The organism is Mesorhizobium sp. M1066 (assembly GCF_040318635.1).
GTDB lineage: Bacteria > Pseudomonadota > Alphaproteobacteria > Rhizobiales > Rhizobiaceae > Mesorhizobium.
Genome location: NZ_JAMYMR010000020.1, coordinates 55,971 through 112,155, shown reverse-complemented (window position 1 = coordinate 112,155; position 56,185 = coordinate 55,971). Strand labels below are relative to the sequence as shown.

The 56,185-nt window shown below is 63.8% G+C and carries 48 protein-coding genes, 1 other RNA gene and 1 pseudogene; 10 read left to right on the top strand and 40 right to left on the bottom strand.

Annotation, left to right across the window (positions count from 1 at the left end; translation table 11 throughout):
- Window positions 1-81: 81 nt before the first annotated feature.
- From NKH52_RS22760 to NKH52_RS22750, 3 genes and pseudogenes are all read right to left on the bottom strand, one after another.
- Window positions 82-1,094, bottom strand: a pseudogene (locus tag NKH52_RS22760) (substrate-binding domain-containing protein).
- Between the two features lie 103 nt (window positions 1,095-1,197).
- Window positions 1,198-2,106: a sugar phosphate isomerase/epimerase family protein gene (locus NKH52_RS22755; RefSeq protein ID WP_352733704.1), complete on the bottom strand. Its 909-nt coding sequence runs from the start codon at window positions 2,104-2,106 to the stop codon at window positions 1,198-1,200.
- Window positions 2,103-3,134: a Gfo/Idh/MocA family protein gene (locus NKH52_RS22750; RefSeq protein WP_352733706.1), complete on the bottom strand. Its 1,032-nt coding sequence runs from the start codon at window positions 3,132-3,134 to the stop codon at window positions 2,103-2,105. Before NKH52_RS22750 ends, NKH52_RS22755 begins: the two co-directional genes overlap by 4 nt.
- Window positions 3,135-3,331: 197 nt before the next feature.
- Between NKH52_RS22750 and NKH52_RS22745 the strand changes: the two genes are divergently transcribed.
- Window positions 3,332-4,357: a LacI family DNA-binding transcriptional regulator gene (locus NKH52_RS22745; RefSeq protein ID WP_352733708.1), complete on the top strand. Its 1,026-nt coding sequence runs from the start codon at window positions 3,332-3,334 to the stop codon at window positions 4,355-4,357.
- A 141-nt stretch (window positions 4,358-4,498) separates the two neighbouring features.
- Here the strand turns inward: NKH52_RS22745 and NKH52_RS22740 are convergent, their stop codons facing one another.
- A complete protein-coding gene (locus NKH52_RS22740; RefSeq protein ID WP_352733710.1) occupies window positions 4,499-6,052 on the bottom strand; it encodes a trimethylamine methyltransferase family protein in 1,554 nt (517 codons plus the stop codon).
- Between the two features lie 12 nt (window positions 6,053-6,064).
- A complete protein-coding gene (locus NKH52_RS22735) occupies window positions 6,065-8,476 on the bottom strand; it encodes a GcvT family protein (protein ID WP_352733712.1) in 2,412 nt (803 codons plus the stop codon).
- A gap of 236 nt (window positions 8,477-8,712) precedes the next feature.
- Between NKH52_RS22735 and NKH52_RS22730 the strand changes: the two genes are divergently transcribed.
- Window positions 8,713-10,191, top strand: a complete 1,479-nt coding sequence (locus tag NKH52_RS22730; RefSeq protein WP_352733714.1) for an esterase-like activity of phytase family protein — start codon at window positions 8,713-8,715, stop codon at window positions 10,189-10,191.
- A 170-nt stretch (window positions 10,192-10,361) separates the two neighbouring features.
- Complete coding sequence (locus NKH52_RS22725) at window positions 10,362-11,834, top strand: MATE family efflux transporter (protein WP_127293045.1); 1,473 nt, start codon at window positions 10,362-10,364, stop codon at window positions 11,832-11,834.
- A gap of 33 nt (window positions 11,835-11,867) precedes the next feature.
- On the opposite strand, the gene NKH52_RS22720 is transcribed toward NKH52_RS22725, so the two are convergent.
- Both NKH52_RS22720 and NKH52_RS22715 read right to left on the bottom strand, forming a co-directional pair.
- Window positions 11,868-13,079, bottom strand: coding sequence for an MFS transporter (locus NKH52_RS22720; RefSeq protein ID WP_127293043.1), 1,212 nt, complete (start codon window positions 13,077-13,079; stop codon window positions 11,868-11,870).
- A gap of 184 nt (window positions 13,080-13,263) precedes the next feature.
- Entirely contained in the window at window positions 13,264-13,665 is a 402-nt protein-coding gene (locus NKH52_RS22715; protein ID WP_023813119.1) for an SH3 domain-containing protein, read from the bottom strand.
- 239 nt (window positions 13,666-13,904) lie between these two features.
- Here NKH52_RS22715 and NKH52_RS22710 point away from each other — a divergent pair, with 239 nt between their 5' ends.
- The gene (locus tag NKH52_RS22710; RefSeq protein WP_127293041.1) at window positions 13,905-14,480 is read left to right on the top strand and encodes a TMEM175 family protein; all 576 of its coding nucleotides are present in this window, start codon (window positions 13,905-13,907) and stop codon (window positions 14,478-14,480) included.
- A 53-nt stretch (window positions 14,481-14,533) separates the two neighbouring features.
- On the opposite strand, the gene NKH52_RS22705 is transcribed toward NKH52_RS22710, so the two are convergent.
- On the bottom strand, window positions 14,534-14,815 hold the full coding sequence (locus tag NKH52_RS22705; RefSeq protein WP_352733717.1) for a hypothetical protein: 282 nt from the start codon (window positions 14,813-14,815) through the stop codon (window positions 14,534-14,536).
- A gap of 187 nt (window positions 14,816-15,002) precedes the next feature.
- On the opposite strand from NKH52_RS22705, the gene NKH52_RS22700 reads away from it, so the two are divergent.
- Entirely contained in the window at window positions 15,003-15,869 is an 867-nt protein-coding gene (locus NKH52_RS22700; protein ID WP_127293037.1) for an SDR family NAD(P)-dependent oxidoreductase, read from the top strand.
- Between the two features lie 3 nt (window positions 15,870-15,872).
- On the opposite strand, the gene NKH52_RS22695 is transcribed toward NKH52_RS22700, so the two are convergent.
- Window positions 15,873-16,298, bottom strand: coding sequence for a low affinity iron permease family protein (locus NKH52_RS22695; RefSeq protein ID WP_127293035.1), 426 nt, complete (start codon window positions 16,296-16,298; stop codon window positions 15,873-15,875).
- A 365-nt stretch (window positions 16,299-16,663) separates the two neighbouring features.
- On the opposite strand from NKH52_RS22695, the gene NKH52_RS22690 reads away from it, so the two are divergent.
- Window positions 16,664-17,806 carry a hypothetical protein gene (locus NKH52_RS22690; RefSeq protein WP_352967846.1) on the top strand — a complete coding sequence of 381 codons (1,143 nt, stop codon included), beginning with the start codon at window positions 16,664-16,666 and terminating at the stop codon, window positions 17,804-17,806.
- Window positions 17,807-17,911: 105 nt separating this feature from the next.
- On the opposite strand, the gene NKH52_RS22685 is transcribed toward NKH52_RS22690, so the two are convergent.
- The 3 genes from NKH52_RS22685 to NKH52_RS22675 all read right to left on the bottom strand — a co-directional run bounded on the left by NKH52_RS22685 (window position 17,912) and on the right by NKH52_RS22675 (window position 19,597).
- On the bottom strand, window positions 17,912-18,205 hold the full coding sequence (locus tag NKH52_RS22685) for a hypothetical protein (RefSeq protein WP_127293031.1): 294 nt from the start codon (window positions 18,203-18,205) through the stop codon (window positions 17,912-17,914).
- A 190-nt stretch (window positions 18,206-18,395) separates the two neighbouring features.
- A complete protein-coding gene (locus NKH52_RS22680) occupies window positions 18,396-19,037 on the bottom strand; it encodes a transferase hexapeptide repeat family protein (RefSeq protein ID WP_127293029.1) in 642 nt (213 codons plus the stop codon).
- A gap of 68 nt (window positions 19,038-19,105) precedes the next feature.
- Complete coding sequence (locus NKH52_RS22675) at window positions 19,106-19,597, bottom strand: CreA family protein (RefSeq protein WP_023813125.1); 492 nt, start codon at window positions 19,595-19,597, stop codon at window positions 19,106-19,108.
- A 229-nt stretch (window positions 19,598-19,826) separates the two neighbouring features.
- Between NKH52_RS22675 and NKH52_RS22670 the strand changes: the two genes are divergently transcribed.
- The 3 genes from NKH52_RS22670 (at window position 19,827) to NKH52_RS22660 (ending at window position 23,279) form a co-directional block, all read left to right on the top strand.
- Window positions 19,827-20,405, top strand: coding sequence for an SCO family protein (locus NKH52_RS22670; RefSeq protein ID WP_027034922.1), 579 nt, complete (start codon window positions 19,827-19,829; stop codon window positions 20,403-20,405).
- 10 nt (window positions 20,406-20,415) lie between these two features.
- Entirely contained in the window at window positions 20,416-21,288 is an 873-nt protein-coding gene (locus NKH52_RS22665; protein WP_127293027.1) for a 50S ribosomal protein L11 methyltransferase, read from the top strand.
- 146 nt (window positions 21,289-21,434) lie between these two features.
- A complete protein-coding gene (locus NKH52_RS22660; RefSeq protein WP_352733721.1) occupies window positions 21,435-23,279 on the top strand; it encodes an aminopeptidase P family protein in 1,845 nt (614 codons plus the stop codon).
- 327 nt (window positions 23,280-23,606) lie between these two features.
- Here NKH52_RS22660 and NKH52_RS22655 read toward each other — a convergent pair whose 3' ends face one another.
- The 23 genes from NKH52_RS22655 to mraZ all read right to left on the bottom strand — a co-directional run bounded on the left by NKH52_RS22655 (window position 23,607) and on the right by mraZ (window position 51,053).
- Complete coding sequence (locus NKH52_RS22655; protein ID WP_057142891.1) at window positions 23,607-23,903, bottom strand: AzlD family protein; 297 nt, start codon at window positions 23,901-23,903, stop codon at window positions 23,607-23,609.
- A complete protein-coding gene (locus NKH52_RS22650) occupies window positions 23,900-24,628 on the bottom strand; it encodes an AzlC family ABC transporter permease (protein WP_352733723.1) in 729 nt (242 codons plus the stop codon). The genes NKH52_RS22655 and NKH52_RS22650 overlap by 4 nt, the downstream gene beginning before the upstream one ends.
- A gap of 165 nt (window positions 24,629-24,793) precedes the next feature.
- Complete coding sequence (locus NKH52_RS22645) at window positions 24,794-25,486, bottom strand: DUF2461 domain-containing protein (RefSeq protein WP_352733725.1); 693 nt, start codon at window positions 25,484-25,486, stop codon at window positions 24,794-24,796.
- Window positions 25,483-27,687, bottom strand: coding sequence for an NAD-dependent DNA ligase LigA (gene ligA / locus NKH52_RS22640; protein ID WP_352733727.1), 2,205 nt, complete (start codon window positions 27,685-27,687; stop codon window positions 25,483-25,485). The genes NKH52_RS22645 and ligA overlap by 4 nt, the downstream gene beginning before the upstream one ends.
- A 170-nt stretch (window positions 27,688-27,857) precedes the next feature.
- Window positions 27,858-29,531 (bottom strand): DNA repair protein RecN, encoded by a 1,674-nt coding sequence (recN, locus tag NKH52_RS22635; RefSeq protein WP_352442242.1) that lies wholly within the window; start codon window positions 29,529-29,531, stop codon window positions 27,858-27,860.
- A gap of 218 nt (window positions 29,532-29,749) precedes the next feature.
- Entirely contained in the window at window positions 29,750-30,619 is an 870-nt protein-coding gene (locus NKH52_RS22630) for an outer membrane protein assembly factor BamD (protein WP_023813133.1), read from the bottom strand.
- Between the two features lie 262 nt (window positions 30,620-30,881).
- Window positions 30,882-31,832, bottom strand: a complete 951-nt coding sequence (gene lpxC / locus NKH52_RS22625) for a UDP-3-O-acyl-N-acetylglucosamine deacetylase (RefSeq protein ID WP_023813134.1) — start codon at window positions 31,830-31,832, stop codon at window positions 30,882-30,884.
- 281 nt (window positions 31,833-32,113) lie between these two features.
- Window positions 32,114-33,796, bottom strand: a complete 1,683-nt coding sequence (gene ftsZ / locus NKH52_RS22620; protein WP_352611270.1) for a cell division protein FtsZ — start codon at window positions 33,794-33,796, stop codon at window positions 32,114-32,116.
- Between the two features lie 68 nt (window positions 33,797-33,864).
- Window positions 33,865-35,172 (bottom strand): cell division protein FtsA, encoded by a 1,308-nt coding sequence (gene ftsA, locus NKH52_RS22615; protein ID WP_023813136.1) that lies wholly within the window; start codon window positions 35,170-35,172, stop codon window positions 33,865-33,867.
- Complete coding sequence (locus NKH52_RS22610) at window positions 35,169-36,110, bottom strand: cell division protein FtsQ/DivIB (protein ID WP_352733729.1); 942 nt, start codon at window positions 36,108-36,110, stop codon at window positions 35,169-35,171. Before NKH52_RS22610 ends, ftsA begins: the two co-directional genes overlap by 4 nt.
- Window positions 36,098-37,024, bottom strand: coding sequence for a D-alanine--D-alanine ligase (locus NKH52_RS22605; RefSeq protein WP_352733731.1), 927 nt, complete (start codon window positions 37,022-37,024; stop codon window positions 36,098-36,100). Before NKH52_RS22605 ends, NKH52_RS22610 begins: the two co-directional genes overlap by 13 nt.
- 313 nt (window positions 37,025-37,337) lie before the next feature.
- Window positions 37,338-38,303, bottom strand: a complete 966-nt coding sequence (gene murB, locus NKH52_RS22600; protein WP_031213597.1) for a UDP-N-acetylmuramate dehydrogenase — start codon at window positions 38,301-38,303, stop codon at window positions 37,338-37,340.
- Entirely contained in the window at window positions 38,300-39,706 is a 1,407-nt protein-coding gene (gene murC, locus NKH52_RS22595; protein ID WP_023813140.1) for a UDP-N-acetylmuramate--L-alanine ligase, read from the bottom strand. The genes murB and murC overlap by 4 nt, the downstream gene beginning before the upstream one ends.
- Window positions 39,703-40,830 (bottom strand): undecaprenyldiphospho-muramoylpentapeptide beta-N-acetylglucosaminyltransferase, encoded by a 1,128-nt coding sequence (gene murG / locus NKH52_RS22590; RefSeq protein WP_352733733.1) that lies wholly within the window; start codon window positions 40,828-40,830, stop codon window positions 39,703-39,705. Before murG ends, murC begins: the two co-directional genes overlap by 4 nt.
- A gap of 1 nt (window position 40,831) precedes the next feature.
- Window positions 40,832-41,983, bottom strand: a complete 1,152-nt coding sequence (gene ftsW, locus NKH52_RS22585) for a putative lipid II flippase FtsW (protein ID WP_128303494.1) — start codon at window positions 41,981-41,983, stop codon at window positions 40,832-40,834.
- The gene (murD, locus tag NKH52_RS22580) at window positions 41,983-43,383 is read right to left on the bottom strand and encodes a UDP-N-acetylmuramoyl-L-alanine--D-glutamate ligase (RefSeq protein ID WP_352733735.1); all 1,401 of its coding nucleotides are present in this window, start codon (window positions 43,381-43,383) and stop codon (window positions 41,983-41,985) included. Before murD ends, ftsW begins: the two co-directional genes overlap by 1 nt.
- Window positions 43,384-43,391: 8 nt before the next feature.
- Window positions 43,392-44,474, bottom strand: coding sequence for a phospho-N-acetylmuramoyl-pentapeptide-transferase (mraY, locus tag NKH52_RS22575; protein ID WP_013530954.1), 1,083 nt, complete (start codon window positions 44,472-44,474; stop codon window positions 43,392-43,394).
- 18 nt (window positions 44,475-44,492) lie between these two features.
- Window positions 44,493-45,950, bottom strand: a complete 1,458-nt coding sequence (locus NKH52_RS22570; RefSeq protein ID WP_352733737.1) for a UDP-N-acetylmuramoylalanyl-D-glutamyl-2,6-diaminopimelate--D-alanyl-D-alanine ligase — start codon at window positions 45,948-45,950, stop codon at window positions 44,493-44,495.
- Window positions 45,947-47,401 (bottom strand): UDP-N-acetylmuramoyl-L-alanyl-D-glutamate--2,6-diaminopimelate ligase, encoded by a 1,455-nt coding sequence (locus tag NKH52_RS22565; protein ID WP_352733739.1) that lies wholly within the window; start codon window positions 47,399-47,401, stop codon window positions 45,947-45,949. Before NKH52_RS22565 ends, NKH52_RS22570 begins: the two co-directional genes overlap by 4 nt.
- Window positions 47,402-47,455: 54 nt before the next feature.
- Window positions 47,456-49,165 carry a peptidoglycan D,D-transpeptidase FtsI family protein gene (locus NKH52_RS22560; RefSeq protein ID WP_127296015.1) on the bottom strand — a complete coding sequence of 570 codons (1,710 nt, stop codon included), beginning with the start codon at window positions 49,163-49,165 and terminating at the stop codon, window positions 47,456-47,458.
- Entirely contained in the window at window positions 49,162-49,560 is a 399-nt protein-coding gene (gene ftsL, locus NKH52_RS22555) for a cell division protein FtsL (protein ID WP_352733741.1), read from the bottom strand. The genes NKH52_RS22560 and ftsL overlap by 4 nt, the downstream gene beginning before the upstream one ends.
- Before the next feature lie 3 nt (window positions 49,561-49,563).
- Window positions 49,564-50,598, bottom strand: a complete 1,035-nt coding sequence (gene rsmH, locus NKH52_RS22550) for a 16S rRNA (cytosine(1402)-N(4))-methyltransferase RsmH (protein WP_352733743.1) — start codon at window positions 50,596-50,598, stop codon at window positions 49,564-49,566.
- A complete protein-coding gene (gene mraZ, locus NKH52_RS22545; RefSeq protein ID WP_352733745.1) occupies window positions 50,595-51,053 on the bottom strand; it encodes a division/cell wall cluster transcriptional repressor MraZ in 459 nt (152 codons plus the stop codon). Before mraZ ends, rsmH begins: the two co-directional genes overlap by 4 nt.
- Window positions 51,054-51,463: 410 nt before the next feature.
- Here mraZ and NKH52_RS22540 point away from each other — a divergent pair, with 410 nt between their 5' ends.
- Entirely contained in the window at window positions 51,464-52,579 is a 1,116-nt protein-coding gene (locus tag NKH52_RS22540; protein ID WP_352733747.1) for a cystathionine gamma-lyase, read from the top strand.
- A 216-nt stretch (window positions 52,580-52,795) separates the two neighbouring features.
- Here NKH52_RS22540 and rnpB read toward each other — a convergent pair.
- From rnpB to NKH52_RS22515, 5 genes are all read right to left on the bottom strand, one after another.
- An RNA gene (gene rnpB, locus NKH52_RS22535) (RNase P RNA component class A) lies at window positions 52,796-53,205 on the bottom strand.
- A 50-nt stretch (window positions 53,206-53,255) separates the two neighbouring features.
- The gene (locus tag NKH52_RS22530) at window positions 53,256-53,981 is read right to left on the bottom strand and encodes a lytic transglycosylase domain-containing protein (RefSeq protein ID WP_127296019.1); all 726 of its coding nucleotides are present in this window, start codon (window positions 53,979-53,981) and stop codon (window positions 53,256-53,258) included.
- Window positions 53,982-54,191: 210 nt separating this feature from the next.
- The gene (locus NKH52_RS22525) at window positions 54,192-54,947 is read right to left on the bottom strand and encodes an N-acetylmuramoyl-L-alanine amidase (protein WP_352733750.1); all 756 of its coding nucleotides are present in this window, start codon (window positions 54,945-54,947) and stop codon (window positions 54,192-54,194) included.
- Window positions 54,944-55,663, bottom strand: a complete 720-nt coding sequence (locus NKH52_RS22520; protein ID WP_352733752.1) for a TerB family tellurite resistance protein — start codon at window positions 55,661-55,663, stop codon at window positions 54,944-54,946. Before NKH52_RS22520 ends, NKH52_RS22525 begins: the two co-directional genes overlap by 4 nt.
- Window positions 55,664-55,827: 164 nt before the next feature.
- A complete protein-coding gene (locus tag NKH52_RS22515) occupies window positions 55,828-56,088 on the bottom strand; it encodes a hypothetical protein (protein ID WP_292183927.1) in 261 nt (86 codons plus the stop codon).
- Window positions 56,089-56,185 lie beyond the last annotated feature (97 nt).

Below are 56,185 nucleotides of genomic sequence, written 5' to 3'. Positions count from 1 at the left end.
TCGAGTTGTTTGTGTGATGTGGGTTGGTGCCACGCCGCGGCCGCCGGGGGGCGATCTGAGCCGCGCGGGCGGCTTGGGAGGTCAGCGCAGCGCCTGCTTGGCGAGCTCGGCGACGATCTCGTAATTTTCGGGCGTGACGAAGCCGGCGCCGGTGTCGACATTCACCGGCGCCAGCCCCAGCACCACCTGCTGGCAGAGGCTGAGGATCGGCAAATAGCCCTGCAGGAACGGCTGCTGGTCGGCGGTCAATTGCACCCAGCCGCCCTTAAAACCCTCGACGATCTGCGGGCTGGTGTCGAAGCCGAAGTTGAAGATCTCGCCCGCCTTGCGTCCGGCCGCCTGCATGTAGGTCGAGACATTGCCGAGCATCTGCCCGCCGGGATAGCCGACCGCCTTGACGTCGGGATTGTTGAGCAGCGCCGCGGTGATCACCGGAATGGCCAGATTGGGATCGGACGCCCATTCGCCGCTCGGCGGTGAGGACAACTGGATGACCTCGACGCCGGCTTCCTTGAGCGCTGCCACCGTGCCGCGCTCGCGCGCGCCGCGGGCCTCATTCTCGACGGGCCGATCATGATCGCCTTGTCGCCGGCCTTCAGCTTGCCCAGCTTGAACGCCTCGGCGCCGAGCGCGCGGCCCTGCTGTTCCTGCTGGGCGCCGACATAGCCTCCGCCGAATGCCGCCGTCACCTTCGGCACCGGCACGTTCTGATACATCATCTTGATGCCGTCCTTGTGCGCCTGTTCGGCGAGCGGCATGATCGACGCGTCGCCCGGATGGCCCATCATGGCGATGCCGTTGGGCTTGACCGCAATGGCCTCGCGCAGTTGCTGCACCATCTTTTCGATGTCCCACTGGGAGAAGATGTAGTCGACCTTCGGCCCGAGATCGGTCTCTGCCTGCTTGGCGCCATTGTAGACGATGGTGCCGAAAGCGTCGCCCTCGGCGCCGCCGACGAAGAAGCGGATGTGGACATCCTTGCACCATTTGGCGTCGAGCGCCCGCGCGGGCAAGGTGGAGATCGCAGCGGCAAGCACCGTGGCGGCGGCCACGACGGTCGAGCGCGGAACTGTCCTTCTCATCGTCATGCTCATGCACTTATCCTCCCTTTTTGTCCTCGCAAGCGAGGGGTTTCGACATTCGCTTCGGCAATGCGCGTTGCAGACATCCCGTCCGGCTCCTCCCGCCGGCCGATCCTCACATCGGGTTCGGCAGGTAGCTGGCCCCTCCCCGGCATTGCTTGAGATATTCCAGCGCCCGCACCTGGCCGGTGATCTCGAGGTCGCCGCGATAGACCGGGTCGTGCCAGCCTTCGATATCGATGGCCCCCTTGTAGCCGGCCAGTCGCAATTCGCTGATCACCCGGGTCCAGTCGCTGTCGCCGAAACCGGGCGTGCGCATCTGCACGAAGGGCAGTCGGCCGAACACGCCATGCTCGCGGATCACGTCCCAACGCACCGTCGCGTCCTTGCCGTGGACGTGGAAGATGCGCGGCGCCCATTTGCGGATCTGCGGCATGGGGTCGATCAGATAGACGAGCTGGTGGCAGGGCTCCCATTCCAGTCCGAGATTGTCGTCGGGCACTTCGTTGAACATCAGCTCCCAGGCGTCCGGATTGTGGGCAATGTTCCAGTCGCCGGCGGCCCAGTTGCCGTCCATGGCGCAGTTCTCGAACGCGATGCGCACGCCCTTGTCGGCGGCGCGCTTGGCCAGCGGTCCCCAGACCTCCTTGAAGCGCGGCAGGCTGTCCGGCAGAGGTTTGCCGCGCAGGCGGCCGGTGAAGCCGCTGACCATCGAGGTGCCGAACAGATGCGCGTTGTCGATCACCGTCTCCCAGGCCTTGAGCACGCCGCGGTCGACCTCGCCGTCTTCCAGCGGATTGCCGAACACGCCGAGCGAGGACACGGTGACGTCGGCATCGCCGATCGCCTCGCGGATCTGACCGGCGAGAAGCGGCAGGTCCTTGCCGCCAAGCGTCTGCCAGAAGAAGGGTTGGATGCTCTCGAAGCCGAGCGGCAGGATCTGTTTGACGTAAGCCGCCGGGTCGTCGAGATTGGCCCGCACCATGGTGCCGATCCGGATGTCGAGAAGCGGGTTCGGCGTCATTGTGCGTCCTCTGCGATTGTCACGCGGCGGCCGGTCTCGGCGCTTTCGATGGCGCCAAAAACCATGGCCAGACTCTTGATGTTGTCGGCGCCGCGCGTTTCCGGCTCGGTGCCGGTCTCGATGGCGCGAACGAAATCCTGGAGAATGCCGAGATGGCCTCCGACGCGATCGGACGCATCGAGCGGCGGCACCGCGATCGGCTGGGTTTTGTCGAACATTCCGTCGCGGCCCGGCATCACTGCTTCTGCCCTCAGCTCGTCATTGCCGTCCCAGAGGAGGCTGCCGCGCTCGGCGACGATGCGCCATGTACTTTCCCAACTGGTGCGGAAGCCGGCGGCGCACCAGCTGCCGGCATAGGTGAAGACCTTGCCGCGGCCGAGATCGAAGACGGCGCTGGCCGACGATCCCTGCCGGTACCAGGAATTGGCCGGCTCCCATTCCTGGCAATAGACATTGGCCGGCTCGCCGGCGACCATGTAGCGGGCGGCGTCGAATGTGTGGATCGCCATGTCGAGCAGCAGCACATGCGCCATCTCCTCGCGAAAGCCGCCGAAATGCGGCGCGACGAAGAAGTCGGCATGGATGCTGGTCGGCGTACCAATGACGCCGGAATCCAGGAACCTGCGGATGCGCCTGACATCGGCGACATAGCGGCGGTTCTGCACGACCGCATGGATGCGCCCGGCGCGGCGCGCGGCCTCGACGATGGCGCGCGCATTTTCCCGACTGTCGGCGAGCGGCTTTTCCGTCAGCAGATGGCAATTGTGGGCAAAAGCGGAAAAAGCGACTTCGCGCCGGGCGGCTGGAACCACCACGTCGAACACCGCTTGCGGTTTGGTCTGGTCGAGCACGGCGTCGAGATTGCTGCCGATGAAGGCATTGGTGAGATCGTATTCGCGCGCCCTCGCCCGTGCCTTGTCGGCATCGAGATCCACGAGGCCGACAAGCGTGAGCCCGTGGATCTGCCTGATGGCATCGAGCCAGGCCTTGCTCATCGCTCCGCAGCCGACCAGGACGACATCGATCATCCAGCGCTCCTCCTCCGCTCGGTCCCTCCAGACCGATCGTCACGGCATCCACGGCAGGACCGTAAACGTTTTTCCGTAAACGTTTACGAGAACACACCCGAAGGCGTAGAATGTCAATCGGCTCTTGGCGAAATTCGTCTTACCGCCTTGGCCTGAGCGGCTACCGGTGCTAGCCAAGCAAGGGGGAGAACAGTCTCTTGGCGTCCAGCATTCACGACCTTGCCCGTCACTTGAACATATCGATCGGCACGGTGTCGCGAGCGCTGAACGGTCGCGCCGATGTAAATGCCGACACGCGCCAGCGCGTGCTCGAGGCGGCCAGGACGCTCAACTATTCGCCGAACCAGTCTGGCCGCAGCCTGAGGCAAGGCGCCACCCATTCGATCGCCTTCATGCTGCAGCCGCATCCCGGCGACCAGCAATATGGCGAGCCCTTCTTCATTCCGTTCCTGATCGGGTTGCAGGCCAGGCTTGCCGAAAGCGGGCTCGACCTGACCGTGGTCATGGGGGCGCCGGGCGACTACCAGCAGGAGCGCCTGCGCCGTGTCGTCGAAACGCGCCGCGCCGACGCGGTGCTGCTGGCCTGGACGCGGCGCGAGGACGAGCGCATCGACTATCTCACGCAAGCCGGCTTTCCCTTCGCCACGCTCGGCCGCAGCCGCTCCGGGGCCAAGTCCTATCCTTCCCTCGACCTCGATTTCGAGAAGGCCGGCGCCGACGCCGTCGACCGCCTGGTGGCGCGCGGCCACCGCCGCATCGCCGCTGTCCGTCCGTCGCTCGACCTCAACTTCGGCTATCTGTTCCTGGCCGGCTACCGCAAGGCCCTGAAGCGGCACGGCATCGGGATCGACCCCGAGCTGATCGCCTCCGGCTTCATCAACGAGGCCGGCGGCTACGAGGTGACGCCTCAGGTGATGCGCTCCAAGGCCCCGCCGACCGCCATCATCTTCAACAATGATGCAATGGCGCTGGGCGGCTGCAAGGCGCTGGCCGAGATGGGCATCAGGCCGGGTCAAGACATGGCGGTGACCGTCATCGTCGACACGCCGCTCTGCCGCTATTTTTCCCCGGCGCTGACCGCCTTCCGCCCGGCGCTGGAGCCAATGGGACAACGCCTCGCCGAAATGTTACTGGCGTCGCTTCCCGCCTTCGCCGGCCCGGAGGGTCCACGGATCATCCGCGAGGTCTGGCCGCTGGAGCTGGTCGCCCGCGACAGCGATTGACGGTGGCAGCAGGACCGCCGATGTCGTCCTCCCCTCAAACAGCACATCGGTGCGCAGTGCACCGGCCGCAACCTTGAATGCGCGGGAGGCGCTGTAGGTTCCGGATCGCGCCACAACCAGGGCGATCAGCGGGAGCCAGCCTCAAGATACCGGCGCCGCTCCGCCCTCTGCCGTGCGCCGCGCGACAAACTCATCCAGCACGCCGGCGGTGGCGGCAGCCGTTGCCGGTGGCGTGAAATCGGCAAGCACCCGCCTCCAGACGCCGGTGGCGCGCTCGCTTGCCGTCTTCGAGCCGCTTTGCGTCCAGTTGCCGAAATTCGACCAGTCGGCCACCAGCGGTTCATAGAAGGCGGTGCGGTAGCGCACCATGGTGTGGCCGGCCGAGAAGAAATGGCCGCCCGGCTGCACCTCGGCGATCGCTTCGAAACCGATGGAATCGCTGTCGCCAGGTGTCGGGGCACAGAGCTCGGCCACTGTCTGCAAAGCCTCGATGTCGGTGACCAGCTTTTCGAAGGAAACGCTTAAGCCCCCCTCCAGCCAGCCGGCGGCATGGATGCACATCGTCGCCCCCGCCAGCACCGAGCCCCACAGCGCGAACTGCGTTTCGTGCGCGGCCTGCGCGTCGGAGATGTTGGCCGCGCTGCCGCCGCCGGACCGCCACGGCAGCCCGGTGAAGCGCGCCAGCTGGCCGGCGCCCAGCGTCGCCTTGACATGCTCCGGCGTGCCGAAGGCAGGCGCGCCGGATTTCATGTCGACATTGGAGGAGAACGAGCCGTAGACGACCGGCGCACCGGGCCGCACGATCTGCGCCAGCGTCAGCCCGGCCAGCGCTTCGGCGTGCTGCAGCGTCAACGCACCGGCGACCGTGATCGGCGCCATGGCGCCCGCCAGGCAGAACGGCGTGATGACGGAGATTTGGCCCGCGCGGGCGAAATCGATGATGCCTTGCGCCATCGGAATGTCGAGCTGGCGCGGCGAGTTGGTGTTGATGACGGTGTAGCAATATGCATTTGCCAGAAACTCGTTCTCCGACAAGCCGCGCGCCAGCCGCAGCATCTCGAACCCGTCCTCGACCTGCGGCGTACCGCGCGCGAAGACGAATGGAAACTTGTCCGACAGCGTCAGCTGCGCGCGGGTGACGGCATAGTGCCGAAAGCGGTTGTCGACATCCTGCGGTTCGATGCAGGGCCCCAGCATATGCAGCACGTCGAAATGCTGCACCAGCCGCATGAGATCCTCGAAATCCGCCAGTGTTCCCGGCCGCCGGCCGCGCTCGAGATCGGTGACGTTCGGTGCTCCGCTCCCGGCCAGGAACGCCATCGAGCCAAGTTCGAGCGTCAAATCGCGCGCGCGGGAACCGGCATGGGCGTGGATCGACTTCGGCGCCGAGGCCAGTGCCGCCGTCACCATGTCGCGACCGATGCGCACCATGTCGGTGTCCGGATCGGCCAGGGCGCCGGCATTGGCGAAAAGCTCACGCGCCTGCGGCAGCAGCACCTTGATGCCGAGCTCTTCCAGCACGCGCAACGCCGTGTCATGGATGGCGGCGACCTGATCATCCGAGAAGATCGGCTGCGGCAGGAACGGATTCTTCAGCGAATGGTAATTGGGCCGGCGGCTGCTTTCGCTGCCTGCCTCGCCCGTGCGTCCACGCCGGCGCTCGCGCCTGCTGTCCCGTGCCGCGTCATCGACCATGGTGTATTCTCCTCATTGCCGCATCGCCTTGCCCTCGGGATCGTAGGGCGAGGCCGCGATGACGCGTGCCGGCCGCTCGACGCCTACAATGTGCACCGAAAGCGCCGTCCCCTCCCCGGCAAAATCGTCGTCCACCAACGCCAGTGCGACGCTCTTGCCGATCGTGTAACCAAATCCGCCCGAGGTGACGAAACCGACGCGCCGACTGTCATGCCAGACTGGCTCGAAACCGCTGGCATCGGCATCAATAGCGTCGATCTCCAGCGTCACGATCCGCTGCGAGGCACCGGCGTCGCGCTCCTTCAACGCCGCTTCGCGACCGATGAAGTCGCTCTTGCCGAAAGCGATGAACCGGTCGAGACCGGTGTGGCCCGGCGTGTAGCCTTGCGTGAATTCGCGCGACCAGATGCCAAAGCTCTTCTCCAGCCGCAGCGCATTGAGCGCGTAATAGCCGATTTCGGCCAAGCCGAGATCCTCGCCGGCGGCCAGCAGCGTTTCGCGCAGAGTGGCATGCATGGTCACAGGGCAACTGATTTCGAAGCCGAGTTCGCCCGCGATCGACAGCCTTGCCACACGTGCCTGCACCATGCCGACGTCGAATGCTCCACAAGCCATAAATGGCAGTGCCGCGCCGGAAACATCCTGATGCGTTGTGCGCTCCAGGATCTTGCGCGCATTCGGCCCGGTCAGCAGAAAGCCGCTCATCGTGTCGGAGAGGTCGGCGACGGCGACGCCTTCAGCCGCATGGCTCTCGAACCAGCGCATGTGGAATTCCCGGAGATAGTAGGAGCCCATCAGCCAATAGCTGCCGCCGCCCCAGTTGAAGACGGTGAGGTCGCCCTTCAGCCGTCCGTCATGACCGAGCATCGGCGCCAGGCCGGCCCGCCCCGGCTTCGGCAGCCTGCAGGCGAGCAGCCGGTCGAGCCAGGCTTCCGCACCTGGCCCCGCCACCGCATAGCGCGAATAGGCCGAGATATCGACGAGACCGGCGGCGCGCCGCACCTGCAGCGCCTCGTCGCCGACGATGTCGAAGGCGTTGGAGCGCCGCAGCGTCGTGTTCTCGGCAAATCCCATCGGCGCGAAATAGGCCGGGATTTCCAGCCCCCACGACGCCGTCCATTCGCATCCCGCGGCCGTCATGCCGTCATAGGCGCCGGGGCGTTTCAGCGGCCGGCCGGCGGGCAGCCGCTCATTGGGAAAGGTCATGACGAAGCGGCGCGAATAGAACTGGCGTGTCGTCTGCTTGAGATATTCCCGGTTGGCGGCGAAGGCGCCGTAGCGGGCGATGTCCATGCCAAAAATGTCGGCCTGCGGTTCGCCGTAAATCATCCATTCGGCCAGCGACTTGCCGACGCCGCCGCCCTGGCTGAAACCGGCCATGACGCCGCAGGCGACCCAGTAATTCTTCAGCCCGCGCACCGGCCCGACAATCGGATTGCCGTCCGGGGTGAAGGTGAAGGCACCGTTGACCCATTTGCGGATGCCGGCCGTCGCCAGGCAAGGAAAGCGCTCATGCGCCTTGGCGAGTTCGGGGCTGATGCGGTCGATGTCTTCCGGGATCAGATCGATGCCGTAGTCCCATGGCGCACCATCCATGTTCCAGTGCTTTGGATTCTGCTCGTAGACGCCAAGCAGCACACCCTTGCGCTCTTGCCGCAGGTAGGAGAAGCCGTCGAGATCGACGGCGATGCCGATTTCCCTGTCCAGCGCCGCGATCTCGGGAATGTCCTCGGTGATGAAATAATGGTGCTCCATCGGCGTCACCGGCAGGTCGACGCCGGCCATGCGGCCGAGCTGCTTTGCCCACAGCCCGCCGGCATTGACGACATGCTCGGCGATGATGGTGCCCTGCTCCGTGACGACATCCCAGCGACCGTCGGCGCGCGGCTTCAACTCGACCACCCGGTTGCGCAGGATGATGTCGGCGCCGCGCTTCTTCGCAGCACCCGCATAGGCATGCGTCGTGCCGTACGGGTCGAGATGGCCTTCGTTGGAATCATGCAGCCCGCCAAGCACACCGGTGACGTCGACGATCGGGCAGATCGTCTTGATCTCATCGGGCGTTACCAACCTAGCGGTCTCGATGCCGACCGACTGGAACACCGCCCAGGCCGATTTCAGCCACTCCCACCGCGCGGGATCGCTGGCGATGTTGACGCCGCCGGTCATATGCAGGCCGATATCCCAGCCGGATTCGGCCTCGATCTCGCGGTAGAGACTGATGGTGTAGTCCTGCAGCGCCGCCACGTTGGGGTCGGCGTTAAGCGCATGGAAGCCTGCCGCCGCGTGCCAGGTCGAACCGGCCGTCAGTTCGGCGCGCTCGATCAGCGCCACATCCCTCCAGCCGAACCGCGTCAGGTGATAGAGCACCGAGGCTCCAACCACGCCACCTCCGATGACGACTGCGCGGTAGTGCGACTTCAAGGCTTCCCCTCCACGGTTAGTCCGAAGGCTGGAGCATATATACACTGGACATAAGTGTCTAGTGCCGCGCGCGCGCATCGTTTTTCGTCGACCGCCGGCATGTACTGCGTGCTGTCACGCAAGCATCATGTTCGCGCCGTAGACCGCGTTTCGGGGAGGCGCGGCATCATCGATGTCGCACCTCTTTCAGTTTTCGTCCCGCGTCCGCTCCGGCACATCCGCCACAAAGAGGATCCATGAAACACCTGTATCGAACCGCGTCGCTCGGCGTCGCGCTGGCCTTGTTCACCGCCTTGACGCCGGCCCTCGCCGACAGCACCACGGCCGTCGCCGGCCCGGTCAATAAGGGGCTGGTCGGCGTCGGCCGCATCCCGGCCGCTCAGCGCGACAAGTTCGGCGAGACGTTTGGATCGGGCTCCGGCATGTCGATCGACACATCAGGCTGGACGCATGAGGCCGCCGGCTACAAAGGTTCGCTCTGGCTGCTGCCAGATCGCGGCTACAATGTCGTCGGCACCACCGACTACCGGCCGCGCCTCAACACCATCGGCATTGAGTTTACCCCGGTGGCACCGGGTGCGGCACCTGCTGCCGGCCAGCGGCAGACCGGCGTCAAGGCAACGCTCGCCGACACCATGCTTCTCACCGACGACAAGGGGGCTGATGCCACAGGCCTCGATCCGCTCAACGGCGTGCGCGCGGCAAGCGGCGACATGCCGATCCTGCCGCAAGCCGACAATGGCAAGCTGGCGCTCGACAACGAGGCGATCGTGCGGCTGCCCGATGGTTCGATGTTCATCTCCGACGAATACGGCCCGAACATCTATCGGTTTTCCGCCGACGGGCATCTGCTGTCGGCAACCCAGCCACCGGCCGCCCTCGTGCCGATGCGCCACGGCACGCCGAACTTCGCCTCGGACAATCCGGGACCCGGTGCCGCCGAGCCCGATCCGAAGGACCCCGAAACCGGCCGCCAGAACAACCAAGGCCTCGAAGGCATGGCAATGACGCCAGACGGCAAGTTCCTGATCGCCGTGCTGCAGTCGGCGCCCCGGCAGGACGGCGGCGATTCGCCCGCCACGCGCCAGAACACCCGCGCCCTGGTCTACGACGCATCCGACCTCGGCCATCTCAAGCTGGCGCATGAGTATGTCGTGCCGCTGCCGGTGTTCAAGGATGCCAAGGGCAAGACCAAGGTCGCCGCGCAGAGCGAGATCGTGGCACTGTCGGATCAGACCTTCCTGATGCTGGCGCGCGACAGCGGCAACGGCCAGGGGCTGAAGGGCGGCACCTCGCTTGTGCGCCAGATCTTCGTCGTCGACGTCTCGGCCGCGACCGACATCGCCGGCGGCGCCTTCGACGCCGCTGACAAGCCGGTCGCCCCCAAGGGCGTCGTCGACCCATCGGTGACACCGGCCAAGCTGACGCCATTTATCGACATCAACGACAGTGCCGAGCTCGGCCGCTTCGGCCTGCACAATGGCGCGCCCAACGACCAGGATAACCTGTCCGAGAAGTGGGAGGCGATGTCAGTGGTCAGCGTTCTGGATCCGAAGCTGCCCGACGACTACTTCCTGTTCGTCGCCAACGACAACGACTTCCTCGCCCAGGACGGTTTTCAGGTCGGCGCGCCCTACAAGGCCGAAGACGGCGCCAATGTCGACACCATGTTCCTGGTCTATCAGGTCACGCTGCCGGGTCTGGCCAAGAAGTAACGACCACTGCACGGACGGGCGCGCTTGGCGCGTCCGCTGGGGCAGCGGCTGGTATGAACGGGGGGCAGCGGCTTTCAGCCGTGCGGCGCGTTCGCAAGGGTGCATCTCGGTCCCGCCTGCGATATCATCGTGGACTGGATCCCAAATCACCATCTGCCGAGCTGCCCGCCATGGACGAAAAAATGCCCGCGCGCCGGCGCACCGGCGACCTGACCAGCGGCCCGATCCCGCGCACGCTTCTGCTGTTCGCCTTGCCGGTGCTCGGCTCCAACGTGCTGCAGTCGCTCAACGGATCGATCAACGCCGTCTGGGTCGGCCGTTTCCTCGGCGAATCGGCGCTGACCGCCACCTCCAACGCCAACCTCGTCCTGTTCCTGATCCTCGGCACTGTGTTTGGCATCGGCATGGCGGCCACCATTCTGGTGGCCCAGTCGGTCGGTGCCCGCGACCTGCCCGAGGCGCGCCGCATCGTCGGCACCAGCGCGACGTTCTTCTTCCTCGTCTCGGTTATCTTCGCGGTATGCGGCTGGATCTGGGTCGACGCCATTCTCAACACGCTCGGCACACCGGTCGATGCCTTGCCGCTGGCCCGGTCCTATCTGCGCATCATCTTCGTCGCCGTGCCGATGATGAACCTTCTGTCCTTCGTCATGACCGTGCTGCGCGGTGCCGGCGATTCACGCACGCCCTTCTTCTTCATGGCGCTGGCCGTCGTCCTCGACATCGTGCTCAACCCATTGCTCATCCGCGGCATCGGGCCGTTTCCCGAGCTCGGTATCGCAGGCTCCGCCACGTCGACGCTGATCGGCCAGACGGTAAGCGTGATCGCCATCCTGATCGTGCTCTATGTGCGCAAGCATCCGCTGCGGCTGGCCGGCGCCAACCTCGCTCTGCTGCGGCCCGATCCCACCTTGCTTCGCATCGTCGTCTTCAAGGGCGTGCCGATGGGTCTGCAGATGATTGTCATCTCCGCGGCTGCATTGACAGTGATGGGCATGGTCAACTCCAACGGCTCACAGGTCGCCGCCGCCTACGGCATCGCCGCCCAACTGTGGACCTACATCCAGATGCCGGCGCTCGCCATCGGCGCTGCGGTGTCCTCGATGGCGGCACAAAATGTCGGCGCCGGGCGCTGGGACCGGATCGGCCGCATCGCCGCCTCCGGCGTCGGCTTCAACCTGGTCCTGACCGGCGCGCTGGTTGCCGTGCTGTCGGTTTTCGACCGTTCGGTGCTGAGCCTGTTCCTGAGCAGCGACAGCGCGGCGATCGACATCGCCGTCCACATCAACAATGTCGCCTCGTGGTCGTTCATTCTGTTCGGCATAACCATCGTGCTGTTTGCCACCGTACGAGCCACGGGTGCCGTGATGCCGCCGCTGATCATCCTGGTCATTTCGGTGCTGGTCGTGCGCACCGGCTTCGCCTATTTCATGCGTGGCGTGATCGGCGAGGAAGCGCTGTGGTGGAGTTTCCCGGCGGGTTCAATCAGCTCGCTTATACTGGCCGCAGCCTACTACCGTTTCGGCCGCTGGCGCACCACGCACATGATCGAGAACAGGCCGGCCGCCGGCGAGCCGCCGGACACCGGTCTTGGCGTGCCGCGCGGACGCGCGCATCTTTCGCCTGAAACACCGAACGGCTGAAGCCAACCCGGTTCCGCTGGACAGCTCCAGGGCTCAACGCCCGTGTTGTTTCAGCTCAAAAGCCAGTGCCACCAACGCAAACGCCACGATCACGCCGGCGAATGCCAGGCTGGCGGCGATGGGACTGGCATAGGTCGAAACGATGCCAATGCCGATGACGGGCAAGGCGTTGCCGACAAAGCAGCAGATGAAGAAGCTGGACACCACTTCGGCGCGACGAGCCTTCGGCGCGATCTCGTTCACCACCTGCAGGCCACCACGGTAACCAAGCGCCGCCGCAACGCCGCAACAGGCCGTCGCAGCAACCATCAGTGCCATCGAGGCCAGTATCTGCGCCGCCACCACCAACGAGACGCTTGGGATCATCAATGCCAGCGCAGCCAGCATCGCTTTGTTGCTCTTCATGTGCATCAGAACGACAATGCTGATCGCGGTGACGATCGCCAGTTCGAAGAACAGCGCGCCGGCGACGGCGTGGTTGGTCACATGCAGCTGCTGCGCCAGGATGCTCGGCGCCAACGCGGCGTAGAACCCGACCAGCGCCATCGCGCCGAAGCCGGTCACCGCCGGCGCGACGAAGCGCGCACGGATTTCCTCCGGGACGGAAAGTTGCGGCCGCAAGGAAAGCCGCCGCAGGCCGCCCGGCTTCGCCACCGTTTCGCGAGTGCGCCAGACCAGGATCGTTACCACCAAAAGTGCTGCCAGATAGACGATGAAGATCAGCCGCAACGGCCATGGCTCATATTCAGCCAGAAGTCCCGAAATCAGTGCGCCGAAGCCGAGGCCGAGGAAATTGGTGCTGGTGGCGATCACACTGGCACGCGACTTGTCCGCGCCGGGAAGAAGCTCGGCAATCCACGCGGTTCCGGTCCCCGCGCCGACGCCGATGCCAAGCCCGCTCAGGATGCGGGCGACGTCGAGCGAGACGACGTTTCCGGCAAACAGGAAGACAAGCGCACTGACGATGGCGACAAGCATCGCCGCCAGGCTCGCGGGCCGGCGCCCGACGACATCGGACACCCCGCCGAACATCACCAATGCCGCCAGATTGCCGACGACATACACGGCGTAGATCAGCGTCAGGGTGATTTGTGAAAAGCCGAATTGCTGCTTGTACACGATATAGAGCGGCGTCAGCACCGTGCTGCCGGCAAACAGCACCGCAATCATCGCGGCGACGGTGGGGATTGCAAGAGCATCGCCACCTGCTCCTTCGTGCGTATGCGCAAAATTGCGAATGGCCATTGCCAACCTCGTCACCAATTTCGGGGATCGAGGATTTAACGCGGTTTCATCCACGACGTTCCAGCCGACAGGGAGGCTCCTGACAGCACCGTGGACATTGCTTGAGCGGGATATCCGCCGGCTGAACAGGCTCGGATCGGGGCCAGCGGCTCCGATCCGTCATCTATCGCTCAACCGGTCGGCCTCACCTGCAGGGGAAGCCGGGCGCGATCTTGCACTTGCCGGGGCGCGGCTTGTGCGGCGGGCGATGGTGTGGAGGACGGTGCGGCCTGTGCTGCCAGTGCGGCCGATGCGGCGGGCGCACGATGATGATCGGCGGGCGAACGATTTGGGAGCGTTCTAGATAACCGGCGCTGGCCCAGCCGCTCACGCCGCCGCCGTGGATTCTACACCAGCCCGGCTGGCAGCCGGTGACATTGACCCTGAAGCCGGCGGGCAGCGTTCCCACTCTGGCGTATCCCGCTCCCGGCCCGCTACGGACGTTGAGGTTGGTCGAGGTGTGGGCGCTGTAGGCGAAGGCCGCGGCCGACGTCCCGAAGACCGCGGCCAGAATGGTCGCGACCACAAGCAGAAAACGAAATCTCATCAGTCCCCTCCATTCGAATCCCGCCGTACATCTGCTTCGGCCAAGACTGCCCTGCAAGAGGAGCGGCCAAGCCAAGAAAAGTCAACGGTGGGCGGCCGTAATCGTCCTGACCAGCGGGACTGATGCCGGATTTTCCTTGGACATGGTTGAGGAATTCCCCGGTTGCCATTTATTGGCTCCCCAACATCCGCTAGCGTTTACTCTCTTTCGACAATTCATCGTGGGCAAAGGTGGGATCCATGGGCAAAGGCAGGGTCGAGGCATTCACCGACGGCGTCGTGGCTATCATCATCACCATCATGGTGCTTGAGTTGAAAGTGCCGCATGGCGAGGATTTCTCCGCCCTGGTGCCGTTGTGGCCGATCTTCTTCTGCTACGTGCTGTCCTTCATCAATGTCGGCATCTACTGGAACAATTTGCACAACATGTTCCACGCCGTGCAGCGGGTCGACGGGCGCGTGCTGTGGGCCAACCTCAATCTGCTGTTCTGGCTGTCGCTGATGCCGGTGACCACAGCCTTCATGGGCGAGAACCACTTTGCGCCGGTGCCGGTCGCCGTCTATGGCACCGACCTCGCGCTATGCGCCATCGCCTACACCATACTCGCCGCCGCGCTGCATCGGCTTCACGGCAATGATACCGCCTTTGCCAAGGCGCTGGGTACTGACCGCAAGGGGAAGCTCTCGCTGGCTGTCTACATCGCAGCCGTCGTGCTGACCTTCGTCAGCCAGTGGATCGGCGTCGCGCTCTATGTGCTGGTCGCGATGATATGGCTCGTCCCGGATACGCGCTTTGCGCGGGTGATTGAAAAGTAGCTGTCTTCACGCATTTTCAAGGCAAAGCGTTGCACGTCTTTCCCAGAGTTGCGCTACTTGCGCATCGCTTTCAGTTTTTCCGCCACCGATGCGGCAAGGTCGGCATAGCGCTCCTCCAGCCGTTCCGCAGCCTTGACGATCGAGAAATCATGGCCGAACTTTTCCAGCGCCATGCGCAGCTTCTCGACGAACTCGGCTTGTTTCTCCAGGGCGGAAAAGAGCGTCTTCACCTGCGTTTCGCTGATGTCGGGGTTGGCCAGCATCTGCGGCACCTCAGGGCCCATCTGGTCGCCAATGGCGGTCTGTTCCTTCAGAATTGCAACCCAGTCCGTCAATCAGGAAATCTCCGTTTGTCCCAGGGCCAAAGTTTGTTTTGTCCCCAGGACAAAATCTCTTTCGCGAAGGCAAAGGGCAACATGCGCAGCCTCGACCGAACTGGTCAACCCGACAAGGCGAGCAGAGGCTTGCACCGACCGGTTCCGGCGCTAAGTTCGGCGCCATCGAACAAGGAACCCATCGCCCATGATCACCGACGCCGAGATCCAGACCGCCCTGCCCGCGCTTGCCCCAGGCAATGCCGCCGTGATCACCGGCGCCGCCAGCGGCATCGGTCTGGCGGCCGCCAAGCGGCTTGCACTGATGGGCATGAAGATCGTGCTGGCCGACATTGGCGGCGCGCGGCTTGACGACGCCTCGCGCGCCGTTTCCGCGATCGCCGGCGACGATGCCGTGCTTGCCGTCGCCGCCGACGTTTCGAAGGCGGATGAGGTGGACCGCCTCGCCGAGAGGGCGTTCGGCGCCTTCGACGGCGTGTCGCTGCTGATGAACAATGCCGGCGTCGGCGACAATCCCGGGAAGCCATGGGAAAACCGCGATGCCTGGAAACGGCTGCTGGACATCAATTTCTGGGGCGTCGTGCATGGCGTGGAGGCCTTCGCGCCGCGCATGCTGGCCTCGGCCAGGCCGGGTCTGATCGTCAACACCGGCTCCAAGCAAGGCATCACCACGCCGCCCGGCAATCTTGCCTACAATGTCTCCAAGGCAGGGGTGAAAACCTTCACCGAAGGCCTGGCGCATGCGTTACGCAACGAACCCGGCGCCCGTGTCGCTGCCCACCTCCTGATCCCCGGCTTCACCTTTACCGGCCTGACCGAGGGCGCGACGGAAAAACCCGCCGGCGCCTGGACCGGCGAACAGGTTGTGGATTTCATGCTGGAATCCCTGACCAGAGGCGATTTCTACATCCTGTGCCCGGACAATGAGGCGGCCCGCCCGCTGGATGAAAAGCGCATGGCCTGGACGATCGGCGACATCATCGAGAACCGCCCAGCCCTGTCGCGCTGGCATCCGGACCACAAGGACAGTTTCGCGGCGTTCATGAAGGGCTGATTTTCAGGCCGCCTGCTTTTTCGACCCGCGCTTCCTCGCCACAACCTTCTTCGCCGCCATGTCGGCGATCTGTTCGTCATGCCGCTTTGCAGCACGCTCGCATTTGGCGCGGATTTCCTCGACTTCGGATTCGGTCAGATGTTCAATGCCGATGAAGTGATTGTGGCCCTTGCCGACCCGGATCAGTTCGTCGAGCTTGGCCTGGATCGCCGCGCCGTCGCGGTTCTGAGTGTTCTGGATCAGGAAGACCATCAGGAAGGTAATGATGGTCGTGCCCGTGTTGATGACGAGTTGCCAGGTGTCCGAAAAGCCGAAGAACGGACCGCTCACCGCCCAGACGATGACGATCAGGCAACAGACGGCAAATGTCGGCGGCAGACCGGCTATGCGGGCGACCCAGTTGGCGACCTTAGTGAAATGCTTTTCCATCTATCAAATCCTCGACGCTGCGGCGCGATGAGAAACAACCAGCGACCGTTTCGGGTTCCCGACGCAAACAAATACGTAAGTGCAATCGAATGCACGCATAAGGAGAACAAGGCAGAAAACACAGCTTATGGGTTCAATGTCACAGTAACCCTGCAGGCAAGAGTGCCTGTTCCTTCCGCTTCACAGCGGTTTACCTCCAGCCCCTTCCGCTGCGCCACCCCCGCATGGCGGAAGGGGTTTCAGTCCGGAGAGCGTGGAGCATGGTTTCCCGAAAGCGCCGACCGGCAGAAAGACGGACGGCCGCTCCACTTTCCCGCAGATTGCTTGGCAGCGCCGGCCTAGGCCTGCTGATGGCCTGTGCGACCGTGAGCGCCAGGGCAGAACCACCAACAGCACCGGCTGCCGAAATAGCGACGGATCCGACAATCACCGGCAGTCTCGAACGGCATTGGACCAACAACGCGCTGGACAGCGACCATGCGGTCAAGGACTGGTACACACTGTTGCGCGGTTCGCTGCAGCAGCAATGGGGCGACAACGACGCCAACGCGAAATTCAGCGCGGACTTCCAGGTAACGCATTTCGACAAGATTTCGATCGAGGACGACCGCGGATTGTCGCTATCGGCCGAGGCCTTCCGCCGGCTCGGCCCGGGTCTCGAACTGAGGGGATCGCTGAGCTATCGCGTCTCCAGCACCGGCGACAATCTGGATATCGGCCCGCTGACGCTGGGTACGCGCGAGTTCAAGCAGGTCTTCGGCGCCCAGACACAACTCGGCATCGACCTCGGCAATGCCACCTCGCTGATTCTCGAGGCGGCCGACAGCTACGAAAAGCTCGGCGCGACGCATTTCCAGGAAGATCTCATCCTGCCGGCGAAGCTGCATGCCGACCGCAATCTGTTCCAGTTGGCGGCTCGGGTCACCCGGACAGTTGGCCAGCTTGCCTTCGGCGCGTCCGCGTCCGCGCTGTTCGCCAGCGTCCAGGAAATTGGTTACCCGCCGCTGTTCCTGTCGTTCAACGCTTATACGCTGCGCGCCGAGGCGGCCTACAAGGCCACTGATGGTTCGACGCTGGGCGTGGCGCTGGGTGCGCAGTTCCTGCGCGGCGCCGACGACATCTACCAGCGCTGGCGTCCGACCTGGCAAGTCACCTTCGGCAAGCCGCTGCCGCATGGCTTCGAGCTGCGCGGCACCTATTTCGGCCGCTACGAAACGTCCGAAACCGACGATCCGCTAGCGTCATGGCTGCAGCGCGCGGAGCTGGAACTCGGCATGAAGGTGCGCGAGAACCTCGGCATCGCGTCCGGCATCTTCTATGAGCTCAAGGACAACCTGCTCTACGAGAACCAGGAGCGCCGCAAAGGCGTCTATGCCGAAGCGACGTACAACGCGACCAAATCGATGGCCATTGTCGTTCGCGTTGACGTTTCCGAGACCTTCAAGACCGTGATCGATGAGCGCGAACACACGGTCGATGCATTTGTGGGCCTGCGGGCGAAGATCTAGCTCATTCCCGCGCTTTGACTGGGCAGACCCACAAGCGGAGGCAGGAGGGTGTTGAAGACCCTCCTGCCCACGACACGTGACATAGGATGCCCGTGACTTTCCTGCTCAGTGACGGCTGCCGAGCTTGTAGCTGTTGCCGCCAAGGATATTGACGCCGATACCGCTGAGAACGCCGGTAAGGACGTTGGTCTTGTTGCCGTTCAGAATACCCTGGACGACATTGCCGCTCAGGATGTTATTGCCACTCAGGATGCCATTGAGCGCGGTCACCTGGCCGACACCGATGGACGGCGACACATTGATCAGGCTACCCGAGCTACCTCCCCAGCCGCCGGCATAGGCGCCGACAGTCGAGAACGAAACCATAGCAGCCGTGAGTACAAGTGCGAACTTCTTCATGACTTCTCTCCATTGTTGCTAGTAGTGTTTTCTTCGACTTCTTACGACTTACCCCCGAGCCGAGTAGTGCATTTTGCCGAAACTCTTGCAACCTTGGAGTGTTTCATTTCACGGATGCAATCCGTTTTCCATTTCTTAACTTTAATATTTTACGTTAAGAAAATTGGTTACCGTCGACGTCTTGAGCTGGTCAGACGGCGTCGTTTTCCCAGCGATCGAGGAACGCTTCGATCGGCATTGCCTGCATGTCGGGAACCGCTCTGGCCAGCTTTTCGACCGGCCAGTCCCACCAGGCGAGAGCTTTGATCCGCTCCGCGATATCCGGAGCGAAGCGTGGCCGAAGCGCCTTCGCCGGCACCCCGGTGACGATCGCGTAGGGCGGCACATCACGCGTCACCACTGCGTTGGCGCCAACCACCGCGCCATTGCCGATGGTGACCCCTGGCATGATCACCGCGCCGTGGCCGATCCAGACGTCATGGCCGATGGTTACGGCTTTCGCCTGCCGCCGCTCGCGGAAGGCGGCATCGACGCCCAGCCAGCGAAAATACTCGTTCGGCCGGTAGCTGAGCTTGTGCTGGGTCAGCCGCTCTATGGGATGCTCCAGCGCATTGATGCGACTGTTGGCAGCGATCGAGCAGAATTTGCCGATCGTCGTGTAGATCGCTTCGCAATGGCGTTCGAAATAGGAGAAGTCGCCGACATTCACCTCGCGCAGCACCACTCGCTCGCCGATCGAGGCATAGCGGCCGAGCTTGCACGCCTTCAACTCCGCGGTCGGATGAATGCGCGGCTCGGGGTCTTTCGGGACGAGATTTTCGGAACGGTCCATGCCGGCGGCTTTACCCCCGAGCGATTGGTCCCGCAAGCGGGACCAATCGTCCGAAGGTCGGCAGCCTGTTACGGCTTGCCTTTGCTCCACACCACGTTCTGGCCGTAGAGCGGCACGGTGGTGACCGACATTTTGGCCGAGCCGTTCTGCACCTGGCGCGAATGCGAGAGATAGATCAGCGTCTCATTGGGCTTGTCGTAGATGCGGTTCACCACCTGCTTCTTCCAGATCAGGCTGATGCCTTGCTTGAACACTTCCTCGCCGCCCTCGCTCATGTCGATGTCACCGATGGTGATCGGACCGGTCTGGCGGCATGAGATCGAGGAATCGGACGGATCCTCGAACCAGTTGCCCTTGTGCAGGCGATCGATGATGCCGCGATCGAAATAGGAGACATGGCAGGTCACGCCCTCCACTTTCGGATCCTTGATCGCCTCGACGATGATGTCGTTGCCAAGCCAGTCGACGCCGACCTTGCCGACTTCCTCGGCGACCGCGGCACCGGCGCCAAGGACAACGCAGGCGGCCAAGGCGCCGCCGATCAGTTTCCGCCCAATCAGTCCGTGCCCAATCAGTCGTCGCCCAATCAGTCGTCGCAAACTAGCCTCCTGCGGTTCGAGTTGCCGGTCACAGGTGGGGCGAGCAGCCCGGCTTTGCAAGCAGATAGGGTCAACACCACTGCGGTTGCGGCAACGCGGCACTTTGCCTGTGCGAGGCCGAACCGCTAAGACTGTCGCACAGGCGCGGCATTGAGCCGGCGCGGCGATTTCTGCAGACGGACTTTTGATGATGATGCGTTCTATCCTGGTCGGCATTCTCGTCCTGATGGCTGCCGGCATCGGCTGGCTGACTTTCGACTGGTACCGCGGCCATTATGGCGGCGAGCCGTTCGGGGCCGCCTTTAGCCTGGTCGACCAGAAAGGCGCGCCGATCACCGAGGCCGCCTTCAGGGGGCAGCCCAGCGTCGTCTTCTTCGGCTTCACCCATTGCCCCGAGGTCTGCCCGACCACGCTGTTCGAACTGGCCGGCTGGCTGAAGACGCTCGGCGACGACGGCAAGAACCTGCACGCCTATTTCGTCTCGGTCGATCCCGAGCGCGACACGCCGGAAGTGATGAACGCCTATGTCAGCAATTTCTCCGACCGTATCGTCGGCATCACGGGCGCTCCGGACAAGGTCCATGCCATGGCCAAGTCGTTCGGCATCTATTGGAAGAAGGTCGACACCGGCGACGGCGACTACACGATGGACCACACCGCCTCGGTGCTGCTGCTCAACGCCAAGGGCGACTTCGCCGGCACCATCGCCTACGGCGAAAGCGCCGATACGGCCATCGCCAAGCTGAAGCGGCTGGCGGCGAAAGGCTGATTACCATTTCATGACCCAGACGCGCCTTTACTTCACCACCGGAAAGACCGAGTCCGTCAGCATTTTCGCGGCGCTCGAGGCAGCCTTCGAGGAAGAAGGGCTGCCGATCGCCGTCCTGGAGGTCGACGAGGACAAGGACATCCACGAAGTGTCGCTCTATGCCGATGGCGACGTCGATGCGGTCGAGACCCGCTTGAAGGACATCCTTGCTCGCCTTTCCCTGTCGAAGCTGGTCGAGCGCGAGGCCCTGCCCGACATCGACTGGGTGGCGCATTCGCTGGAAGAGCTGAAGCCGGTGCGTGCCGGCCGTTTCTTCGTCCACGGCGCGCATGACCGCAGGAAACGCCACAGCGGCGAACTCGCCATCGAGATCGAGGCCGGCCTCGCCTTCGGCACCGGTCACCACGGCACCACAGCCGGCTGCCTGGAAATGCTGGAAAGAGTGGTTCGGCGCGAGCATCCGCGCAATGCGCTCGACCTCGGCACCGGCAGTGCGGTGCTGGCGATCGCCATCGCCAAGCTGGCGCATATTCCTGTGCTGGCCACCGACATCGATCCGGTGGCGGTGCGGGTGGCTGCCGCCAATGCGCGGCTCAACCACGTCAAGGCACTGGTGGAAACAGCAACAGCACCAGGCTTTCACCATCCGATCTTCGGCAAGCGCGCGCCCTTCGATCTGATCGTCGCCAACATATTGGCGCGGCCGCTGATGCGGCTGGCGCCGCAAATGGCCGATCATATCGCACTTGGCGGCTCTATCGTGCTGTCAGGCATCCTCGAGCGCCAGCGCGACGCCGTCATCTCGGCCTATGTCGGCCAGAATTTTCGCCACGTGCGCACCTTGCACCGCGAAGGCTGGGTGACGATCCACCTGAAGCATTGAGGCATGCGGGCCGGCAACGACCGAGCTTGGACCAAGTTCCGCTGATTGTCAGTCAAGCGATGCTGTAGCAGGTTGCGCGCAGCCGGAAATCGATTCCGATTTCCGCGACCGTACGCTACGGTTGCGCTGACCGCAGGAGGCCCACAATGTTCCAGACCTTCGATTCCGCCGGCGACCCGACCGTCGGTAAACCGCGTGTGGCGTTGCTGCGCCAATGGCTTGAAGCCAACGGGCTGGACGGCTTCATCGTGCCGCGTGCCGACGAGCATCAGGGCGAATATGTCGCCGACCGTTCGGCGCGGCTGAAATGGCTGACCGGATTCAGCGGCTCGGCCGGTGTCGCCATCGTCCTGCGCGACCGCGCCTTCGTCTTTGTCGACGGACGCTACACGCTGCAAGTGCGCAGCGAGGTCGATCTCGACGTCTTTTCGATCGAAAGCCTGGTCGACAATCCGCCGGCTGTCTGGCTGAAAGACAATCTCGGCAAGGGCGCACGGCTCGGCTTCGATCCGTGGCTGCACACGATCAGCGAGATCAAGGCGCTGCAGGCCTCGGCCGACAAGTCGGGCGCCGTGTTGGTGCCGCTCGACGAGAACCCGATCGACATCATCTGGAAGGATCAGCCCGACGCGCCGGTGGCCCCCGTCGAACTCCACCCGATCGGTTTTGCCGGCGAACTCGCCAAGGACAAGCTGGCGCGGCTGGCGACGGCGATCGGCAAGGACGGCGCCACCCATGCCGTGCTGACCGACCCCTCCTCCATCGCCTGGGCCTTCAACATCCGCGGCGGCGACGTGCCGCACACGCCGCTGGCGCTCGGCTTCGCCATTCTTGCCGCCGATGGGTCGCACCAGCTTTTCATGGACCAGCGCAAATTCTCGCGCCAGGTCGCCGCCTACCTCACGCAGCTCGCCGAGCCGCATGAGCCCGGCGAATTCGAAGCGGCGATCGCAGCACTTGCCAAGAGTGGTGCGAAAATCGCGCTCGACCCGGTGCTGGCGGCCGACAGGCTGCGCATGCTGGTCGAGGAGAATGGCGGCACCGTGATCGCCGCAGCCGACCCTGCCCGCATCCCGCGCGCCACCAAGAACCAGGCCGAGATCAATGGCTCGCGCGCCGCGCATCGCCGTGATGGCGCGGCTGTGGCGAAGCTTTTGTGCTGGCTGGAGCGGCAAGAACCCGGCTCGCTCGACGAGATATCGGTCGTCACCCGGCTGGAGGAGTCGCGCCGGCGGATCGGCGAGGAAACGCAGATGCCGCTGCGCGACGTCTCCTTCGACACCATCTCCGGCGCCGGCCCGAACGGCGCCATCATGCATTATCGCGTGTCGCGCGCCACCAGCCGCAAGCTGCAGGCCGGCGAGCTGTTCCTGCTCGATTCCGGCGCGCAGTATCAGGACGGCACCACCGACATCACCCGCACCGTGCCTATCGGCGAGCCGACGCAGGAGATGCGCGAACGCTTCACGCTGGTGCTGAAAGGCATGATCGGTATTTCCACCTTGCGCTTCCCCGCCGGCACGCGCGGCTCGGAAATCGATGCCGTCGCGCGCATGGCGCTGTGGCAGCACGGCTGCGACTTCGCCCACGGCACCGGCCATGGCGTCGGCTCGTATCTGGCCGTTCATGAAGGGCCGCAGCGTATCGCCCGCACCGGCACCGAAAAGCTGCTCGAAGGCATGATGCTGTCCAACGAGCCGGGCTACTACAAGGAAGGCGCCTACGGCATCCGCATCGAGAACCTGATCCTGGTGACGCCGGCGCAAGAGATCGAGGGCGGCGACATCGCCATGCACGGCTTCGAGACGCTGACGCTGGCGCCGGTCGACACAAGACTGGTGCAGTCGGACCTCCTGACGCGCGACGAGCTGCACTGGCTGGACACGTACCATGCGCGCGTGCTGGCCGAGATCGGCCCGATGCTCGACGGCGAAACGCTGACATGGCTGGAAAAAGCCACCGCGCCGCTGCCGCACGACGCGAAGATTTGAGGTGAGCTTCTTTCTCCCGTTTACGGCAGGACTATCGCGTATGGAATTCTTGAGATGGCTGCCCGGCACGGACCCCCACCCCTAACCCCTCCCCACAAGGGGGAGGGAGACTTCCGTTGGCGCTGACCCAGGAGAATCGCCTGTCTTTTCGGCGCCAAGAAGAATTAAAGGCACGCGGCAGCGTTCCCTCCCCCTTGTGGGGAGGGTTAGGGTGGGGGTTCTTCTTCGCAAGAATCCATACGTGACAGCCCGGCCGTTTACGGGGAGAAGTGCCCGGCAGGGCAATAAAGGCGGCGCTAACGTCCAAACCGATTCGCTCTTAGAATTTTACCCCACGAACTGCCGCGCCAAAATCAGAACGGCCGCGCCCGCCAGAAACATCGCCATCAGCCCACCGCGCAGCGAAACCACGGCGGTGACCACCAGTGCGGCCCATTCCGCCGGCCCGGCATTCAACAGTTCCGGCGCCACCAGCGTCGTCAGCACCGCGGCCGGCACGGCATTGAGGCCGGCCTCGACGCGCGGGTGGATGGTGTCGAAGCGGGAGATGACCAGATGCCCGCCGATGCGCGTCAGATAGGTCGCGATTGCGCCGGCGATGATGATCCAGAAGGTCGTGCTCATGGCCGTGCCTTTACGCCGCTGTGATGGGGAGGCAGGATGACCGCCAGCAGCACGCCGGCAACAGCGCCGATCGAGACATGCCAGGGCGACCCCACGGTCTTATAGGCGATGATCGAGGCGGCGGCGCTGGCGACGACCACCGGCAGCCACAGCGGCCGCTTGCGGAAGCCCAGCACGAGACCGAGGAAATAGATCGGCAGCAGGAAATCGATGCCCAGCGCATGCGTGTCGGGGATCAGCTTGCCGAACAGTGCGCCAAGCGCGCTTTCGACGATCCAGAACAGATAGACCGGCAAGCCAAGTCCCAGATACCAGGCAAAGCCGACCGTCTGGCCCGATTGCGCCCGCGCTTCGGCTACCGCGAATTGCGGATCGGTGAGGATGAAATAACCGAGTGCTTGGCTGATGACAGGCCAGTGCGCAATGCGCCGGCCGATGCCGGCGGAATAGAGCACGTGGCGGAAATTGACGGCGAAGATCGACAGCACGATCAGCCACGGCGCCACATGCTGGCCGAACAGTTGGATGCCGACCATCTGGCTGGCGCCGCCATAGACCAGCGCGCTCATCAGGAAGGCTTCCAGGACGGAGAAACCGTTGTCGACGGCGAGCGCGCCGAACAGCACCGCAAACGGCGCCGACGCCACCACGACAGGCATCGACAGCCGCACGCCCTGCCAGAAATCGCTTCTTTCGCTGCTCTCTGAAATTGCGTCCGTCGCCATCAACCACTCCTGATGCATGTCGCCCAAAAATGCGTAGCAGGGATAACGACATGCACAACAACAAGGGAAGCGCGGTATGTAGGTGGCGCGGCTTGCCGTGTCACACGAATTCGCTTGAGCCAAACGATCAGCGGAAATGATCGCTGGATCGGCTGAGTTAGACGCTTATTCCTTCGGGATCTTGCCCTCGATCGCCCTGCCCCAGTCGAGCAGCGGCTTGGCGCGCAAGGTGAAATCGACGAGTTCTTCGACCAGATCAGCCGTATGGATTCCGGCCGGATCGATGACATGCTGGACATAGAAATGCCGGTGGCGGATGGCGGCGACCAGATCGGGATCGCTGATTTCCTCGAAGCCGCGTGGCGTACGCTTCATGCGGCCTTCGGTCTCGAGTTCAAGCCGGTTCTTCTTCAACGCCGCCACCAGGGCGCGAAACCTGTCCGGCTTCGTCGCGACGGCTTTGCGCATCGCCAGCAGCAGCGCAGGCTCCGGCTGCCACCAGGCGATGTCGGCAAAGCAGCGCTCAAGCCCGATATGAACGTAGAACACACCCTGCTCCATCTTGGTGCCGTCGGGCGACAGGATGGCCGACAAATGCCTGTTGTAGGGCCGCTTATCCCTGGCGAAACGCACGTCGCGATTGATCCGGAACAGCGACTTCTTGCGATCACCGCGCAGGCCGAGCCCGGCCTCCGCGAAACGCTCGGTCAGCGTGTCGACCAGATCACCGAATGGATCGCGCAACTCCTGTTCGAAGAGGTCGCGATTCTCCAGGAACCACTCGCGGCTCTGGTGGAAATCCAGCGCCTTGAGGAACGGAATGGCTTTGGGGCCGAAGCCGCTGAACGGTCGGGTCATGCCTTGCCGATCCGCACCAGCCAGGCATCCTCGTCGATCACCTCGATGCCGAGTTCGCTGGCGAGCTTCAGCTTGGAGCCGGCACCTGGCCCGGCCACGACAAGATCGGTCTTCGCCGAAACCGAGCCCGCGACCTTGGCGCCGAGGCGCTCCGCCATCGCCTTGGCTTCGGAGCGTGTCATCTTCTCCAGCGAGCCCGTGAACACGACCGTCTTGCCGGCGACCTCGCTGTCGGCCGAGAGGTTGACGATATACGGCTTCGGCTTGACTTGGCGGAGCAACGCGTCAAGCACGTCGTCATTGCGCTCATTGCCGAAGAAGTCGCGCAAAGCATCGATCACGGTATCGCCGATGCCGTTGACCGAGGGGAAAACCGTATGTGGATTCTCCGCTGCCGCTGTCTCCTTGCCGACGCGGATCAGCTCCTCGATGGTCGAGAAGGTGCGGGCAAGCACGGCGGCCGTCGTTTCACCGATATGGCGGATGCCGAGCGCGAAGATGAAGCGGTCCAGCTCCGGCTCGCGGCGCGAATCGATGGCGGCGAACAGCTTGTCGAGGCCCTCATAGTTGCGATCCTCGACGCTGCGCACATTCTTGCGTGTCTTGCCCGATGCGGCCTCGCGCTGCCTTGCCTGCTCCTCACGGCGCTCGGCCAGCGCCCTGGTGACAGCCGGACGGCGGTCCCTGAGCGTGAAGATATCGGCGGCGGTCTTGATCAATCCCGCATTGAAGAACGTGTCTATGTTTTCCGCGCCGAGCCCTTCGATGTCCAGGGCGCCGCGTGACACGAAGTGGCGCAATCCCTCCACCGCCTGCGCCGGGCAGCTCAGTTCCCCGGTGCAGCGGCGGCGCGAATCTTCCTTGCCGGTCTTTTCGTTGATCTCGCGCGTCGCCGGCGAGCCGCAGATCGGGCAAGTGTGAGGGAACTCGTAAGGCACCGCATCAGCAGGCCGCTTGTCGATGACGACGCTGACGATCTGCGGAATGACATCGCCTGCCCGCTGGATCACGACCGTATCGCCGATGCGCACATCGATGCCATCTCGGATCGGCTCGCCGGTACTGTCCAGGCCCTTGATGTAGTCCTCATTGTGCAGCGTGACGTTCTCGACCACGACGCCGCCGACAGTGACCGGCGCCAGCCGCGCAACCGGCGCCAGCGTACCGGTACGACCGACCTGGATGTCGATCTTCTGCACGGTCGTCATCGCCTGTTCGGCCGGGAATTTGTGCGCGACCGCCCAGCGCGGTTCGCCGGTGACGAAGCCCCATCGGCGTTGCAATTCCAGCTGGTCGACCTTGTAGACGACACCGTCGATATCGTAGCCGAGCGCCGAGCGCTGCTCCTCGATCCGATGATAATGCGCGATCAACTCCTCGGCCGATTTCGCCCGCACCATCAGCGGACTGATCTTGAACCCCCACTCGGCGAATTTCTGTACCGAATCATATTGGGTCGGAGCGGGATCCGCCGAGGTGTAGCCCCAGGCATAGGCGAAGAATTTGAGGTTGCGGCTGGCGGTGACGGACGGATCCTTCTGGCGCAGCGACCCGGCCGCCGTATTGCGCGGATTGACATAGTCCTGGCCGCCGGCCGCTGCCGAGCGTTGCTTCAGCGCCTCGAATTCCGCATAGCTCATATAAACCTCGCCGCGGATCTCGATGGTTTCGGGCCAGCCCGAGCCTTTCAACTTCGCAGGGATGTCGGCGATAGTCTTCAAATTGGCGGTGATGTCTTCGCCGACGGCGCCGTTGCCACGCGTCGCGCCCTGCACGAACACACCGTTCTCGTAGCGCAGCGAAGCCGACAGCCCGTCGATCTTCGGTTCGGCGGTGAAGGCGATGTCGAGCTCCTTGTCGCGATCGAAGAACCGCCGCCCGCGTTCGATGAAATCCGTGACGTCATCGTCGGTATAGGCCTTGGCAAGGCTGAGCATCGGCACGGCGTGGCGCACCTTGGTAAAGCCTTCCGCGGGTGCTGCACCAACCCTCAGCGATGGCGAGTCCTCGCGAACCAGCGCTGGAAAGCGCTCCTCGATGGCAAGGTTGCGCCGTGCCAGCGCATCATATTCTGCATCGGTGATAACTGGCGCGTCTTCGGTATGGTAGCGCCGATCGTGCTCGGCGATCTCTTCCGCGAGGCGCTTCAGCTCAGCTTCGGCCTCGCTTTCGGTCAGGGCATCGACTGGTTTTTCGGACATGGTTTTGCACCTGGCTGCTGTTGGCCCGGGACAATAGATCAGGATTCGGATGGAAGGGAGCTGAATTCTGACAAAACCACGCCGAAACAGCAGGATGGAGCCATATGCTGACTCTGTTCGTGTGTCGAATTTCACCAGTTAGAGGCACCCCCGATCGGGAAGCCGCGCCATCAGGAAACGGCGGTATTCTCACGCAGCAGCCGCTCCGCGGCGGCGCGCGCCTCGTCGGTGATGGTGGCGCCGGCCAGCATGCGTGCGATCTCTTCCTGCCGCGCCGGCCGATCCATTTCGGCAATGCCTGTGGCGACACGGTCGGTGGTGCCGGATTTGGAGATCAGGAAATGCGTCGCCGCGCGCGCCGCCACCTGTGGTGCGTGCGTCACCGACAGCACCTGGACCCGCTTCGACAGCCGCGCCAGCCGCTGGCCGATAGCGTCGGCGACAGCGCCGCCCACACCGGTGTCGATTTCGTCGAACACCAGCGTCGGCGCCGAGCCGCGATCAGCCAGCGCCACCTTCAGCGCCAGAAGGAAGCGCGAAAGCTCCCCGCCGGAGGCCACTTTCATCATCGGCCCGGGCCGCGTGCCTGGATTGGTCCGCACCCAGAATTCGATCTGATCGATCCCCTCTTCCATGCGGCTTTCGACCTCGCTCTTCATTTCCACGATAAAGGCGGCGCGTTCGAGCTTCAGAGCCGGCAATTCCGCCATCACCGCCTTGGTCAGGCCGACCGCCGCCGCATGGCGAAGCGAGGACAGCTGCGCGGCGGCAATGTCATAGGTCTCGCGCGCGGCGGTGGCCTGCTTTTCCAACCCGTGCAGGCGCTCCTCGCCGGCATCGAGATCGGCGAGATCGGCCGACATCGTGTCGCGCAGCTGCGCCAAATCGTCGACGGCGACGCTGTGCTTGCGCGAGGCCGCGCGCAGCGAAAACAGCCGCTCCTCCGCTTTCTCCAGCCGCTGCGGATCATATTCGGTGGCGCGCAATGCTGCCTCGACGCCCGATTGCGCTGCGTCGAGCGACAGCATCGCCTCATCGAGCGATTTGACGACATCGTCGAGCAGGCCGGGCGCCTCCGTCACTTTGCGCTGCAGCCGCCGCAGCAGGCTGGCCAGTTGCGGCAAGGGCGAGGACGGGCCGGATAGCACATCCTGCGCATCATGGATTTCGGAAGCGATCTTCTCCGCTCGCATCATCGACGCCCGCAGTTCGGCGAGATCGGTCTCCTCGCCCGGCTGCGGATCGAGCTTGGTCAGTTCCGCCACCGCAGCGCGCAAATAATCAGCCTCGCGCGCCGCCGCCGCCACCTTGGCGCGGTGTCGCGACAGCTCCTGCTCGCAGGCGCGCCAGTGCCGCCATGCCTCGCCGGTCGAGCGGACGGCGCCGAGATGGCCACCGAAAGCGTCGAGCACCTCGCGGTGCGCTCCGGGGTCGACCAGCGCGCGCTCGTCATGCTGGCCGTGGATCTCGACCAGCGCGCGCCCGACATCGCGCATCAGGGTGACGCTTGAAGGCTGATCGTTGACGAAGACGCGGGTGCGGCCGTCCGCCGTCTGCAGGCGGCGCAGGATGATGTCGCCGTCATCCTCGATCGCATTGTCGGCAAGCAGCGTACGCGCCGGATGGTTACGCGGCACGTCGAAGACGGCGATGACCTGCCCCTGCGCCGCGCCATGGCGCACCAGCGAAGCATCGCCGCGCGCTCCGAGCGCCAGCGACAAGGCATCGAGCAGGATGGATTTTCCGGCACCGGTTTCGCCGGTCAGCACCGAAAGACCCGGCTGGAAGTCGATATCCAGCTTCTCGATCAGGACGATATCGCGGATCGACAGTCTGGAAAGCATCAGAACCCAAATCTAGAACGGCACGCGACGGTTTGGAGTCGCAGCGCCGCACTATCTTTTTGTTTGAGCACCGGATCAATCCGAAAAAGCGCACGCTTCGATCCGAGTGCTCCAGGCAGGTTCCGCAAAAGTGTCGTGCGGTTTTGCGGCTAGAACCCGCGACAAGCAACAAACCAGGCAGACGGCGCGTTGGTGAAGCCTGCAACGTCTGCTTGGGATCAGGCGCCGGTGATCATCTTTCCGGCCTTGGATATCCACGACCCGGCATTTTCGCGCGGTGCAAGCCCATTGCTCTGCAAGAGCTTGTAGGAATCCTTGTACCATGAACTGTCAGGGTAATTGGTGCCGAGCACGGCGGCGGCGGTTTGTGCCTCCGAGGTCAGACCCATCGCGTAATAGCTTTCGGTCAGGCGGGCGAGCGCCTCCTCGACATGGCGGGTGTTGGAATAGTTCTCGACCACGGTGCGGAAGCGCTTCACGGCAGCGATGTATTCACGCCGCTCGAGATAGTAGCGGCCGATCTGCATTTCCTTGCCGGCCAACTGGTCGTTGGCGAAGCGGATCTTTTCCTTGGCGTCGTCGACATATTCCGATGTCGGCCAGCGCGTGACCAGATCCTGCATCGTCTGGACGGTCTGACGCGCTTCCTTCTGGTCCTGCGTCACGTCCTTGATCTGACGGTAGTAGCTCAAGCCGATGATGTACTGCGCATAGGCGGCGTCATCGGTCGACGGGTAAAGCGTGAGATAGCGCTTGGCCGAGCCGATCGCCTCATCGTAATTGCCCTGGCGATAGTCGGCGAAAGCGCCCATCACCATCGATTTGCGGGCCCATTCTGAATAAGGATGCTGGCGGTCGACGGCGTCGAACTTCTTGCTCGCCTCCTGCAGGCGCCCGGCATTGAGATTGGCAAGGCCCTGATTGTAGAGAACATCGGCCGGCTCGGTCTGGTCGACATAGGTCGACAGGTCGATATCTTTCTCCGACGACATGCAGGCCGACAGAAAGAGCGATGGAACAACTACTGAAAGCGCCAGGAAAACAGCCCTCTGCGGTGCTTTCAATTGGCCAACTCGCTTGAAGAACATGATTGGATCTCGCCCTTTCGGCGCCATTTCAATGCCAGTTGCATGCCATTGTTTCAAAACTGGTCCCCACTTTTGAACGACATGCATTAATCGACGGCAGCAGCCATAAACCATAACCGCCTTGCCCGACAACGCTATCTCCGGCCAATCGCACATTTTTGTGGCGGCCGGACGCAGCTTGGACGTCAATGCAATTTCACTGGCGAGTGGTGCATTCCTGCCACATGCGCTATCGCCCATGGAACCCGAAAAACCCGGGAAATCAGATCATCCAGGGCGCGTAGAGTGGCGCATTGACGGCGTTCATCTCGGCGCTGCGGCCACGCTCGCGGCGTGTCGTCTCGACGATTTCGAATGCCGTGCGGTCCGAGAGCAGACGGCGCAGGGCCGCGGCATTCATCCTGTGGCCGCCGCGATAGGAGCGGAAGCAGCCGATGAAGCGGGCGCCGGCCAGCGCCAGGTCGCCCATGGCGTCCAGCGTTTTATGGCGCACGAATTCGTTGGGATAGCGCAGGCCGCCCATATTGATGACGCGGTTGTCATCGCCGATGACCAGCGAGTTCTCCAGCGAGGAGCCGAGCGCATAGCCTGCAGCCCACAGCCGCTCGACATCCTTCATGAAGCCGAAGGTGCGGGCGCGCGCGATGTCGCGACGGAAAATATCGGCATTGAGGTCGGAGGCAAACAGCTGACGGCCGATCGCCGGACTTTCGAAGTCGATCTCGATCTCGAAACGGGTCCCGTCATAGGGGCGAAACTCCGCCCACGAGGCGCCGTTCTCGATACGGACCGGCTTGATGACCCTGATATAGCGCCGCTTGACCGAGAGCGTCTCGATACCCGCCTGGTCGATGGCTTCGACGAACGCCATGGCGCTGCCATCGAAGATAGGAACCTCGGAACCATCGATCTCGACAGCGACATTATCGATGCCGAGCCCAAACAGCGCCGCCATGATGTGCTCGACCGTGGCGATATGCTCGCCGGCGGGATCACCAAGCATGGTGCACAGGTCGGTAGCGCCGACTTCCGAAACCAGGGCACGAAACTCGCGGCCCTGCTCCGCACCGTTGAAAAGCTGGAAAACGATGCCGGTGTCGGCATCCGCGGGCACGAAGCTGATGGACACTTCCTTGCCGCTGTGGACGCCGGTGCCGGTAAGCGACGCGCGCGTCTTCAATGTCGTCTGATAGTCGTGCAAGACAATCCCCATAAGCCCGTAATGCCTAGGTCCGCTTCTCCAGCCCGAGGGCGCGGCTCTTGTGTGAATCGGCTGGCAGGGTGACTTCCCCCGAAATCCCGGCAAACCGATGATGGTAGGCAGCGAAGATAATGTCCCGTCAGGGAGACTCCAAATCACGGTTTCTTACTCTGTGTAACCGCGAAATGGAATGAGTACGAATTGGTAAGTCGTTGAAATCCCACCATTTAAAACGTTAACAGGCAAGCGATTCCTCGCTTGCCTGTTAACAAATGTTACAGTCCGTTTACCAATCAGTTGGCCTGGCGGCGCAGGAACGCCGGAATCTCCAGCTGATCGTCTTCCTGAGTCGTCCTCACCTGCGGCGTCAGGCGGCCCTGATCATCGAGCTGGCCACGGCGCGGCGCATACAGCTGCGCATCCTGACTGGCGAGACGGCGTACTTCGGGCGCTGCCTGGCGCAGCTTGGGCTCGCGCGGCTGCGCCGGCTGCAGCCTTGCGGGTTCCTCCTCGCGGCGGGTCAGGCCATTGGTCAGGCGCTTCAGCAGGCCCATCGGTCCGCTGTTGTTCTCGTGGTCGACCGGGCGGCTCTTGGCGTCCACCTCGGCCTTGACGACCGGCGGAAAGTCCTCGACGCGCGGCATACGCTGCGGCGCCATGGCAACCGGCTGCGGCGCTTCGCGCTGCAGCATCTCGCGCGGCTGCGGGGCCGGCTGCATCTGCTGGACCACCGGCTGCGGCATCGGCTGGGCGGGCGGTGCCTGGAAGATCTTGCTCTGCGGGCGGAAATCTTCAGCGTGGGCGACCGGGGCCGGGCGCGCCTGCGCCATAGCCGCGGCATTAGCTTCGGCCAGATGGATGGCTTCCGCGACCGGGTCGACAGCGCGTGGCTCGTATGCCGCCTGCTGGACAGGCGCCGGACGAACCTCCGCGATCTGAGCCGCCGGGCGGCTGGCCGGCTTCGGAGGCGCCGTGCGGATCGAGATCGGCGCGGCGGCGATTTCAGCCGCCGACTTGTCGATGCCGGTGGCAACCACCGAGACGCGAATGACGCCTTCGAGTTCCTCGTCGAAAGTGGCGCCCAGGATGATGTTGGCGTCCTGGTCGACTTCCTCGCGGATACGGGTCGCGGCTTCGTCGACTTCGAACAGCGTCAGGTCGCGGCCGCCGGTGATCGAGATCAGCAGGCCCTTGGCGCCCTTCATCGAGGTCTCGTCGAGCAGCGGGTTGGCGATCGCCGCTTCGGCGGCGGCCATCGCACGGCCCTCTCCGGAAGCCTCGCCGGTGCCCATCATCGCCTTGCCCATCTCGCGCATGACGGAACGGACGTCGGCGAAGTCGAGATTGATCAGGCCTTCCTTGACCATCAGGTCGGTGATGCAGGCGACACCGGAATAGAGCACCTGGTCGGCCATGGCGAAGGCATCGGCGAAGGTGGTCTTGTCATTGGCCAGCCGGAACAGGTTCTGGTTGGGGATGACGATCAGCGTATCGACGCATTTCTGCAATTCCTCGATGCCGAAATCCGCGGTCTTCATGCGGCGCTGGCCTTCGAAGTGGAACGGCTTGGTGACGACGCCGACGGTGAGGATGCCCTTTTCGCGCGCCGCGCGGGCAACGACGGGAGCAGCACCGGTGCCGGTGCCGCCGCCCATGCCGGCGGTGACGAAGCACATATGGGTGTTGGTCAGGTGATCGAGGATTTCATCGATGCACTCTTCCGCCGCCGCACGGCCGACTTCCGGCTGCGAGCCGGCGCCAAGGCCTTCGGTGACATGCGCGCCGAGCTGGATCAGGCGGCCCGCCTTCGACATGGTCAGCGCCTGCGCGTCGGTGTTGGCCACCACGAACTCGACACCGCGCAAACCGGCGGTGATCATGTTGTTGACGGCATTGCCGCCGCCGCCGCCGACACCGAACACGGTGATGCGCGGCTTAAGCTCGGTGATGTCCGGCTTCTGCAGATTGATGGTCATTGTCTCCGTCCTTTGCCTTTCACGCCGCTTCGCCGCCGCGGCCGCCTATGGGGCTGTCCCCGTCAATTTTAGAAACTGTCTCTCAACCACTGACTCATGCGATGCAGTTTTCCGCCCGTTCCGGTCATTTTGAGACCGGAAATTCCTTTCGCAGGATGGCTCTCGAAGCTCGCCATCTGCGGATAGATCAGAAGCCCCACCGCGGCCGAGAAGGCCGGCCCCTTCGCCGCTTCCGGCAGGCCGGCCACGCCGAGCGGGCGGCCGATGCGCACATTGCGTCCCAGGATGCGGCGCGCCGCCTCCGGCAGGCCGGCAAGCTGGCTGGCACCGCCGGTAAGAACCACACGCTTGCCCACTGCATTGCCATAGCCGGACCTGTTCAGCCGGTCGCGCAGCAGTTCGAGCGTCTCGTCGATACGGGCACGCACGATGCGCGTCATCACCGAGCGCGGGATCTGCAAGGGCACGTCGCCATCGTCGCCGATCGGCTGGATCGAGACCAGGTCGCGGTCGTCTGCGCTGCCCGGCAGCGCCGAGCCATGCATCACCTTCAGCCGTTCCGCGGCATCGAGCGAGGTCGACAGCCCCTTGGCCATGTCCAGCGTGACGTGGTTGCCGCCGATAGCGATGGCGTCGCCATGGACGAACTTGCCTTCCGAAAACACCGAGATCGTCGTCGTGCCGCCGCCCATGTCGATGCAGGCCGCACCCATTTCCAGCTCGTCGTCAACCAGGGCCGCCAAACCGCTGGCATAGGGCGTCGCCACCATGCGCTCGACCGACAGATGCGAACGGTTGATGGAAAGCTCCAGATTGCGCATCGGCGCGGCGTCGCCGGTCAGCACATGCATGTCGACGCCGAGTGCGTCGCCGACCATGCCGCGCGGATCGCGCACGCCGCGTTCGGCATCCAGCGAGAAGCCGACCGGAAGCGAATGGATCACCTCGCGCTCGGCCTTCAGCGCCTGTTTGGCGCCGGCACCGAGAACGCGCTTGATGTCGGCCTCGTCGGCCTCATGGCCGCCAAGATTGATGGTGGCGGAGAAGGCTTCGCTCTTGAGCCGGCCGGCCGTCATGTTGACGATCAGCGAATCGACCGTCAGCCCGGCCATGCGCTCGGCCGCGTCGACGGAAAGGCGGATGGCGTGCTCGGCGCGGTCGAGATCGACGATGACACCAGACTTCACGCCTTGCGATTTCTGATGGCCGATGCCGATCACCTGGATCCGGTGCGAGCGGCCGCGCAGCAGCTTGCCGTCATCGCACGGCTTCAGCTTGGCCACCATGCAGCAGACCTTGCTCGAACCGACATCCAGCACCGTCAGGGTGCCGGACCGGCGCGACGCGGCATCGCCAGGACCGCCAAGCCAGTTCATATCTTCGTCTCCGGCTTGCGCTTCAGGCTCTTGGGTTTCTCGTTGAGGGCGGCTTCGCGCTGCGTCGCCGCTTCCGCCGTCAACTGCACGACCAGCCGGTCCGTCAGGCGCATGTCGACGGCGGCGATGTCACGCGACAGCAAGCCGCTGTCATGATCCATCTTCACGAGTTCGGCGAGCGCCTGACCCTCGTCGTCCTCGGGAAGCTTGACGGTGATGCCATTGTCCAGCTTCAGGTCCCAGCGCCGCTCGCCGACGCGGATATACCCTTTGATCCGGCTCGCGAGCTCGGGATATTTTTCGACCTTGGCCAGGAAATCGGGCGCGCTCGCCGGCGCGCCGGTGCCGATCAGCAGCGGCAGAAGCACCTGCTTGCCGCCCGAGAACGGCGCGATCATGGCACCATTCCTCTCGATGACCGAAAGCTCGTCGCCCTGCTGCCAGAGCGCGAAAGCCTCGCGCTCCTCGACACGTACTTCCAGCGTGTGCGGGTAGACCTTGCGCACCGCCGCAACCTCGATCCACGGCAGGCCGGAGATCCGCTCGCGCGCCGCCTCGGCATTAAAGCCGATCAGCGACGTCCAGCCATCAAGTTCAAGCCTGTCGAGTATATCGATTTCCGAGGTCTGGCGATTGCCGACCACCTTAACCTGATCGACGGCAAAGCCGGTACGGGCGGTGATGCTCTGCACGATACCGTCGACATGACCGCCAAGGTAGGCACCATAGGCACTGCTCGAGAAAATCAGCACGGCCGACATCATGGCCGCGGAAAAGCGCGGCGCCTGGAATTCCCCAACGCCCAGGCGCGCCAGAATGCGCACCGGGCGGCGAAGCATGCGCGGCAGTACGAAATGGTCCAACGACAACGACAGGCCGAACAGCGCCGGCCCGGCCGCGCCCCTCTCCCTACCTTGTCCCCATTTCAACGCAGACACGAAGCGTCCTCCACCATCCAACTCAACAAATCGCCAAACGAGTGCCCGGCATGGGCGGCGATTTCAGGCACCAAAGACGTCGGCGTCATACCCGGCTGGGTGTTGACCTCGAGCCAGACAATCTCGCCGTTTTCGGAATGACGATCGTCATAACGGAAGTCCGAACGGGAAACGCCCCGACAGCCGATCGCTTGGTGAGCCTTGAGCGCCAGTGTTTGTATTTTTTGGTAAATATTCGGTGAAACTTTTGCGGGGCATTCGTGCTTTGATCCCCCGGCGACATATTTTGAATCATAGTCGTAGAAGGAATGGCCGGTCGGGATGATCTCGCAGACCCCCAGCGCCACATCGCCCATCACCGCGCAGGTCAGCTCCCTGCCGTGGATGTAGCGCTCGACCATGACGGCATCGCCATATTTCCACTCCGACGAGCCAAGAACCTGCGGCGGATGCGACTGGCCCTCATGCACGATGACGACACCGAAGCTCGAACCCTCATTGACCGGCTTGACCACATAGGGCGGCTTCATCGGATGTTTGTTCTGGATGGCAAAGCGGCTGGCGACCTTCGATTCGGCGACCACGATGCCGACCGACTTGGCAACCCGCTTGGCCTGCTCCTTGTTCATGGCCAGAGCCGAGGCGAGCACGCCGGAATGGGTGTAGGGAATGCCGAGATATTCAAGGATGCCCTGAATGGTGCCGTCCTCGCCAAAAGGGCCGTGCAGCGCATTGAACGCGACATCAGGCTTGAGCTCGGCAAGCACGGAGCCGACATCGCGCCCGACATCGACACGGGTGACCTGGTAGCCTTCCTTCTCGAGCTCATCGGCGCAAGCCTTCCCCGACGAAAGAGACACGGGCCGCTCGGACGAAAAACCACCCAGCAGGACGGCCACATGCTTGTTTTTCATTCCCCGGCATCCCCTCTCTCACGGCGGACCAAAATCAGATTTTCCGCAACATTGAGTCAGAGTCTCCCGGCAGGTTGCCCCCCCAGACGGAAAACGCTGAAAACGCGTCGAACGACTCAAATCAGGAAACGCTTTCGAGCAGAGAATCAGAGAGTTGATTCACTGGCAAGTGCTTACGATTCCGAGAGATTCACTTTCTGAGAAAATGGATGCGAAAAGCGTGTCGTTGAGTCTTTGCGGCAACGGTCGCCGACCGTTTCGGCCGCGTTTAAGTTCATGCAACAAATTAACTTCAACGCGCGCAAAGTGCACCTTAAAGGAGCTGCCCTAGAAACTCCTGCACGGCATGCCCCGGCCGGAAATTGCCGATTCGCTTGATTTCCCATTGCAGCCGGATACCGGAATTCTCCAGCACCCGCGTGCGCACCGTCTCGCCGAGATATTCCAGGTCGTAGCCGGTCGCGGTTCCCGTGTTGATCATGAAGTTGCAATGCATCGGCGACATCTGGGCGCCGCCGATCATCAGGCCGCGGCAGCCCGCTCTGTCGATCTCCTTCCAGGCCGACGTGCCTTCCGGATTCTTGAAGGTCGAGCCACCGGTCTTCTCGCGGATCGGCTGCACGGTCTCGCGATGGTTCTGCACGGCCTCCATCGCCGCCTTGATCGCCGTTTTCTCCTCGGCAAAGCCTTCGAACACGGCCGAGGTGAAGATCAGCCCGGAGGGCGCCGCTGAATGGCGATAGGCGTATCCCATATCGGCATTGCTCAGCGTCTGCACATTGCCCTTGCGGTCGAGCGCCCGCACTTCGACGACGCGCTCGCGCGTCTCGACACCATTGGCGCCGGCATTCATCCGCAGCGCACCGCCGATTGCACCCGGAATGCCGTGGTAGAAATGAAAGCCGCCAATGCCGGCCTCGAGCGCCACCGCTGCGACACGCTTGTCGGGGGTCGCAGCTCCCGCCTTGATCCTGATCGGCGAAATCACCTCGGCCTCGCCGAAGCCCTTGGCCGAAAGGCGGATGACAAAGCCCTCGATGCCGCCGTCGCGGACCAGCAGGTTGGAGCCGACGCCAACGACGGTAAGAGGTATTTCTTCAGGAACGGCTTTGAGGAACACCGCAAGATCCTCCTCATCAGCCGGCTGAAACAACGCTTCAGCCAGACCCCCGGCACGGAACCAGGTGATCTTGTCCATCTCGGCGTTCGGCGTGAGGCGGCCGCGCAGGCCGGCAAGCCGGTCGCCAAGTCTGTCGATCAGGGCCTGGCCGTGCATCATGAGACGGTCCCGCCAAGCTCCTTGGGCAACGCATAGGCCCATTGGGTGATGTTGCCGGCGCCGAGGAAGACGACGAAGTCACCCGGCTTGGCCAGATCACGGATGACGGGCGCGATCGCCGCCGGACCCTCGATGTAGCGCGCGTCGCGATGGCCGCCGGCGCGGATGCGCGACACCAGCGCGTCCGAGCTGACGCCGTCGATCGGCTCTTCGCCGGCCGCGTAGACCGGCGCCACCATCACTGTGTCGGCGTCGTTGAAGCAGGTGGAAAACTCGTTGAACAGATCATGCAGCCGGGTGAAGCGATGCGGCTGGGCAATGGCGATGACGCGACCCTGGGTGGCGCTGCGCGCCGCCTTCAGCACCGCCGAGATCTCGACCGGATGGTGGCCGTAATCGTCGAATATTTCGACGCCGTCCCACGAACCGGTATGGGTGAAGCGTCGCTTGACGCCGGCGAAGGACGACAGGCCCTTCTTGATCGCCTCGGCCGACAGGCCGAGCTCATGCGCGACCGCGATCGCTGCCGTCGCGTTGGAGACGTTGTGGCGGCCGGGCATCGGCAGGCGCAGGCCTGCTATGACAGTCTGGCCGCCTGTCTTGCGGTCGCGTATCACCACGTCGAATTCAGAAATGGCACCTGCCATGCGGTGATTGGTAAAGCGCACGTCGGCCTGCGCATTCTCGCCATAGGTGATGACCCGGCGGTCCTCGATGCGGCTGACCAGCGCCTGCACCTCGGGGTGATCGGTGCACATCACGCCAAAACCATAGAACGGCACGTTCTCGACGAACTGGCGGAACGCCTCGCGCACCTTGTCGAAGCTGCCATAGTGATCGAGATGCTCGGGATCGATGTTGGTAACGACCGCGATCTCGGCCGGCAGTTTCAGGAAAGTGCCGTCGCTCTCGTCGGCCTCGACCACCATCCACTCGCCGTCGCCCATGCGCGCGTTGGTGCCGTAGGCATTGATGATGCCGCCATTGATGACGGTCGGATCGAGCCCACCGGCATCGAGCAAGGTCGCCACCATCGAAGTCGTGGTCGTCTTGCCATGCGTGCCGCCGATCGCCACCGCCTGGCGAAAGCGCATCAGCTCGGCCAGCATTTCGGCCCGGCGCACGATCGGCAGCAGCTTTTCGCGCGCGGCCTTGAGCTCAGGGTTGGATTTCTTGATCGCCGTCGAGACGACCACCACCTCGGCATCGCCGAGATTCTCGGCCCTATGGCCGACGAAGCATTCGATGCCCTTGTCGCGCAGCCGCTGCACATTGGCGCTTTCGGCCTGGTCGGAGCCTTGCACCTTGTAGCCGAGATTGTGCAGCACTTCGGCAATGCCGCTCATGCCGATGCCGCCAATGCCGATGAAATGCACAAGGCCGATGGTCTGCGGCATCTTCATGCTTGCGTCCCCTTCCTGAAATCCGAAATGGTTTTTTTGGACGCAATAGCCTCTGTAAGATCAGCGAGCAACCGTGCCGCGTTCGGCCGGCCGGCCGATTTCGCGCCCGCCGCCATCGCCACAAGCCGATCGGGGTCGTCCATCAGCTCGCCAATGAGCGCTGCGATGCGTTCGGGCGAGAGCGAGGATTGCGGATGCACTTCGCCGCCGCCGGCAGCGGCAAGGGCCGCCGCGTTCGCCGCCTGGTCGTGGTCGAGCGCGTAGGGGTAAGGCACCAGCAGCGCCGGCCGGCCGATGACGGCGATCTCCGAAACGGTCGAGGCGCCGGAGCGCGAGATCACCAGATGCGCAGCCGCCATACGCTGCGCCATGTCGGTGAAGAAGGGTGAGACCTCGGCAGCAACGCCCAGTGCCGCATAGGCCGCCTTGACCCGCGCCACATCATCGGCGCGAGCTTGTTGGGTAATGACCAGCCGCTTGCGCTGAGCATCGGAAAGCAGCGCGATCGCCCCCGGCACGGCATCGGAAAAGAACTGAGCGCCCTGGCTGCCGCCGAACACCAGCAGGCGGAACGGCTGTTCCCCGGTCGATGCCGCATAATTCGTCCTGGCAGCTTCCAGCACGGCCGGCCTGACCGGATTGCCTGTCGTCACCGTCTTGACCCCGGCAGCACTGGTGTCCTGCGGCAGGAAGCCGCCGGCGATGGCATCGACACGGCCGGCCAGCGCCCGGTTGGCGCGCCCCATCACCGCGTTCTGCTCATGGATCAGGGTCGGCACCTTGCGCCGTGTCGCCGCGTAGAGCGGCGGCAAGGTCGGATAGCCGCCAAAGCCGACGACCGCATCCGGCTTGATCCTGGCGATGACGGCGGAAGCCTGGCGCACGCCGCGCCAGATTTTCCAGAAGGCACCAAGCAGGGCAAAGGGGTTTTTCGAGCCCATCGTCGCCGACTGGATCGGATGGACGGCTGCGGCCGGGAAATGGCCGGCGAAACGCTCTGCACGGTCGTCGGTCGCCAGATGCACTGACCAGCCGCGCTCGTTCAGCTCATGCGCCAGCGCTTCGGCCGGGAAAAGATGCCCACCGGTGCCGCCTGCCGCGAGAAGGATGACGCCTCTGGCCATATCACTCCGCCGGCAGGGCGCGTTGCGACAGGCCAAAGCCCATCTGCTTGCGCTTTTCCGGCCGCTTGCGTGTCAGCGCCAGCACCATGCCCATCGAGATGGCGATGGCGATCTGCGAGGAGCCGCCATAGGAGATGAACGGCAGCGTCATACCTTTGGCCGGCACAAGCTGGAGATTGACGCACATGTTGATGACCGCTTGCAGGCCAAACACGGTGACGAGGCCGCCGACCGCATAGCGGGTGAAATCGTCATGCTCCTTCAGCGCCGTGTTGAGGCCGCGCAGCACGATGAAGGCGAAGATCGACATGATGAAGAAGCACATGATCAGCCCGAACTCTTCGCCCGCGACCGAGAAGACGAAGTCGGCATGGCTATCGGGAATGACGCGCTTGACTGTGCCCTCGCCCGGCCCGACACCGAACCAGCCGCCATTGATCAGCGCTTCGCGCCCCATGTCGACCTGGAACGTGTCGCCCTCGCCGGTGAGGAACTTGTCGATGCGCAAGGCAACGTGCGGGAACACCGTATAGGCGGCAAAGACGCCACCGACGCCGGCCGCGCCGAGCGCGACGATCCACAGCCAGGGCAGCCCGGCCATGAAGAACATGATGCCCCAGGTGCCGGTCGTCAGCATGGTCTGGCCGAGGTCCGGTTGCGCCACCAGCAGCGATACGACCAGCACCAGCAGCAGCATGGCAAACAGATTGCCCGGAATGTCAGGCTGGCGCTTGTGCTCGGCGAACAGCCAGGCGCACATGATGACGAAGGCCGGCTTCAGGAATTCCGACGGCTGGATCGACAGGCCTGCAAGCGACACCCAGCGGCGCGCACCCTTCACCTCGACGCCGATGTAGAGCACCGCCACCATCAGCACCAGCATCAGGCACAGGATGACCAGCGCCATGCGCCGGATCTGCCTGGAATCGAGGAAGGAAACGGCCAGCATCACGCCGAGCGCCGGCACGGTGAAGATGATCTGCCTGGTGGCAAAGTGGAAACTGTCGAGGCCGATGCGTTCGGCCACCGCCGGGCTGGCAGCGAAGGACAAGACGATGCCAAGCCCCATCAGCGACAGGAACGCCGCCAGGAACCAGCGATCGATCGTCCACCACCAGGTCGCAACCGGACTTTTGTCGAGACGGCTCTGCATTATCGTGCCCCTCCGATGGGTTTCACACCCTCGATAGCATTCGCAGCTTGCCTGAAGGCTTCGCCGCGGACTTCGAAATTCTTGAACTGGTCGAAGCTGGCGCAGGCCGGCGACAGCAGCACCACCGCCTCACCGCTGTCGTCCTTGGCCGCATCATGCGCGGCGTGCTCGACCGCCGCGGCCAGCGTGCCTGAAATCTCGTAGGGAACTGCCTCGCCCAGCGTCGCCGAAAAAACCGGCGCCGCCTCGCCGATAAGATAGGCCTTGGCAATGCGCGGGAAGAAGCCGCGCAAGGGCTCGATGCCGCCTTCCTTGGGCAGGCCGCCTGCGATCCAGTAGATGCGCGGGAAGCTGGACAGCGCCGGCGCCGCAGCATCGGCATTGGTCGCCTTGGAATCGTTGATGAACAGCACATGATCCTTGCGGCCGACCTGCTCCATGCGGTGCGCGAGGCCGGGAAAGCTTTCCAGCCCCGACTGGATCTCGCCAAGCTCCAGCCCGACCTTGAGGCAAGCGGCGACCGCCGCCAGAGCGTTCTGGGCATTGTGCTGGCCGCGCAGCGAGCCGATGCCTTCGAGGAAGGCGACACGGCTGTAACGGCCGTGCACGGCTTCCATCAGGTTGCTGCCGTCGGCGAAATAGCCATCGGTCAGCGGCAGGCGCTTGGAAATGCGGATGACAGGCCGGCCCGCCCGCTCCAACCGCTCGGCGATCTGCGCGCACCAGGAATCGTCGATGCCGACGATCGCCGTCTCGCTGCCGGCCACCAGCCGCTCCTTGATCGCGGCGTAGTGCTGCATGGTGCCGTGGCGGTCGAGATGATCGGGCGTCAGGTTAAGCAGGATGCCTGCCGTCGGATTGATCGAAGGCGCGAGGTCGATCTGGTAGGACGAGCATTCGACCACATAGTGCCGATCGGGCTCGGGTGGATCGAGCGTCATTACCGCGCGGCCGATATTGCCGCCCATCTGGGTGTCGCGTCCCGCGGCTTTCAGGATATGCGCGGTCAGCGCGGTCGTCGTCGACTTGCCGTTGGTGCCGGTGATGGCGATGAAAGGCGAATTTGGCGCGCTCAGCATCCGCTCGCGGCAGAAAAGCTCGATGTCGCCGATGATCTCGACGCCCGAACCGCGCGCCAGCTCCACCGTCCAATGCGGCTTGGGATGCGTCAGCGGCACACCTGGCGACAGCACGAAGGCCGAGAATTTCGCCCAGTCGGCGCCGCGGAGGTCGGCGGTTGCGATGCCGGCAGCCGTGGCCTTGGCCACGCTTTCGGGATTGTCGTCCCAGGCCAGCACGTCCGCGCCGCCCTCGATCAGTGCGCGCGCCGTCGCGATCCCCGAGCCACCGAGCCCGAAGAGCGAAACGCGCTTGCCTGAAAAGGATGCGGCGGGGATCAAAGGGCTTCCTATCTCAGCTTGAGGGTCGACAGGCCGACCAGCGCCAGGATGACGGCGATGATCCAGAAGCGGATCACCACCTGGCTTTCGGTCCAGCCGAGCTTTTCGAAATGATGGTGGATCGGCGCCATCAGGAACACCCGCTTGCCGGTCATCTTGAAGTAGCCGACCTGGATGATGACCGACAGGATTTCCACGACGAACAATCCGCCGACGATGACCAGAACGATCTCGTGCTTGGTGGCGACCGCAACGGTGCCGATCAGGCCGCCCATGGCCAGCGAGCCGGTGTCGCCCATGAAGATCGCCGCAGGCGGCGCATTGAACCAGAGGAAGCCCAGACCAGCGCCGATGACCGCGCCGAGCACGACCGCCAGTTCACCGGTGCCGGGCACGAAATGGATCTGCAGATATTCGGCGAACACGGCGTTGCCGGAGAGATAGGCGATGACACCGAAGGAGGCCGCCGCGATCATGATCGGCACGATCGCCAGCCCGTCCAGGCCGTCGGTCAGGTTGACCGCATTGCCGGCGCCGACGATGACGAAGCAGGAGAACGGAATGAAGAACCAGCCGAGATTGACGATGAATTCCTTGGCGAAGGGAAATGTCAGCGACGACGAGAACGGCGCCTGACCATTGTGCATGATCACCCAGGCGGCGATGCCGGCAATGACGAATTCAAGCGCAAGGCGTGCCTTGCCGGAAAAGCCGAGATGCGACTGCTTGGTTACCTTGAGATAGTCGTCGTAGAAGCCGATCGAGCCGAAGCCCAGCGTCACCAGCAGCACCACCCAGACATAGATGCTCGACAGGTTCGCCCACAAAAGCGACGAGCCGATGATGCCCGACAGGATCATCAGGCCGCCCATGGTCGGCGTGCCGGCCTTCTTGAAATGTGTCTGCGGCCCGTCGGCGCGGATCGGCTGCCCCTTGCCTTGCCGCAGCCGCAGCGAATTGATGATGGTCGGTCCGAAGATGAAGACGATCAGCGCCGACGTGATTAGCGCCCCGCCGGTGCGGAAGGTGATGTAGCGGAAGACATTGAAGACCGAGACCTTGTCCGCAAAATCGACGAGCAGTGTAAACATGCGTTTTCGTCCCCCGACCTAGGTCTGTTTTCTGGCTGTCGATTCAGCCGGGAATTTGCCCAGCAGCGCATCGACCAATTTTGCAAAACCGATGCCCTTCGACGATTTGATCATCACCACGTCACCCGGCTTGAGCGCGGCAAGCAGCACCGGCTTCAGCTCCTCGACACCAGCACGGTATTCCGTCTTGATCTCAGCCGGCAGCGCGTCGGCCAGCGCCCGCATTTCCGGGCCGCCGAGGAAGACGGTCTGCGTGCCGGTGCCTACGACGAGATCGGCAAGGGCTGCATGCAGCTTGGCCGAGTGGTCGCCGAGTTCGAGCATGTCGCCGAGCACGGCGATGCGGCGGCCCTCGCCCGTCACAGGCGTCGCGTTGAGCAATGCCATGGCAGCAGCCATCGATGCCGGATTGGCGTTGTAGCTTTCGTCGATCAGCGTGATCGGTCCACCTGGGTGGCTCGAAGTCGAGCCACCGGGATGGCGCAGCACATGGCGCTTGCCACGCCCGCGCTCGGCGGAGAGATCGGCCAGTGCCGAAGCCACCTTGTCGAGATCGGCGCCGACCAGATGCGCCGCACCCAGCACCGCCAGCACGTTCTGCACCATATGGCGGCCGGGCGCGCCGATCCGCGCCTTCACTTCGTGGCCGCCGATCCTGGCGATGATGTCGGAATGATCCGCATGCAGTTCGCATTTGGTGAGCTTGAAGGTAGAGCGCGCATTCTCGCCGAAGCCGTAGACGTGCTCGACACCGGCGGCATGGGCCATCTTGTCGAGCAGCTTGAAGCGCGTATCGTCGCGGTTGAGGACGGCGGCCCCCTCGGGCTCCAGCCCCTCGAAAATCTCGGCCTTGGCCTTGGCGATCTCGTCCAGATTGCGGAAGAAACCTAGGTGGGCCGCCGCGATCATGGTGACGATTGCGACATGCGGCCTCACCATCTTGACCAGCGGACGGATCTCGTCGGGATGGTTCATGCCGATCTCGAACACGGCATAGTCGCAATCATCGGGCATGCGCGCCAAGGTCAGCGGCACGCCCCAGTGATTGTTGAAAGACTGCGCCGAGGCATGCACCTTGCCGACGGCTTGCAGCACATGGCGCAGCGCTTCCTTGGTGGTGGTCTTGCCGGCCGAACCGGTCACAGCGATGATTTTCGCGCTCGAGCGGGCGCGCGACGCAACTCCAAGCTTTTCCAGCGCGACCAGCACGTCCTCGACGACGATGATCGGCGCCGTCAGCCGGCCGAGCGACGGCAGCTTGCCTTCGGCCACCACCAACACGCCGGCGCCGGCCTTGATGGCGGCGGTTGCGAAGTCATGGCCGTCCATCGCCTCGCCCTTGATAGCGAAGAAGGCGTCGCCCGGCTGCAGGCTGCGGCTGTCGATCGAAATGCCTGAAATGCCGTCCGGCATCGGCCCGAGCGGCCGCCCGTCCATGGCGGCAACCAGCGCCTCGGAGGTCCACAGCAAGCTCATGCGGCACGCTCCGTGAGTGCCGCGCGGACTTCCTCGTGATCGGAGAAATGCAAGGTCTCTGAGCCGACCGTCTGGCCCTCCTCATGGCCCTTGCCGGCCACGATCAGCGTGTCGCCGGCATGCAGCATGGCGACCGCCTCGTGGATCGCGTGGCGCCGGTCGCCGATCTCGATGGCACCTGGAGCAGCGGCCAAAATAGCGGCGCGGATCGTTTCCGGCACTTCGGAGCGCGGATTGTCGTCGGTGACGATGACGACATCTGCAAGCCGCGTCGCAATCTCGCCCATGATCGGTCGCTTGCCGCGGTCGCGGTCGCCGCCGCAGCCGAACACGACGATGACGCGGCCGGTGGTGAATGGGCGCACCGAGGACAGCACGTTTTCCAGCGCGTCGGGCTTGTGGGCATAATCGACATAGACCGGCGCGCCATTGCCGGTGGTGCCGACGAGGTCGAGCCGGCCCGGCGCGCCCTTCAATTTCTCCAACGCCAACAAGGCCTTGGCGACAGATGTTCCCGTGGAAATGGCAAGACCCGCGGAAACCAGCGCGTTCGAAATCTGGAAATCACCGGCCAGCGGCAGGTCGATCTCGTAGAGCACGCCATCGGCCTCGACCTCGGCCCGCTGGCGATGGCGTTCATGCTCGACCCGCTTCAGCCTGAGGAAATCGCCATGGCGGCCGACCGTCAGCACATTGAGCCCGGCGGTCTGTGCGGCCCCGATCGTCGGCGCCGACCATGGATCGTCGGCGAAGATCACGGCTGGTGCGCCCTTGGGCAGCAGCGTGTCGAACAGACGCAGTTTGGCGCGGTGATAGTCCTCGATGGTCGGATGATAGTCCATATGGTCACGGCCGAGATTGGTGAAGCCGCCGGCGGCCAGCTTCACGCCGTCGAGGCGGCGCTGGTCGAGCCCATGGCTGGAGGCTTCCATCGAGGCGTGGGTAACGCCGGCATCCGCCAATTCCCGCAGCAATTGGTGCAGGGCGACCGGATCGGGTGTCGTCAGCGAGCCATAATCGTTGCGTCCAGGCGCCACCACGCCGGTGGTGCCGATCGAAGCGGCGGCATAACCGGCCTGCTCCCAGATCTGCCTGGTGAAGGCGGCGACCGACGTTTTGCCGCTGGTGCCGGTCACCGCGACCATGATCTCAGGCTGCTTGCCGGAATAACGGGCGGCACTCAGCGCCAGCGCCAGGCGGGGATCGTCGACCGCCAATACCGGAACCGACAGCCCGGCAATGGTGCTGCCCTTGCCCGCCACGATCGCGGCCGCACCGCGCGAGGCGGCGTCGGCGGCATAAACGGCACCATCGGCCTTGGTTCCGGCGAGCGCAAAAAAGACAACGCCCGGTTTTACCTGGCGGGAATCCGAAGAAATCCCTGTAACCTCCAGATCGACGGAAGCTATTCCCTCGACGGGCAGGATACCGGCTAGATCTCTGAGCTTCATCGAGTCCCGTTCACCGCAACAAAATAGCGCGCTGTTGCCGGCGCGCCCTAAGAATCACTGATAGGAAACCAGCGTTGCACCATTTTCATGGCTGAAATCTGGCTTCACGCCAAGCATGGCAGCTGAACGCCTGATGATATTGCCGGCCATGACCCCCGCATTTGCGGCCGCGACATCCGTCATACCAGGCTTTTCCGGGTGCGGGGCATCGGCAATGGTAAACACCAGATACTGCGGATCGTCCATCGGGAAGGCGGCGACGAAAGTGTTGAAATTCAAGTCCTTGGAGTAGCGGCCATTGACGACCTTCTCGGCCGTTCCGGTCTTGCCGCCAACGCGGTAGCCGGGGACTCTGGCGTTTCGGGCAGAGCCCTTCTCGGCATTGAGCGAATAGAGGTAGCGCATGCCTTCGACGGTCTTTTCGCTCACCACTTTCTTGGCGGTGGCCATCGCTTCCGCCTGCGTCCGCACCAGAAAGGTAGGGTTCATCAGAAAGCCGCCATTCATCAACGCCGCGCAGCCCACAGCCGCTTGCAGCGGCGTCGTCGACACGCCATGGCCGAAGGCGATGGTGAATGAATTGACCTGTTTCCAGACCTTCGGTTCAGTCGGACGGGCAGTCTCCGGCAATTCGGTCTGCATCCTGTCCAGAATGCCAAGGCGGTGCAGGAATTCGCGATGCCCCTCGATGCCGACCATCTCGGCTTCCCTGGCCGACCCGATGTTGGACGAGTAGAGGAACACCTCCGGCAACGACAGCACACGGTTCTTGCCGTGGAAATCGTGAATGGCCTGATGACCGACCCGGATTGGATGCGAAGCATCGAAGCGGCTCGCCATCGTCGCCTTGCCGGAATCGAGCGCCATGGCTGAGGTGAAGCTCTTGAAGGTCGAGCCCATCTCGTAGAGGCCCGCCGACATGCGATTCAGCCGGTCCTTGTCCTGTGCATTGTAGGGATTGTTCGGATCGAAATCCGGCACCGAGGCCATGGCCACCACTTCGCCGGTCTTGACGTTGAGCACAACGGCGCCGGCGCCCATGGCACGATAGCGCTCCAGGCCGGCGGCGATCTCGTCGCGCACCACATGCTGCACGCGCAGATCGATCGAAAGCTTTACCGGCTTGAGATCCTTGGCAATGGCAAGGCCCGATGCCTGCAAGTCGCTCAGCCCCTGCTCGTCGACATATTTCTCCATTCCGGAGATGCCCTGGTTGTCGATGTTGGTGAGGCCGACAATGTAGGACGAGGTCTCGCCGCTCGGATAGAAGCGGCGCTTTTCGGTGCGGAAGCCGAAACCGGGAATGCCGAGTTGCATGATGTCGGACTGTTGCTTGGGCGTCAGCTGCCGCTGCAGCCAGACGAAACCGGCGCCGCTCTTCAGCTTATGATAGGTCTGCTCATAGTCGATGTCCGGAAGCACCGTCGACAGCTTCTCGATCGCCTCGTCGGCGTCGACAATCCGGCGCGGTTCTGCAAACAGCGACGCCGTCTTGATATCCGTGGCCAACACTTCGCCGTTGCGGTCGACGATGTCGGGCCGCGATGCTGTCACCCGGCTCTGCGGACCGCCCGACATATCAGGGGTCTGGAAGCCGAGATAGACCAGCCGCCCTGATATGGTCGAGAAGATGCCGAAGAACACCGCCATCGTCATGACGATGCGCGTCCTGCCCTTGCCGCCGGTCGCCTTGCGGGCGCCCTCGACCACGATCGATCCATCTTCACTCGTCCTGGAGCGACGCTTCAGCAGTTTGCCGATCATTGGGCGATGCCTCCGGTCACCACGGGATCCCTGCCGTCCGACGGCGCCTTGCCGCCCGAATTGTCGGCCATGCCGCCCTGGCGTCCCGACAGGATGTCCTGGATGTCAAGGGATTTGGCCGGCAGGTCGGCGATGCCGCCGATCTGGCGAGCGCTGACCGGCTCGAGTTCGAGCTGCGACTTGTAGAGTTCGGCGAGCTTCTGCAGCCGCGACGGCTGGGTAAGCAGGCTCCAGTCGGCCTTGAGCAGGTCGATCGTATCCTCCTCATAGCGTATCTGGGCATGGATCTTCTGCACCGCGGCCAATTGTTCCTCGGCCTCGCGCTTGGCCTTGTAGGTAAGGGCCGCGACCGCAACCATGACGGCGATCAGGACAATGTCGCTGGTACGAAACACGTGTTACCTCTCCCCCGGCCGGTCGATACCGGGAAGCTTTGGAAGGCCGAAAATCGAAAAATCACTGCCGCGCGCCGGCGCCTCGGTGCGGATCGCCGCGCGCAGCCTGGCCGAACGGGCGCGCGGATTGGCCGCCACCTCGGCGTCGCCGGCAGTCACGCCGCCGCCCGCCTTGCGGAACGTCGCGGTGCGCGCATGCGCCTCGGGCAGATGACGCGAACCGGTCGCGACGTCGGCCCGGTCGGCGATGAAGCGCTTGACGATGCGGTCTTCCAGCGAATGGAAGGTGACCACGGCGAGCCGACCGCCCGGCTTCAGCGCGCGTTCGGCCGCGAACAGGGCCTTGGCCAGTTCGCCAAGCTCGTCATTGACGAAGATGCGCAGCGCCTGGAACACGCGCGTAGCCGGATGGATCTTGTCCTTCGGCGCCCGGCCGATATGCGTCTCGATGGCGTCGGCGAGTTCCAGCGTCCGTTCGAACGGACGCTTTTCGCGGCGCGCCTCGATCATGCGGGCGATGCGTCCGGCATGGCGCTCCTCGCCGAGGAAGCCGAAGATACGGGCAAGGTCGCCCGGCTTGAAGGAATTGACGACGTCGGCGGCGCTCAAACCAGCCTGCGCCATGCGCATGTCGAGCGGCCCGTCGGCCCGGAACGAAAACCCGCGCTCGGCCTGGTCGAGCTGCATCGAGGACACGCCGATGTCGAGCACGACGCCCTCGGCGCTCTCGACATGTTCGTCCAGCGTCGAGAACGGCGCCTGCACCAGCCGCAGCCGGCCGCCGGACTGCGCTTCCAGATCGCGCCCGGCATCGATTGCATCCGGATCGCGGTCGATCGCCACAACCGAGGCGCCCGTCGCCAGAATGGCCCTGGTGTAGCCGCCGGCGCCGAACGTGCCGTCGATGATGATGTCGCCCTGCGCCGGCGCCAGTGCTTCAAGCACTTCGGCAAGGAGGACCGGAATGTGGCGGGCCGATCCGCCAACGGCGTGCCCACCTACGGCGTGAGGAAGGTCATCGCCGTGGCCTGCCGTCATTCCGGTCGCTCCCCAGGCTTCGTCCCCTGCCGAAGCTGCAAAAGCCGTGCCCGCGCCTGCGCCCCATAGGCGGCAAGCCGTCCCGGCTCCCAGATCTGAAAGAAATTGCCGCGCCCGACAAAGGCCACTTCCGCCGAAATGCCGGTGTGTTCGCGAAGGAAATCGCTCATCGTGATGCGGCCGTCCTGGTCGAGTTTCAAGAAGGTTCCGTCGCCATGGCAGAAGAACGACATATCGTCCGCCGTCTGCAGGAAGGAATCCTCGAGCGCGATGCGCTGCTCGTAGCGGTCGAGCAGATCGAGCCCGCCGACATCCATCGCCGGCAGATCCAGGCAGCGCAGCGCATAGAGTTCCGAATAGCCGCGCTTCTGCACGACCGCACGGAAATGCGCGGGAACGGACACCCGTCCCTTCGCATCGATCCTGCTCACCGTGTTTGACAGAAACCGGTCCATTAAACGCTACAGCCGCTTTCGCCGCCGCACCCCTCTCCATCTTGTCGCCCGCGCCGCCGCAGCGCGTTCCCTGCCCCGTATCAGCCTCGTCCGCACGGGCAAAAACCGGCAGACGCGCAGCCGCCGCGGCTGCCCGATTGGCGTACGCTTTACCCTGACACGGAACGAAGGCTTTGATGTCTGGATGGGATATCATGGGGCACTATGGGCGTCAACGGGATTAGGCTTCACAAACACGCGCGCCGCGACCAATGAGAACAGCCTCGACGACACGTCTCGTCTTTATCGTCTATTAAGCCTAACGAACCGTTTAGAGCCGCTTGGCCCAACCGGACGCGCCTTGCCGCGCGCCGCTGCCGGGCATAGCGTCTCGCCACATATCGCCGGTCGCAAACAGGGTTGGAAATTCGATGTCTGAAACTGCAAAGTCACGCGCTGCAGCGCTTCCTCATCTGCGTCGCAGCAGGCTTGCCATGGGCGATTCCATTCCCCTGCCCCTGACCATGGCCGCCATCTTTCATGCGCCCGGCGACGCCACCGGTTTCAACCAGTACGGGCGATTCAGCAACCCGACCTGGGACGCAGTCGAACATATGCTGGCTCATCTGGAGGACGCACCTTGCGTCGGGTTCCCTTCAGGAATGGCGGCAATCTCGGCGGCGTTCTTTGCCGTGCTCAAAACTGGCGACCGTATCCTGCTGCCTTCCGACGGCTATCACACGACGCGGGCTTTGGCCGATCGCTTCCTCAAGCCGCTCGGCATTACCTACGACGTCAGGCCGACCTCGACCTTCCTCGATGGCGGCTTCGATGGCTATCGGCTGGCGTTTGTCGAAACCCCTGCCAATCCGGGGCTGGATATCTGCGATATCGCCGCCGTTGCCGATGCTGTTCACAAAGCCGGCGCGATCCTTGTCGTCGACAACACGACCATGACACCCTTCGGCCAGCGGCCGCTCGACCATGGCGCCGATATCGTCGTCGCCGCCGACACCAAGGCACCCAATGGCCACTCCGACGTGCTGTTCGGCCATGTGGCCAGCCGCAATGCCGATATCATCGCCGCCGTGACCGGCTGGCGCGAAGTTTCCGGCAGCATTCCCGGACCATTCGAAGCCTGGCTGGTGCATCGCGGCCTGGAGACACTGGATGTGCGCTTCGATCGCATGTGTTCCTCGGCGGAAGTCATCGCGCGGCGGCTGCAGGGCCATCGGGCAATCAGCGGTCTGCGTTATCCCGGACTGGAAGGCGATCCGTCGCACAACCTTGCCCGCGCCCAGATGGAGCGCTTCGGCTTTCTCATTTCTTTCGAGCTCGCCTCGGAGGACAAGGCCGAGGGTTTCATCAACAATTGCGACCTGATGCAGGCCGCGACATCCTTCGGCGGCGTCCACACCTCCGCCGAGCGGCGCTTGAAGCGAGGCGATGCCGTTGCCGCCGGCTTCGTTCGCCTCTCGGTCGGCTGCGAGCCGGTGGACGAGCTCTGGAAGGCGATCGAGGCGTCACTGGACAAGATCGGCGGCTGACGAAACGGCTACGCGCCGACGTCATCGGCCTCGATGTTGCGCTTGCCATGCAGCACGCGGATTATTTCGATCGCGTCGCTACCGACACGATACGAGGTGAGATAGTCGCCGACGACGAGCTGATGACGGATGCCGGGCTGAACAGGCTTGAATCAACAGGCGCGCCCGAGGGCGCATCCTGCTGATCTCAAAAGACTTCTCTTCGATATGGAGAGAATTGCCAGCTGGCCTGTAAGCCGGGTTCTGTATGGCCCTCGCCCCTTGCGAGGCGAGAACGTGGCGGCCATTCATCTTGGGCGCATGTTGCCATGTGCCTCACGCAACCTACCCGGACGGTGAGCCGGAAACAGCCCTCGAGGGTTTCCCCCCGCACCGCCCCTATTCGGTCTTGCTCCCGGTGGGGTTTACCGTGCCGCTCCTGTTGCCAGTCGCGCGGTGGGCTCTTACCCCACCCTTTCACCCTTACCCTGAATCCGGCAAGCCGGATCGTGGCGGTTTGCTTTCTGTGGCACTTTCCCTGGGGTCGCCCCCGCCGGCCATTAACCGGCACCGTGTTTCCATGGAGCCCGGACTTTCCTCACCCACGACCTTTCGGCGTTTGCGGGTGCGGCCGCCCAGCCAGCTGGCAGAGCGTATAAAAGGGTTCACGCCCGAAAACGCAAACGAAAAAGCAGACTTATGCGGGCGATCCCAGCGCAGCCATCTGCACCTTCACCTTGCCGCAATAGGCTGCCGACACCGGGTTCATCCGCGTTGCGGCGTGGCCGGCATTGTATTTCAGAATTGTGCCGCAGGTCGTGCCGCCGCCGAGGCTCCGCGCCATGGCAAGGTATTTCATCCCGTATTTGATGTTGGTGTCGGGATCGAACAGACCCTTGGCGGAGCCGCTATAGCCCATCATCCGAGCCGTGGCCGGCTTGATCTGCATCAGGCCGATCTCGCCGGCGCCGCCGACGATGTTGGGCCGATAGTTGCTTTCGATCTGGATAACCGCCGAGGCGAGCGATACCGGAACGCCTTCGATCGCCGCATAGCGGGCAACGATTGCGGAATACTGCCCGCTGCTGGCCACCGCGGCCGCCGAGGCTGCCGCGTTTCGGACACCGATCGACGCCGTTGCCGTCATGTCGACGGTTTTTCGGCCACGCTTCGTCTGCTTTCTGGCGGACTTCTTCGGCTTGGACCAGCTTGCTTTTTCCATTTTCGCGGAAGCCCGCTTCGTCGCCTTGGCGTCCTGGCCTGCCTTGCCGCTTCTGGCCTGTGGGGCCTTGCCGCTTTTCGCGGATGCCACGACAGGCCCTTGATCGGCTCGCGGGCTGAGGGGCGCGGCATCTGCGGCACTGAAGGCAAAAGTCATTACGCCGGCAGCAAGAGCTGCCGTTAAAACGGTAAATTTCTGCATGTGATCCTGTTCTGTCTGAACCGCGCGAAGATGTTCGCGCAGCAACGCCTAACCAACGTCGGAACAACCCGGGGGGCTTGGGGTCCGACATCTACACGTCAGCCGTTTGACGCCCGAATTGGTGTCAAACAAGGCCAGGCAAGTCACTTTGAGTGACAGCTTGTAACTTAAGGATGGGAAAGAATTGCTTGAGAGAGGCCTCCCAGGGGGTCAGCGCCTCACCGAAGCAAGCAGCCTTTGCAGCGTCCGCAGCGTCGAGCCGTCGGCAACGCCGTCCACCTTGCGCGGCCGGAAATGCCGCTGGAAGGCCTCGACCACCGCCTCGGTCTGCCGGTCGAAAACGCCGGATATTTCAACGCCATAACCGTAGAGCGCCAGCATCGACTGCAACGCTTCGACGTCGCCGCCGGTATCGCCGGTTGTCAGAGTGGCGCCTCGCCTGACGGGTGCGGCCGCCACGAGATGACCGACACCGGCTTCGAACAGCGTCCGCCACGGAAACTTCTCGCCGGGATCGATCTTGCGCCCCGGCGCAATATCGGAATGCGCGAGTACCCGCTCGGCGGCGATCGAATGCCGACCGGCGATCCCACGGCACAGCCCGATCACCGCATCGATCTGCCGGCGGGGAAAACCGGGATAGCCCAGCGAATGCCCTGAATTGACGATCTCGATGCCGACCGAACAGGAATTGATGTCGGCCCGTCCGAACCACGAACTCTTGCCGGCATGCCAGGCGCGGTCGCTTTCCCTGACCATCTGCACGATATGGCCATTCTCGTGGACGAGATAATGCGACGAGACCTCGCTGGCCGGGTCGCAAAGCCAAGACTCGGCCCCGGCGCCGGTCGCCATACCGGTGTAGTGCAGCACGATCATGTCAGGCCTGGGCGTCTCGGTCCGCGGGCCGAAATTCGGCGATACCCTGACTTCGGCACGTGGCTCGTCGGGCAGAAAGCCGCTCATGCGTGGCGCAGGCCCCGCTCGATCATCTCGTAGGCGGCGTTGATCGCCGCCACCCTGGAGGTCGCGATCTTGATGAATTCCTGAGGCAGGCCGCGCGCGATCAGCCGGTCGGGATGATTGTCGGAAACCAGCTTGCGATAGCGTTTCCTGACCTCTTCGAACGGCTTGCCGCGCTCGATGCCAAGCACGACATAGGGATCCCCGGCGCCTAGATTGACGTGCCGCGCCATGATGGCCTCGTAATGCGCTTCGTCGATGCGGAAAATCTCGGCGATGCGGTGCAGGAAGTGGCCTTCGCGCTCGTGCACCAGCCCGTCGGCCTTGGCGATGTGGAACAGACCGTCGAGTATGTCTTCCAGCATCACGCAATTGGAATGCCCCGAACCGCACATCTGCGCCATCCGCTCGGCATAGGTCTCGAAACCGGCCACGTCGCGCTGGGCGAGATCGAACAGCCGCGCCACATTGCGCGTCTCCTTCGGCGGCACTTCGAATATTTCCTGGAAGGCGCGCACCTCGTCCTGGGTGACGATGCCATCGGCCTTGGCCATCTTGGCCGACAGCGCGATCATCGCCACCGAAAAGGCGACACGCCGGCGCAAATCCGCATCGCCGGCGAAAACCGTGCGCACGGCCTCGACCACGTCGGCGACACCCGACGAGGCTGAGGATGAAACGCGGGTGATGAATTCGCCGAGGCGATCCCAAATGGACATGGCCTGCTTCTTAGAGCCACCGCCCGCTCCTATCAAGCCGGGACAGTGCCGCAGGCTTTGCGCGACAAATCGATCGGACTCGAACGCCACGGCGCTCGGACAATATGAAAAAGGCCAGCGCGAGCCGGCCTTTCTCATTCATCACACGAAGTACTGCTTGCTCGCTACTGCGCGGGCGCAGGAGCTGGTGTTGCCGGAGCCGGCTCGGCAGGCTTCTCGGGTGTGATGCTCTTCGTGGTCGAATTATCCGTTGCCGGAGGCGTCGCGGCCGGCGGCGTGGCTTCCGGGGTAGCCGGCTTCATCGGTTCCTCGGCGGGCGGCGGATTGGTGCTCTGGGTGGTAGTATTGTCCGTACCGCTGTCACTGCAGGCGGCGACGCCAAGCAAGGCCAGAGCGGAAACGGACGCGAGAATGAGCTTTTTCATTTGTCTCTCCTTCAACACACGCTCACGTTGCCGTGAGCGGTCGAAGGACAAATGCGTCAAACGGCCATGAGTTTCGTAACGTTGCGTTTCCGCATGT

Bases quoted from the DNA above. Each gene is read 5' to 3' on its own strand.
- murC (WP_023813140.1), bottom strand. From the start codon at position 39,706: ATGAAGATGCCGCAGACCATCGGCCTTGTGCATTTCATCGGCATTGGC.
- NKH52_RS22650 (WP_352733723.1), bottom strand. From the start codon at position 24,628: ATGGCGACGGACGCAATTTCAGAGAGCAGCGAAAGAAGCGATTTCTGG.
- ftsA (WP_023813136.1), bottom strand. From the start codon at position 35,172: ATGAACTGGCTTGGCGGTCCTGGCGATGCCGCGTCGCGCCGGTCCGGC.
- ligA (WP_352733727.1), bottom strand. From the start codon at position 27,687: ATGTCCGAAAAACCAGTCGATGCCCTGACCGAAAGCGAGGCCGAAGCT.
- NKH52_RS22660 (WP_352733721.1), top strand. From the start codon at position 21,435: ATGTTCCAGACCTTCGATTCCGCCGGCGACCCGACCGTCGGTAAACCG.
- ftsW (WP_128303494.1), bottom strand. From the start codon at position 41,983: ATGCAGAGCCGTCTCGACAAAAGTCCGGTTGCGACCTGGTGGTGGACG.
- NKH52_RS22655 (WP_057142891.1), bottom strand. From the start codon at position 23,903: ATGAGCACGACCTTCTGGATCATCATCGCCGGCGCAATCGCGACCTAT.
- NKH52_RS22685 (WP_127293031.1), bottom strand. From the start codon at position 18,205: ATGAAGAAGTTCGCACTTGTACTCACGGCTGCTATGGTTTCGTTCTCG.
- NKH52_RS22715 (WP_023813119.1), bottom strand. From the start codon at position 13,665: ATGAGATTTCGTTTTCTGCTTGTGGTCGCGACCATTCTGGCCGCGGTC.
- lpxC (WP_023813134.1), bottom strand. From the start codon at position 31,832: ATGGGGATTGTCTTGCACGACTATCAGACGACATTGAAGACGCGCGCG.
- NKH52_RS22520 (WP_352733752.1), bottom strand. From the start codon at position 55,663: ATGTCCATTTGGGATCGCCTCGGCGAATTCATCACCCGCGTTTCATCC.
- NKH52_RS22710 (WP_127293041.1), top strand. From the start codon at position 13,905: ATGGGCAAAGGCAGGGTCGAGGCATTCACCGACGGCGTCGTGGCTATC.
- NKH52_RS22670 (WP_027034922.1), top strand. From the start codon at position 19,827: ATGATGCGTTCTATCCTGGTCGGCATTCTCGTCCTGATGGCTGCCGGC.
- NKH52_RS22645 (WP_352733725.1), bottom strand. From the start codon at position 25,486: ATGACCCGACCGTTCAGCGGCTTCGGCCCCAAAGCCATTCCGTTCCTC.
- NKH52_RS22540 (WP_352733747.1), top strand. From the start codon at position 51,464: ATGTCTGAAACTGCAAAGTCACGCGCTGCAGCGCTTCCTCATCTGCGT.
- NKH52_RS22740 (WP_352733710.1), bottom strand. From the start codon at position 6,052: ATGGTCGATGACGCGGCACGGGACAGCAGGCGCGAGCGCCGGCGTGGA.
- NKH52_RS22730 (WP_352733714.1), top strand. From the start codon at position 8,713: ATGAAACACCTGTATCGAACCGCGTCGCTCGGCGTCGCGCTGGCCTTG.
- NKH52_RS22680 (WP_127293029.1), bottom strand. From the start codon at position 19,037: ATGGACCGTTCCGAAAATCTCGTCCCGAAAGACCCCGAGCCGCGCATT.
- murB (WP_031213597.1), bottom strand. From the start codon at position 38,303: ATGATGCACGGCCAGGCCCTGATCGACAGACTTGGCGACCGGCTTGCC.
- mraY (WP_013530954.1), bottom strand. From the start codon at position 44,474: ATGTTTACACTGCTCGTCGATTTTGCGGACAAGGTCTCGGTCTTCAAT.
- NKH52_RS22530 (WP_127296019.1), bottom strand. From the start codon at position 53,981: ATGCAGAAATTTACCGTTTTAACGGCAGCTCTTGCTGCCGGCGTAATG.
- NKH52_RS22630 (WP_023813133.1), bottom strand. From the start codon at position 30,619: ATGTTCTTCAAGCGAGTTGGCCAATTGAAAGCACCGCAGAGGGCTGTT.
- NKH52_RS22750 (WP_352733706.1), bottom strand. From the start codon at position 3,134: ATGATCGATGTCGTCCTGGTCGGCTGCGGAGCGATGAGCAAGGCCTGG.
- NKH52_RS22695 (WP_127293035.1), bottom strand. From the start codon at position 16,298: ATGGAAAAGCATTTCACTAAGGTCGCCAACTGGGTCGCCCGCATAGCC.
- NKH52_RS22665 (WP_127293027.1), top strand. From the start codon at position 20,416: ATGACCCAGACGCGCCTTTACTTCACCACCGGAAAGACCGAGTCCGTC.
- NKH52_RS22565 (WP_352733739.1), bottom strand. From the start codon at position 47,401: ATGAAGCTCAGAGATCTAGCCGGTATCCTGCCCGTCGAGGGAATAGCT.
- rsmH (WP_352733743.1), bottom strand. From the start codon at position 50,598: ATGACGGCAGGCCACGGCGATGACCTTCCTCACGCCGTAGGTGGGCAC.
- NKH52_RS22605 (WP_352733731.1), bottom strand. From the start codon at position 37,024: ATGAAAAACAAGCATGTGGCCGTCCTGCTGGGTGGTTTTTCGTCCGAG.
- NKH52_RS22570 (WP_352733737.1), bottom strand. From the start codon at position 45,950: ATGAGCTTGCTGTGGACCTCCGAGGCGCTGGTTGCCGCCATGGACGGG.
- murG (WP_352733733.1), bottom strand. From the start codon at position 40,830: ATGGCCAGAGGCGTCATCCTTCTCGCGGCAGGCGGCACCGGTGGGCAT.
- recN (WP_352442242.1), bottom strand. From the start codon at position 29,531: ATGCTTTCCAGACTGTCGATCCGCGATATCGTCCTGATCGAGAAGCTG.
- ftsZ (WP_352611270.1), bottom strand. From the start codon at position 33,796: ATGACCATCAATCTGCAGAAGCCGGACATCACCGAGCTTAAGCCGCGC.
- NKH52_RS22725 (WP_127293045.1), top strand. From the start codon at position 10,362: ATGGACGAAAAAATGCCCGCGCGCCGGCGCACCGGCGACCTGACCAGC.
- mraZ (WP_352733745.1), bottom strand. From the start codon at position 51,053: ATGGACCGGTTTCTGTCAAACACGGTGAGCAGGATCGATGCGAAGGGA.
- NKH52_RS22700 (WP_127293037.1), top strand. From the start codon at position 15,003: ATGATCACCGACGCCGAGATCCAGACCGCCCTGCCCGCGCTTGCCCCA.
- NKH52_RS22755 (WP_352733704.1), bottom strand. From the start codon at position 2,106: ATGACGCCGAACCCGCTTCTCGACATCCGGATCGGCACCATGGTGCGG.
- NKH52_RS22560 (WP_127296015.1), bottom strand. From the start codon at position 49,165: ATGATCGGCAAACTGCTGAAGCGTCGCTCCAGGACGAGTGAAGATGGA.
- NKH52_RS22720 (WP_127293043.1), bottom strand. From the start codon at position 13,079: ATGGCCATTCGCAATTTTGCGCATACGCACGAAGGAGCAGGTGGCGAT.
- NKH52_RS22525 (WP_352733750.1), bottom strand. From the start codon at position 54,947: ATGAGCGGCTTTCTGCCCGACGAGCCACGTGCCGAAGTCAGGGTATCG.
- NKH52_RS22515 (WP_292183927.1), bottom strand. From the start codon at position 56,088: ATGAAAAAGCTCATTCTCGCGTCCGTTTCCGCTCTGGCCTTGCTTGGC.